48 protein-coding genes and 1 other RNA gene (2 of these 49 only partly in view) are annotated in these 57,671 nt (G+C 69.8%); 33 read left to right on the top strand and 16 right to left on the bottom strand.

Annotation, left to right across the window (positions count from 1 at the left end; all coding sequences use genetic code 11):
• From ftsE to ACFYRX_RS41455, 7 genes are all read left to right on the top strand, one after another.
• A protein-coding gene (gene ftsE, locus ACFYRX_RS41485) for a cell division ATP-binding protein FtsE (RefSeq protein ID WP_389111894.1) crosses the window boundary here: on the top strand, window positions 1–451 show its 3' portion. It extends 239 nt beyond the left edge of the window; only the last 451 of its 690 coding nucleotides appear in the window; its start codon lies beyond the left edge, outside the window; its stop codon occupies window positions 449–451.
• A gap of 42 nt (window positions 452–493) precedes the next feature.
• Window positions 494–1,411, top strand: coding sequence for a permease-like cell division protein FtsX (gene ftsX, locus ACFYRX_RS41480; RefSeq protein ID WP_389111893.1), 918 nt, complete (start codon window positions 494–496; stop codon window positions 1,409–1,411).
• Window positions 1,412–1,479: 68 nt separating this feature from the next.
• The gene (locus tag ACFYRX_RS41475) at window positions 1,480–2,661 is read left to right on the top strand and encodes a S41 family peptidase (RefSeq protein ID WP_389111891.1); all 1,182 of its coding nucleotides are present in this window, start codon (window positions 1,480–1,482) and stop codon (window positions 2,659–2,661) included.
• Between the two features lie 167 nt (window positions 2,662–2,828).
• Complete coding sequence (smpB, locus tag ACFYRX_RS41470) at window positions 2,829–3,371, top strand: SsrA-binding protein SmpB (protein WP_389111957.1); 543 nt, start codon at window positions 2,829–2,831, stop codon at window positions 3,369–3,371.
• A gap of 97 nt (window positions 3,372–3,468) precedes the next feature.
• Window positions 3,469–3,855, top strand: a transfer-messenger RNA (tmRNA) gene (gene ssrA / locus ACFYRX_RS41465).
• 291 nt (window positions 3,856–4,146) lie between these two features.
• On the top strand, window positions 4,147–9,027 hold the full coding sequence (locus tag ACFYRX_RS41460) for a ricin-type beta-trefoil lectin domain protein (protein ID WP_389111889.1): 4,881 nt from the start codon (window positions 4,147–4,149) through the stop codon (window positions 9,025–9,027).
• 25 nt (window positions 9,028–9,052) lie between these two features.
• Window positions 9,053–9,679: a hypothetical protein gene (locus ACFYRX_RS41455; protein ID WP_389111888.1), complete on the top strand. Its 627-nt coding sequence runs from the start codon at window positions 9,053–9,055 to the stop codon at window positions 9,677–9,679.
• A 48-nt stretch (window positions 9,680–9,727) separates the two neighbouring features.
• Here ACFYRX_RS41455 and ACFYRX_RS41450 read toward each other — a convergent pair whose 3' ends face one another.
• The 7 genes from ACFYRX_RS41450 to ACFYRX_RS41420 all read right to left on the bottom strand — a co-directional run bounded on the left by ACFYRX_RS41450 (window position 9,728) and on the right by ACFYRX_RS41420 (window position 18,118).
• Window positions 9,728–10,135: a nitroreductase family deazaflavin-dependent oxidoreductase gene (locus ACFYRX_RS41450; RefSeq protein ID WP_389111886.1), complete on the bottom strand. Its 408-nt coding sequence runs from the start codon at window positions 10,133–10,135 to the stop codon at window positions 9,728–9,730.
• Between the two features lie 205 nt (window positions 10,136–10,340).
• Window positions 10,341–11,345: a LacI family DNA-binding transcriptional regulator gene (locus ACFYRX_RS41445; RefSeq protein ID WP_389111884.1), complete on the bottom strand. Its 1,005-nt coding sequence runs from the start codon at window positions 11,343–11,345 to the stop codon at window positions 10,341–10,343.
• Entirely contained in the window at window positions 11,345–13,594 is a 2,250-nt protein-coding gene (gene yicI / locus ACFYRX_RS41440; RefSeq protein ID WP_389111882.1) for an alpha-xylosidase, read from the bottom strand. The genes ACFYRX_RS41445 and yicI overlap by 1 nt, the downstream gene beginning before the upstream one ends.
• A gap of 10 nt (window positions 13,595–13,604) precedes the next feature.
• Window positions 13,605–14,429, bottom strand: coding sequence for a carbohydrate ABC transporter permease (locus ACFYRX_RS41435; protein WP_389111881.1), 825 nt, complete (start codon window positions 14,427–14,429; stop codon window positions 13,605–13,607).
• A complete protein-coding gene (locus ACFYRX_RS41430; RefSeq protein ID WP_389111879.1) occupies window positions 14,426–15,370 on the bottom strand; it encodes a carbohydrate ABC transporter permease in 945 nt (314 codons plus the stop codon). The genes ACFYRX_RS41435 and ACFYRX_RS41430 overlap by 4 nt, the downstream gene beginning before the upstream one ends.
• Window positions 15,367–16,659 (bottom strand): ABC transporter substrate-binding protein, encoded by a 1,293-nt coding sequence (locus tag ACFYRX_RS41425; protein WP_389111877.1) that lies wholly within the window; start codon window positions 16,657–16,659, stop codon window positions 15,367–15,369. The genes ACFYRX_RS41430 and ACFYRX_RS41425 overlap by 4 nt, the downstream gene beginning before the upstream one ends.
• 148 nt (window positions 16,660–16,807) lie before the next feature.
• Window positions 16,808–18,118, bottom strand: a complete 1,311-nt coding sequence (locus ACFYRX_RS41420) for an MFS transporter (protein ID WP_389111876.1) — start codon at window positions 18,116–18,118, stop codon at window positions 16,808–16,810.
• 83 nt (window positions 18,119–18,201) lie between these two features.
• Here ACFYRX_RS41420 and ACFYRX_RS41415 point away from each other — a divergent pair, with 83 nt between their 5' ends.
• The 4 genes from ACFYRX_RS41415 to ACFYRX_RS41400 all read left to right on the top strand — a co-directional run bounded on the left by ACFYRX_RS41415 (window position 18,202) and on the right by ACFYRX_RS41400 (window position 23,896).
• Window positions 18,202–19,194, top strand: coding sequence for a LysR family transcriptional regulator (locus ACFYRX_RS41415; RefSeq protein WP_389111875.1), 993 nt, complete (start codon window positions 18,202–18,204; stop codon window positions 19,192–19,194).
• A gap of 162 nt (window positions 19,195–19,356) precedes the next feature.
• The gene (locus ACFYRX_RS41410; protein ID WP_389111873.1) at window positions 19,357–20,448 is read left to right on the top strand and encodes a hypothetical protein; all 1,092 of its coding nucleotides are present in this window, start codon (window positions 19,357–19,359) and stop codon (window positions 20,446–20,448) included.
• The gene (locus ACFYRX_RS41405; RefSeq protein WP_389111871.1) at window positions 20,448–22,649 is read left to right on the top strand and encodes a glycosyltransferase; all 2,202 of its coding nucleotides are present in this window, start codon (window positions 20,448–20,450) and stop codon (window positions 22,647–22,649) included. Before ACFYRX_RS41410 ends, ACFYRX_RS41405 begins: the two co-directional genes overlap by 1 nt.
• A complete protein-coding gene (locus ACFYRX_RS41400; RefSeq protein ID WP_389111870.1) occupies window positions 22,646–23,896 on the top strand; it encodes an acyltransferase in 1,251 nt (416 codons plus the stop codon). The genes ACFYRX_RS41405 and ACFYRX_RS41400 overlap by 4 nt, the downstream gene beginning before the upstream one ends.
• A gap of 131 nt (window positions 23,897–24,027) precedes the next feature.
• Here the strand turns inward: ACFYRX_RS41400 and ACFYRX_RS41395 are convergent, their stop codons facing one another.
• The gene (locus ACFYRX_RS41395; protein ID WP_389111868.1) at window positions 24,028–24,885 is read right to left on the bottom strand and encodes a helix-turn-helix transcriptional regulator; all 858 of its coding nucleotides are present in this window, start codon (window positions 24,883–24,885) and stop codon (window positions 24,028–24,030) included.
• 182 nt (window positions 24,886–25,067) lie between these two features.
• On the opposite strand from ACFYRX_RS41395, the gene ACFYRX_RS41390 reads away from it, so the two are divergent.
• A complete protein-coding gene (locus tag ACFYRX_RS41390) occupies window positions 25,068–25,925 on the top strand; it encodes an SDR family NAD(P)-dependent oxidoreductase (RefSeq protein WP_389111866.1) in 858 nt (285 codons plus the stop codon).
• A 157-nt stretch (window positions 25,926–26,082) separates the two neighbouring features.
• Here the strand turns inward: ACFYRX_RS41390 and ACFYRX_RS41385 are convergent, their stop codons facing one another.
• The 5 genes from ACFYRX_RS41385 to ACFYRX_RS41365 form a co-directional block, all read right to left on the bottom strand.
• Complete coding sequence (locus tag ACFYRX_RS41385; protein WP_389111864.1) at window positions 26,083–26,484, bottom strand: TIGR03618 family F420-dependent PPOX class oxidoreductase; 402 nt, start codon at window positions 26,482–26,484, stop codon at window positions 26,083–26,085.
• A 60-nt stretch (window positions 26,485–26,544) separates the two neighbouring features.
• Window positions 26,545–27,702 (bottom strand): epoxide hydrolase family protein, encoded by a 1,158-nt coding sequence (locus ACFYRX_RS41380; protein ID WP_389111862.1) that lies wholly within the window; start codon window positions 27,700–27,702, stop codon window positions 26,545–26,547.
• An 82-nt stretch (window positions 27,703–27,784) separates the two neighbouring features.
• Window positions 27,785–28,360 carry a PadR family transcriptional regulator gene (locus ACFYRX_RS41375; protein ID WP_389111861.1) on the bottom strand — a complete coding sequence of 192 codons (576 nt, stop codon included), beginning with the start codon at window positions 28,358–28,360 and terminating at the stop codon, window positions 27,785–27,787.
• A 63-nt stretch (window positions 28,361–28,423) separates the two neighbouring features.
• Window positions 28,424–28,618, bottom strand: a complete 195-nt coding sequence (locus tag ACFYRX_RS41370; protein WP_389111860.1) for a DUF397 domain-containing protein — start codon at window positions 28,616–28,618, stop codon at window positions 28,424–28,426.
• Between the two features lie 11 nt (window positions 28,619–28,629).
• Window positions 28,630–29,388 carry a DUF5753 domain-containing protein gene (locus tag ACFYRX_RS41365; protein WP_389111858.1) on the bottom strand — a complete coding sequence of 253 codons (759 nt, stop codon included), beginning with the start codon at window positions 29,386–29,388 and terminating at the stop codon, window positions 28,630–28,632.
• Between the two features lie 9 nt (window positions 29,389–29,397).
• Here ACFYRX_RS41365 and ACFYRX_RS41360 point away from each other — a divergent pair, with 9 nt between their 5' ends.
• The 9 genes from ACFYRX_RS41360 (at window position 29,398) to ACFYRX_RS41320 (ending at window position 39,630) form a co-directional block, all read left to right on the top strand.
• Complete coding sequence (locus ACFYRX_RS41360) at window positions 29,398–29,580, top strand: hypothetical protein (RefSeq protein ID WP_389111857.1); 183 nt, start codon at window positions 29,398–29,400, stop codon at window positions 29,578–29,580.
• 209 nt (window positions 29,581–29,789) lie between these two features.
• Window positions 29,790–31,172 carry a nitrate/nitrite transporter gene (locus ACFYRX_RS41355; protein WP_389111855.1) on the top strand — a complete coding sequence of 461 codons (1,383 nt, stop codon included), beginning with the start codon at window positions 29,790–29,792 and terminating at the stop codon, window positions 31,170–31,172.
• 98 nt (window positions 31,173–31,270) lie between these two features.
• Entirely contained in the window at window positions 31,271–32,425 is a 1,155-nt protein-coding gene (locus ACFYRX_RS41350) for a uroporphyrinogen-III synthase (RefSeq protein ID WP_389111854.1), read from the top strand.
• Window positions 32,426–32,632: 207 nt separating this feature from the next.
• Complete coding sequence (locus ACFYRX_RS41345; RefSeq protein WP_389111852.1) at window positions 32,633–33,217, top strand: CGNR zinc finger domain-containing protein; 585 nt, start codon at window positions 32,633–32,635, stop codon at window positions 33,215–33,217.
• A gap of 319 nt (window positions 33,218–33,536) precedes the next feature.
• The gene (locus tag ACFYRX_RS41340; RefSeq protein WP_010039908.1) at window positions 33,537–34,058 is read left to right on the top strand and encodes a sigma-70 family RNA polymerase sigma factor; all 522 of its coding nucleotides are present in this window, start codon (window positions 33,537–33,539) and stop codon (window positions 34,056–34,058) included.
• Window positions 34,059–34,105: 47 nt separating this feature from the next.
• Entirely contained in the window at window positions 34,106–34,885 is a 780-nt protein-coding gene (locus ACFYRX_RS41335) for an anti-sigma factor family protein (RefSeq protein ID WP_389111851.1), read from the top strand.
• Window positions 34,886–34,949: 64 nt separating this feature from the next.
• Window positions 34,950–37,352, top strand: coding sequence for a HelD family protein (locus ACFYRX_RS41330; RefSeq protein WP_389111849.1), 2,403 nt, complete (start codon window positions 34,950–34,952; stop codon window positions 37,350–37,352).
• 286 nt (window positions 37,353–37,638) lie between these two features.
• Window positions 37,639–39,054, top strand: a complete 1,416-nt coding sequence (locus ACFYRX_RS41325; RefSeq protein ID WP_389111847.1) for an NAD-dependent malic enzyme — start codon at window positions 37,639–37,641, stop codon at window positions 39,052–39,054.
• Window positions 39,055–39,348: 294 nt separating this feature from the next.
• Complete coding sequence (locus ACFYRX_RS41320; protein ID WP_007382399.1) at window positions 39,349–39,630, top strand: HU family DNA-binding protein; 282 nt, start codon at window positions 39,349–39,351, stop codon at window positions 39,628–39,630.
• Window positions 39,631–39,733: 103 nt separating this feature from the next.
• On the opposite strand, the gene murA is transcribed toward ACFYRX_RS41320, so the two are convergent.
• Entirely contained in the window at window positions 39,734–41,080 is a 1,347-nt protein-coding gene (murA, locus tag ACFYRX_RS41315; protein ID WP_389111846.1) for a UDP-N-acetylglucosamine 1-carboxyvinyltransferase, read from the bottom strand.
• Window positions 41,081–41,333: 253 nt separating this feature from the next.
• Between murA and ACFYRX_RS41310 the strand changes: the two genes are divergently transcribed.
• From ACFYRX_RS41310 to ACFYRX_RS41255, 12 genes are all read left to right on the top strand, one after another.
• Entirely contained in the window at window positions 41,334–41,906 is a 573-nt protein-coding gene (locus ACFYRX_RS41310) for a YqgE/AlgH family protein (protein ID WP_389111845.1), read from the top strand.
• Window positions 41,907–42,109: 203 nt separating this feature from the next.
• On the top strand, window positions 42,110–42,388 hold the full coding sequence (locus ACFYRX_RS41305) for a DUF3039 domain-containing protein (protein WP_387734744.1): 279 nt from the start codon (window positions 42,110–42,112) through the stop codon (window positions 42,386–42,388).
• A gap of 182 nt (window positions 42,389–42,570) precedes the next feature.
• Complete coding sequence (locus ACFYRX_RS41300) at window positions 42,571–43,866, top strand: extracellular solute-binding protein (protein ID WP_389111843.1); 1,296 nt, start codon at window positions 42,571–42,573, stop codon at window positions 43,864–43,866.
• Between the two features lie 5 nt (window positions 43,867–43,871).
• Window positions 43,872–44,762, top strand: coding sequence for a carbohydrate ABC transporter permease (locus ACFYRX_RS41295; RefSeq protein WP_389111841.1), 891 nt, complete (start codon window positions 43,872–43,874; stop codon window positions 44,760–44,762).
• Window positions 44,759–45,616 (top strand): carbohydrate ABC transporter permease, encoded by an 858-nt coding sequence (locus ACFYRX_RS41290; RefSeq protein ID WP_389111840.1) that lies wholly within the window; start codon window positions 44,759–44,761, stop codon window positions 45,614–45,616. Before ACFYRX_RS41295 ends, ACFYRX_RS41290 begins: the two co-directional genes overlap by 4 nt.
• 1 nt (window position 45,617) lies before the next feature.
• Entirely contained in the window at window positions 45,618–47,246 is a 1,629-nt protein-coding gene (locus ACFYRX_RS41285) for a beta-N-acetylhexosaminidase (protein WP_389111839.1), read from the top strand.
• A gap of 235 nt (window positions 47,247–47,481) precedes the next feature.
• The gene (locus ACFYRX_RS41280) at window positions 47,482–48,375 is read left to right on the top strand and encodes an FAD binding domain-containing protein (RefSeq protein WP_389111837.1); all 894 of its coding nucleotides are present in this window, start codon (window positions 47,482–47,484) and stop codon (window positions 48,373–48,375) included.
• Window positions 48,372–50,024: a 2Fe-2S iron-sulfur cluster-binding protein gene (locus ACFYRX_RS41275; protein ID WP_389111835.1), complete on the top strand. Its 1,653-nt coding sequence runs from the start codon at window positions 48,372–48,374 to the stop codon at window positions 50,022–50,024. Before ACFYRX_RS41280 ends, ACFYRX_RS41275 begins: the two co-directional genes overlap by 4 nt.
• Window positions 50,021–52,330: a xanthine dehydrogenase family protein molybdopterin-binding subunit gene (locus ACFYRX_RS41270; protein WP_389111834.1), complete on the top strand. Its 2,310-nt coding sequence runs from the start codon at window positions 50,021–50,023 to the stop codon at window positions 52,328–52,330. Before ACFYRX_RS41275 ends, ACFYRX_RS41270 begins: the two co-directional genes overlap by 4 nt.
• Before the next feature lie 58 nt (window positions 52,331–52,388).
• Entirely contained in the window at window positions 52,389–52,967 is a 579-nt protein-coding gene (locus ACFYRX_RS41265) for an AAA family ATPase (protein ID WP_389111832.1), read from the top strand.
• A gap of 156 nt (window positions 52,968–53,123) precedes the next feature.
• The gene (locus ACFYRX_RS41260) at window positions 53,124–54,281 is read left to right on the top strand and encodes an SUKH-4 family immunity protein (RefSeq protein WP_389111831.1); all 1,158 of its coding nucleotides are present in this window, start codon (window positions 53,124–53,126) and stop codon (window positions 54,279–54,281) included.
• Window positions 54,282–54,433: 152 nt separating this feature from the next.
• Entirely contained in the window at window positions 54,434–54,775 is a 342-nt protein-coding gene (locus ACFYRX_RS41255; protein WP_389111829.1) for a hypothetical protein, read from the top strand.
• Window positions 54,776–56,085: 1,310 nt separating this feature from the next.
• On the opposite strand, the gene ACFYRX_RS41250 is transcribed toward ACFYRX_RS41255, so the two are convergent.
• Both ACFYRX_RS41250 and ACFYRX_RS41245 read right to left on the bottom strand, forming a co-directional pair.
• Window positions 56,086–57,114: an NUDIX hydrolase gene (locus ACFYRX_RS41250; protein WP_389111827.1), complete on the bottom strand. Its 1,029-nt coding sequence runs from the start codon at window positions 57,112–57,114 to the stop codon at window positions 56,086–56,088.
• 16 nt (window positions 57,115–57,130) lie between these two features.
• Window positions 57,131–57,671, bottom strand: partial view of a hypothetical protein gene (locus ACFYRX_RS41245; RefSeq protein ID WP_389111825.1) — the 3' portion only. It continues 389 nt past the right edge of the window; only the last 541 of its 930 coding nucleotides appear in the window; its start codon lies off the right edge, out of view; it ends in the stop codon at window positions 57,131–57,133.

The raw sequence follows: 57,671 nt of genomic DNA, 5'->3' as shown, positions 1-57,671 counted from the left end.
CCAGCTGGGGACGGTCTTCCAGGACTTCCGGCTGCTGCCGAACAAGACCGTCGCCGAGAACGTCGCCTTCGCGCAGGAGGTCATCGGCAAGTCGCGCGGCGAGATCCGCAAGTCCGTGCCGCAGGTGCTCGACCTCGTCGGGCTGGGCGGCAAGGAGGAGCGGATGCCCGGCGAGCTGTCCGGCGGTGAGCAGCAGCGCGTGGCCATCGCGCGGGCCTTCGTGAACCGGCCCAAGCTGCTGATCGCCGACGAGCCCACCGGCAACCTCGACCCGCAGACCTCCGTCGGCATCATGAAGCTGCTCGACCGGATCAACCGGACGGGCACGACCGTGCTGATGGCGACGCACGACCAGAACATCGTGGACCAGATGCGCAAGCGCGTCATCGAGCTGGAGCAGGGCCGCCTCGTCCGTGACCAGGCACGCGGTGTCTACGGCTACCAGCACTGACCGCCGTTCGTCGAGTCCACGGAAAGGCCTGAAGAAGACGCCATGCGCGCCCAGTTCGTACTCTCCGAGATCGGTGTCGGTCTCCGTCGCAACCTGACGATGACGTTCGCCGTCATCGTCTCCGTCGCCCTGTCGCTCGCCCTGTTCGGCGGGTCGCTCCTGATGAGCGACCAGGTCGGCGCCATGAAGGGCTACTGGTACGACAAGGTCAACGTCTCGATCTTCCTCTGCAACAAGAGCGACGCCGAGTCGGACCCCAACTGCGCCAAGGGCGCGGTCACCGAGGACCAGGAGAAGGACATCCTCTCCGACCTCAAGAAGATGGCGGTCGTCGAGACGGTCGTCCACGAGTCCCAGGACGAGGCGTACAAGCACTACAAGGAGCAGTTCGGCGACTCCCCGCTGGCCGCCTCCCTCACGCCGGACCAGATGCAGGAGTCGTACCGGATCAAGCTGAAGGACCCGGAGAAGTACCAGGTCATCGCGACCGCCTTCAACGGACGTGACGGTGTGCAGTCCGTGCAGGACCAGAAGGGCATCCTGGACAACCTCTTCGAGCTGCTGAACCTGATGAACCGGGCGGCGCTCGGTGTCATGGCGCTCATGCTGATCGTCGCCCTGCTGCTGATCGTCAACACGGTGCGTGTCTCGGCGTTCAGCCGTCGGCGGGAGACCGGGATCATGCGGCTCGTCGGCGCGTCCGGGTTCTACATCCAGGCGCCGTTCATCATGGAGGCCGCCGTCGCCGGCGCGATCGGCGGTGGGCTCGCCTGTGTCTTCCTGGTCGTCGGCCGGTACTTCACCATCGACCACGGCATGGCCCTGTCCACCAAGCTCAACCTGATCAACTTCCTGGGCTGGGACTCCGTACTGACGAAGCTGCCGCTCATCCTGGCGGCGAGCGTGCTGATGCCCGCGTTGGCCGCGTTCTTCGCGCTGCGCAAGTACCTGAAGGTGTGACACATGCCAAGAGGGCCGTACGGTCAACCGGCCGTGCGGCCCTCTTGCGTTGTCCTAGACTCACCGGCATGTCAGGCCGAGACCTGTTCTGTCAGCCCCGCCGCATCCGCCGCGGGGCGGCCCTGACATTGGTGTTCGCGAGTGTCCTGGTCGCCGGCGCGGCGACCGGCTCCTTCCCCGAGGCCGACCGCGGCGACCGGAAATCCTCGTCGGACGCGTCGCGTGCGGCCGCCGCTCCTGCCGCGGACGATCGTCACGCGGACGTGGCCGAGGCGGCCCAGGAGGCCATGGCCGACGGCAAGTCCCCCATGGAGGCCGCCGAGCGTGCCGTCAGCCGCAGCGGGGACCGCTGGGGAGCCGTCTACTCCCGTGGCGAGTACGAGGAGTTCGAGGAGGCCCTCGACGGTGAGTACACCGGCGTCGGCCTGTGGGCGCGGCGTGAGCGGGACGGCCGTATCGAAGTGACCAAGGTGAGCTCGCGGTCGCCCGCGGCCGCCGCCGGGATCCGCAAGGGCGACCGGCTGCGCAGCGTCGACGGGGAGAAGGTCGACGGCCAGCCCGTCACCGACGTCGTCTCCTTATTGCGCGGCGACGCCACGGACGCGGCCGCCGGTACGGCGGTCCGGCTCGGCCTGCAACGCGGCACGCACGCGTGGACGCAGACCGTGCGGCGCGCTCGGCTGTCCACGGACTCGGTCACTGTCCGGGAGCTGGCCGGCGGGATCACCGTCATCAAGATCGGCTCGTTCACCAAGGGGGTCGGGGACCAGGTCCGCGACGCCGTGCGGGAGGCTCCGGCCGGTGGCGGGATCGTCCTCGACCTGCGCGGGAACTCCGGCGGTCTGGTCACCGAGGCCGTCACCACCGCGTCCGCCTTCCTCGACGGAGGGCTGGTCGCGACATACGACGTCGAAGGGGAGCAGCAGGCCCTGCACGCCGTGGCCGGCGGGGACACCGACAGGCCGTTGGTGGCGCTGGTGGACGGCGGGACGATGAGTGCGGCGGAGTTGTTGACCGGGGCGCTGCAGGATCGTGGGCGGGCCGTGGTCGTCGGGTCGCGGACCTTTGGCAAGGGGTCGGTGCAGATGCCCAGCCGGCTGCCGGACGGGGCGGTGGCCGAGCTGACCGTGGGGCACTACCGGACTCCGTCGGGGCGGGGGGTCGACGGGCGGGGCATCACCCCTGACCTCGAGGCCGATGAGGGAGCTCTTGGGCAGGCCGAGACGGTGCTCGGCGGACTGGGCGACTAGAGGTCGTGCCTCGGCTGCGGGCCGGTGGGGGCTGGTCGTGCCCCGCGGCGGAGCCGCTGATGTCAGAGCGCCGCGCCCCTGAAGGGGCGCTCCTCCATCGCCCGTCTATAAGTACTGGCCTCCACACCCCCTCCTGGTGCGAAAATGGTCGCACTATGAGCAAGGGAATGTACGTACCGAAGGAGTCCCAGCCGAAGCAGGGTGGCGGGGGCGGTAAGGCCCAGGACGGGGAGAAGGGCGGCAAGCGGAAGCTGGTCGCCCAGAACAAGAAGGCCCGGCACGACTACGCGATCGTCGACACCTACGAGGCCGGGCTCGTGCTCACCGGTACCGAGGTCAAGTCGCTGCGTGAGGGGCGGACCTCGCTGACCGACGGCTTCGTCCAGATCGACCGGGGCGAGGCGTGGCTGCACAACGCCCACATCCCGGAGTATCACCAGGGCAGTTGGACCAACCACTCCGCCCGTCGCAAGCGCAAGCTGCTGCTGCACCGGGAGGAGATCGACAAGCTGGAGTCGAAGATCCAGGAGACGGGCCACACGATCGTGCCGCTCGCCCTGTACTTCCTCAACGGCCGGGCCAAGGCCGAGATCGCCCTCGCGCGCGGCAAGAAGGAGTACGACAAGCGGCAGACGCTGAGGGAACAGCAGGACCGGCGGGAGTCGGACCGGGCGATCGCGGCGGCGAAGCGGAAGCAGCGCGGCCAGTAGGCGGGGCCGCCGGGAATACGGTGGCATCGGCGGGCGCTGGTCACGTACGATGGTGTCAACACCGGCCAGTGGTCGATGTTGCTTGATAAATCAACATGGGGATGATCGGTTTCGACAGCGGCTGTTGAAGCAGGTGAAGCGTGTCGAGGAAGCGGCAATGATCTCGTTAACCATATGTCGCAACCAATAATCGCCAATTCCAAGAGCGATTCCCGCGTCTTCGCCCTCGCTGCCTAACAAGCAGTGAGCGAAGGCCCTAACGGGTGTCAGCCCGGGAGTGTTCCCGACCCGGACCCTGGCATAATCTAGGGGACTAAACCATCGAGCCCGGTCACGGGGTTCGATGGGAAATCAAACAGTGACTGAGCCCGTCGGCGACTTGTTCGCGTGATCGCCGGGGCCGAGAAAATCACAGCGAACTGCACACGGAGAAGCCCTGATTCTGCACCGTTGGACGCGGGTTCGATTCCCGCCATCTCCACTCGCCTCTTCCGATCTTCCAGAGGCAACCCCATGTGGGCAAAGGCCCCGTCGCTTCGAGCGACGGGGCCTTCGTCATGTCCTGGCCGGGCTGCACCGGGACCGTCCGGGACGCTGTCCCGGGCACCGTCCCGGGCTTCACATGTTTCTCACATGTAACCCAGAAAACTCTTGTCCTGCACCCGACACGTATGTCTAAGGTGAGCGCCGCGCCCGACGGAGCCGACCACTCCGTCACAGAGCGCTTGCACCGGCGACCGGGGGAACACCGTCGCCACGGGGAGGACAGACCATCATGCCGAGATATCGGCTCTTCACGCATGCCCGGGCGCGCTCCGGGCTCCTGACGCCGCTGCTGACATCCGCGGTCGCCGTGGCCCTGATCGGCTCGGTTGCCGTACAGCCCGACCTGATCAGCCGTTACGCGGCCGACGACATGGCTTCCGTGGCCGACGCCGGCGACAGCTACGACGGCTTCGACGCCAAGGCCGCCGAACAGCTCCGGCAGGACCAGTGCCTGCTGGGCGAGACGCTGCGGATGGGCGGCGCCGCCATGTTCGGCGTCGCACAGGACGGGCTCAACCAGACGCCGGACAAGCTGCACACGGCGGCGAACCGGGAGTACTGGAACACCACTCCGCTGTCGACGGCGTTCCAGCAGGACAGGGACGCCGCAGACACGGAGGGCTCCGCGCTCTACGACCACATCCGGGACTTCCAGATCTCCGGACTGCCCCAGCCAGGCGGCTTCAAGTCGAAGGCCGACTTCGAGTGGCCGCCTGGGACAAGCGGTGACGACCGCCCGAACTTCTTCCAGCAGACCGGCATCGCCAAGTGGATCTGGGAGCAGTTCTGGAAGGACGAGGGCGACTTCTACCGAGACCTGACCCCGAAGGCCGACGAAACCACGGTCAAGGCGGTCAAGGACCTGGGTGACCCGCTGTACGGCGGCGACCCCGACCCGAACGCGCCCGACTGGAACCAGGAGTACGAGGAACACCAGGCGTACGACCACCTGGTGAACTGGTCCATGGAGCCGACGGCCGCGGACAACGCCCGGCTCTTCCTGTCGTACGGCGGCTTCCCGCGCACTGCGCCCGAGCCGGGCAGCGTCGAGTACCGCATCGCGGTCGAGGACCTGAAGACGCGGTTCGCCTCCTGCGCCTGGCGCACCCCGGTCGACCCGAACAAGGTGCTCGGCAAGGAGGTCGCCGCGGCCTCCGCCGAGTGGCAGCAGGAGATCGCCGCGCAGAGCGCCCCGCGCAACCAGATCCTGACCGCCAACAAGACCGCCACCAAGGCCCTCGCCGCCGGCTCCAAGGCGCTCGGTGAGCTGCTCGGCCTGTCCTGGCGCGCCGACCACCTGGTCCGCTGGCAGGACTACTGGTCGGCCGGCGGCCCCGGCTGGATCGGCACCAGCCCCTTCGTCGTGCACGCCCACGGGGCGACCGACAAGTGCCTGGACGTGGCGGGCGGCAAGAAGGACAACGGCACGCCCGTACAGATCTACACCTGCAACGGCAGTGTCGGGCAGAAGTGGCAGATCTCCGGCAGCACCCTGGTCAACCCCAACTCGGGCAAGTGCCTGACCGTCAAGGGCGGGGCGAGCGCCAACGGTACGGCCGTACAGATCTCCACCTGCGGCACCGGCGCCTCGCAGAAGTGGGAGTACGGCACGCACGGCACCTCGCGGCTGTACAACCCGGGCACCGGCAACTGCCTCGACCTCGCGGACTACACCAACAGCCGTGACGGCCGCATGTGGGACTGCACCGGCAAGGCCCCGCAGCAGTTCGACGTCGTCCCGTCCGGGCACCAGGGCGCCGACGACGACCTCGACTACCCGACGAAGGCGCAGTTCGACAAGGCGAAGAAGGGCGTCACGGACGCCCAGACCGAGGCGAAGAAGCAGCTCGACCTGCTCAAGGCCCAGGCCACGGCGGCGAAGACGGCAGGCACCACGTCGGACACCGCGCTGACCGCGGCGTACGGCATCGCCGACAAGGCGGGTGCCCCGCGGGGCCGGGGTCTGCTCGTCGGGCAGCAGAAGGCACAGGTCACCAAGGCCTCGGCCGCCGCGCTAGACGCCCTGGCCAAGGCCGGTGACACCGCCTACGCGGCCACCCGTGCCGCCGCCGGGGACAGCGCAACCGTCGCCGCGCGTGCCGTGACGCAGGCCGCGCAGTCGAAGGCAGCCTTCCGTACCGCGGCCGCGAGCGAGGCCCGGGCCCAGGCGAAGGCCGCCGCCGACGCGGCCGCCCTGCAGGCGCAGACCGCCAAGGCCGCCCGCGACCTCGCGAAGGCCAAGCTCGCCGAGACACAGAAGGCCGAGGCCGACGCGAAGGCCGCTGCCGCCGACGCGCACGCCAAGCGGCTCGCGGCGGAGGCCGAGGCGGCCACGGCGAAGGCGGAGAAGGAGACCGCCGCGGCCAAGCAGGCCGAGGCCGCCCAGCACAAGCAGAACGCGCAGGGTTACGCGCAGACCGCCCAGGAGGCCAAGGGCCGGGCGGAGAGCGCCGAGTCCACCGCCCGCGCCAAGCGGCAGGACGCCGAGGGCGCCCGGGACCGGGCCAAGGGCAAGCGGGACGACGCGTGGGACGCGGAGAGCAAGGCCAACGCGGCCCGAGCCAAGGCCGACGCCACGGACGCGTACGCCGAGGCCCACGATTCGGACGCCGACGCGAAGGACTCCCGGGCCGCCGCCGACCAGGCGGACAAGGCCGCTGGTGACGCGGAGTCGGCCGCGAGTTCGGCCCGTGCCGAGGCCGACGCGGCGACGCAGGCCGCCGCCGACGCGGACGCCGCCGCCACGCGCGCGGAGGCGGCTGCCACGCGGGCCCGCTCCGACGCGGACGCGGCCCAGGCCGCCAAGCTGAGGGCGGACGCCGCCGTCCGTACGGCGACCAGCGCAGCCGCCGACGCCATCAAGGCGTCCGAGGCGTCCGCCTCCGCCGCCCGTACGGCGGTCAAGCTGGCCGACGAGGCCGAGGCGCACGCCGCCGACGCCATGAAGCAGGCGGACGCGTCGAAGGCTGAGGCCGCCAAGGCGGTCGCGGGCGCGGCGGACGCGGCCGGGCACGCCTACACCACCGCCCAGGCGGCGGAGGACGCCGGCAACGCGGCCCAGCAGGTGGCGGCTCCGGCGAACGACGCGATCCAGCTGGGCGCGCCGTACGTCACCACCGACTCGGCGGCCGGTCTGGCCGTCCTGAGCGGCCAGTCGTCGAAGACGATCGCCGAGCAGCAGCAGGCGGTCGCCGAGGCGCACGCGGCCAACGCGCAGAAGAACGCGGCCCAGGCGGCGAGCCTCGCGGCGGCGGCGACGGGTGACGCCAAGGCGGCTTACACGCTGGCCGCGGAGGCCGCCGGGTTCGCGGCCGACGCCCGCAAGTCGGCCAAGGAAGCGCTCGGTTACGCCGCCGAGGCCGCCCAGTACGCGGCCGACGCGCAGGCCTCCCACGCCCGTGCCAAGGAGTACGACCGCCAGGCCACCGTGGACGCGGCCGCCGCCGACCAGGCAGCCGACAACGCCGAGACCTACGCGGCCGACGCCCGCTCCTCCGCCGACCAGGCGGCCCTGGACGCGGAGGCCGCCCGCACGGCCGCGGCCGCGGCCGAGCAGTCCGCCAAGGACGCCCGAGCGGCGGCCGACCGCGCCGACGCGGAGGCGACGGCGGCGGAACAGGCGGCCAAGGACGCGCAGAAGTACGCGGAATCCGCCCAGCAGGCCGCCGACCAGGCCGCGCGCAACGACGCCAACAGCCAGGTGCAGGCGGGCGCGGGGACCGGGATCGGCGGGGTGTTCTCCGTCATCGACGACATCAAGCAGCGCGGCGACCCGCAGCGCCTGCCGGACGACTGCTCGCGTCTGCCTTGCGACCTGGTGTACGAGGTGCACTTCGACGCGACCGTCAGCTACTACTTCTGCGACAACCCGAACGTCCCGGCCACCGAATCGGGTTGCCCGGCCGAGGACACGTTCTTCCTCACCACCAAACCGTTCAAGGACCTGAAGAAGAAAGTCACCATCTCCTCGTGGGAGGCGACCAAGGACCTCTGGAAGGGCCTCTTCGACTCGATCATCGGTGACTTCACCGGCTGCTACCACAAGGCGACCACCGCGGACGACGGAGGCAGCTACGGCGACTGCGCCTGGGCCGCCACCTGGCTGCCGCTCGGCGGGCCGATCGGGAAGGTCACCGAGGCGATCCGCGCGGTGGACGCCGCGATGCGCACCGGCGTCGGGGTCTCCGACGCCCTGAAGGCGCTGCGAGCCCTGGATGTGGACGCCCGCACGCTCAACGAGATCGAGCGCAGTGCCCGGGTGTACGAGGATCTGCGCACGGCCTGCCCGGTCAACAGCTTCCCCGGTGGGACCGAAGTGGTCCTCGCGGACGGCGGACGCAAGGCGATCCGTGACGTACGGGACGGCGACCTGCTCCTGGCCACCGACCCGGCCACCGGGCGCACCGCGGGAGAGCCCGTCACCCGCACGTTCTCGCACCCCACGCAGGACCTGCTGGACGTCACCCTGGTGGGCGGCGGGAGCCTGACCAGCACGCCCGGTCACCGCTTCCACGTCATTGACCGCGGCTGGACCCTCGCATCCGATCTGCGTGCCGGTGACCGTCTGCGCACCACCGACGGGACCCCGCGCACGGTGGCCCGAGTGACCGGCCGGGACGTGGCGGCACCCCGGACCGTGTACGACCTGACCGTGTCCGGCCTGCACACCTTCTACGCGGTGGCGGGCAGTACCCCGGTCCTCGTCCACAACTGCAACAACCTCGTGGCCGACGCGAACGAGTTCAGCGGGGTGGCGCACGTTCTCGACGAGCACACTGCGGGCGCCGGGACCGGGTTCGTCAACTCGACGGGCAGGGCGGCGGATCTGGCGGTCCAGAAGGGCGCGCCCAACGGAGTGTTCACGGACCTCGCAACGGCACAGGCGGTCATTGACGACGCGCTGAAGACCAAGGCGGGAGAGATCCAGAACTGGCTCCGGGGCAGTCAGCGGGAGAGGACGCTGACCGGTAAGTTCGGTGCGGGGTCGCTCGGTTACGTGGCCAAGACGGACCGCAGTGTCTCCGCTGCGGGGAATTCGTACAAGATCGTCCTCAAGAGGCTGAAGGGGCACAAGAACGGCTTCTATGTGCACACGGCATACCCGATCTAGCGTTCACCGAGGGAGGTGACGGACAGTGCGAAGCGTCGATGACTCCGACTTCGGCATGAGCTGGCTGATGAGTACGTTCCACGCGGACTGGACCCGGAACGGACCCACGGCCGCCGAGGCGGTCGAGTACCAGTTCTGGGACGAACTGGACCCGGAGAGCGTGTTCGCGGTGCGCCGGGACGCGGCCCTGCTGCTGTGCCTCCCCTCGGCGACGATCGAGGTGTTGTGGCTGGCCTGTACGGCGACCGGGCCGTCCTTCTTCAGCGAAGAACGGACCGGTGTCTCCTCGGGGACGGTGTGGATCGAGACGCTCGTCAACCTCTGCGACATCTGGCTGTCCGGTCACGCCGGGGCCGATGAGGTCGTTGCCGTCCCCGCCGAGTGGGACGGCGTGGAACTGACCGACACAGTTCTGGCCGAGATCGGAGCGGCGGACTTCCTGCCGGTCGAGGTCGTGTCGGCGCTGACCGAGTGCGTCCGCAGCTGCACACCGGACCTCGCGTTCCGCCTGCTGCTGCGGGCGGTGCAACAGATCGGCACCGAGTCCGGCGCGGCGCTCTCGCCGGAGCACTACGCGCGGCTGGCGGCTTTGGGTTCGGCTCTGCAGTACGGCGAGTTCGTGGTGTCGGAGGTGCAGCACCTGGTGGTGTGACGGACGGTGCCCCCTGGCGTCCCGCGTGGTGCCGGGGGCACTGTCTTCTCATGCGCGGATGCGGAACACCGGATGGTCCGCCGGATCCGGCAGGGCGTCCAGGACGCCCGTGACGGTCGGCATGGAGCCGTAGGCCTCGCGGTAGGCCGCGAGCAGCGGTGGGCGGTCCGCCTCCGGGACCTCCTGCACGGTGATCTTCTCGGTGCGGCCCCGGGTGGTCAGCCGGGCTTCGGGGGTCGCGCGCAGGTTGAGGGCCCAGTCGCTCAGGCCCCGGTAGGAGACGAGGTAGCGCACGCCCTCGTGCTCCAGGACGGCGACCGGGACCGTGCGTTCGCGGCCGGAGAGGCGGCCGCGCACCGAGAGGCGGGAGACCATGGAGCGGCCGAAGAGCGCGGCGAGGCGGTTGCCGACGTTGCGCTGCATCCATGGCGGCTTCAGATAGACGCGGGCGGTCACGTCGTCACCCCTCCGATGCGCCGCCGGACACTCTCGCGGTAGTGGCGCATGACGGATCCGAGTGCTTGCGCGTCGGCGGGTTCGGCGGTGGGTTCCGGTGGCATCGCGATCGACTCCCCACGGAGAGTGTGCCGTCAGACTCCCCACGATAGGCAGCGGACAGTTCGCTCGAAACCCCACCCGCCGGACATCCGCTGCTTCCGGTTCACGCCAGCGTCCGCGCCGCCGTGCTCGCCCGTTCCGTCATCCGCGGCGCCAGCAGGGTCGACTCCGGTACGGCCGTCCCGGCCAGCTTCTTCATGAGGAGCTCCACCGCCCGCGCGCCCACCTCCGCGGACGGCAGGGCGACCGAGGTGACCGGGACGCGGACCGAGGCGGCCAGTTCGTCGGGGCAGATCGCGGTGACGGACAGGTCGGCCGGGACGCGCAGGCCCAGTTGCCCGAAGGCGTCGACGAGCGGTTCCAGCAGGGCTTCGTTGTGGACGACCACACCCGTCAACGCCGGTTGCTCGCGCAGCAGTTGCTCGGCGAGTGCGCGGGCGCCGCCGGGCTCGCAGGGGTGGACGGCCGACGACATCCCGCTGCGGTCGGCGGCGGCCGTGAAGCCCTGGACCACGCGCTCGGCGAACGCGGTCCGGCGCACATACACCTCCGGCGGGGAGCCGATCAGGGCCACCGAGCGGTGGCCCAGGCGCGCCAGGTGCTCCACGCACGCCTCGCCCGCCGCCCTGAAGTCGAGGTCGACGCAGGTCAGGCCCTCCGGGGCGGCGGGGAAGCCGATCAGCACGGACGGCAGGTCCAGCGATCGCAGCAACGGCAGCCGGGGGTCGTCCAGTTGGACGTCCATCACGATCAGCGCGTCGACCAGTGCCGTGTCCGCGACCCGGCTCAGTCCGTCCTCGCCCTCCTCCTGGGTCAGCAGCAGCACGTCGTGGTCGTGGCGCCGGGCCGTCGTCACCACCGACACCGCGAACTGCATCACCGTCGGGACGTGGATCCCGGGCCGTAAGGGCACGACCAGCGCCAGGACGTTGGACCGTCGGCCGGCCAGGGCGCGGGCACCCGCGTGCGGGCGGTAGCCCAGCTCGCGGATGGCCGCCTCGACCCGCTGCCGGGTCTCCTCGGAGATCGGGCGCTTGCCGCTGAGGACGTAGGAGACGGTGCTGGGGGAGACCCCGGCCCGCCGCGCCACATCGGTGATCTTCGCCATCAGCCCAGCTCCAGGGAGAGGAACCCGGTCCCGGCCCGCGCCCGCGCCTCGCGCCCGCCCGCGGCGAGACCCCAGGGCGCCGACGGGTCGGTACAGGACGCCCGCAGGGTGTCCCCCTCGCGTACGACGGTGAAGGCGACCTCGCCGACCCGCACCGTGACCTGCTCGCCCCGCCCCAGGCCGTACGCCCGCAGGGTCACCCCGTCGGCGTGGTCGTAGTCGGGCCGGTCGTCCACCGCGCCGACCGGGACCACGGCACCCGGCCTGACCAGCAGCGGCACGCTGAGGAAGTCGTGCTTCTCGCGCACCCAGCGCGGCCCGGTCACCGTCTCGCCGGTCACGAAGTGGGTCCAGGTGCCCTCGGGGACGTAGTACGAGACCTCCCCGGAGTCGGTGAACACGGGCGCCACCAGGAGATCCGGTCCGAGCATGTACTGCCGCTCCAGGTGCGCGCACCCGGGGTCGTCCGGGAACTCCAGGACCATCGCGCGCATCACCGGCACGCCCTCGGTGTGGGCGGTGCGGGCGGCCTCGTAGAGGTAGGGCATGAGCTTCAGCTTGAGGTGGGTGAAGTGCCGCAGCACGTCGACGGATTCCTCGTCGAAGAGCCACGGCACCCGGTAGGAGGAGCTGCCGTGCAGGCGGCTGTGGGAGGACAGCATGCCGAAGGCCAGCCAGCGCTTGAACAGGGCGGGTGTCGGGGTGCCCTCGAAGCCGCCGATGTCGTGGCTCCAGAAGCCGAAGCCGGACAGGCCCAACGACAGTCCGCCGCGCAGGGACTCGGCCATCGACTCGTAGGTCGCCTCGCAGTCGCCGCCCCAGTGCACCGGGAACTTCTGGCTGCCCGCGGTCGCCGAGCGGGCGAACACCACCGCCTCCTCCTCGCCGCGGTGCTTGCGCAGCACGTCGAAGACGGTCTGGTTGTAGAGGTAGGTGTAGTAGTTGTGCATCCGCTCCGGGTCGGAGCCGTCGAACCACTCCACGTCCAGCGGCACCCGCTCGCCGAAGTCGGTCTTGAAGCAGTCGACGCCCTGCGCGAGGAGCGCCTCCAGCTTGGCCGCGTACCAGTCGCGCGCAGCCGGGCTGGTGAAGTCGACCAGTGCCATGCCCGGTTGCCACAGGTCCCACTGCCAGACGCTGCCGTCGGGGCGCTTGAGGAGGTGGCCGAGGGTCTTGCCCTCCGCGAACAGGGGCGATCTCTGGGCGATGTACGGGTTGATCCACGCGGAGACCCTGAGGCCCCGCGCGTGCAGCCGCGCGAGCATGCCCTCCGGGTCGGGGAAGACCCGCGGGTCCCACTGGAAGTCGCACCAGTTGAACTCGCGCATCCAGAAGCAGTCGAAGTGGAAGACGGAGAGCGGGAGTTCGCGCTCCCGCATGCCCTCGATGAAGGACGTCACCGTCTCCTCGTCGTACGACGTCGTGAAGGACGTCGACAGCCACAGCCCGAAGGACCAGGCGGGCGGGAGGGCCGGGCGGCCGGTGAGGGCCGTGTACTTGCGGATGATCTCCTTGGGGGAGGGGCCGTGGATGACGTAGTACGTCAACTCCTGGGTCTCCGCGCTGAACTGGACACGCGACACGGCCTCCGAGCCGACCTCGAAGGAGACCTTGCCCGGGTGGTCGACGAAGACGCCGTAGCCCGCGTCCGTCAGGTAGAACGGGACGTTCTTGTAGGCCTGTTCGGTGGCGGTGCCGCCGTCGGCGTTCCAGATGTCGACGACCTGGCCGTTCTTGACCAGCGGTCCGAAGCGTTCGCCCAGGCCGTACACGGAGGTGCCGACGGTGAGGCCGAGCTGCTCCCGCAGGTAGTGCGCCCCGGTCGCGTCCCGCATGATGCCCATGTTCTTGGTGCCGCTGCTGGTGAGGACCCGGCCGTCGGCGAGGAAGTCGACCTTCCAGGGGCCCGAGCGGGCGAACCGGACCGACAGGGAGCCGGACGTGAGCGTCGCGTACTCCTCGTCGGATCCGGCGTGGGGGGTGAACTCCTCTTTGGTGAGGTCGAATTCGGGGCTGTCCCGCTGATCGCCCTCGAAGTGGGTGAAGGTGATGCCGATGACGTCGGGCATCGGGGCGTGGGCGCTGATCGTCACGACCGGTCCCTTCAGCAGGTCGCCGCGGTGGCGGATGGGCTGGGACGGCGCGTGGATGTCGAGCCCGCCGTCCGACGCGACGACCTCGTGGACCACGGCCGGATGGTCCGCGGTGACGCCCTCCCGCAGCAGCCAGTAGCCGTCGGTGAATTTCATGTGGGGGTCCTTATTTGACGGCACCCACGGCGATGCCGCGGGTGAGGGTTCGCTGGAAGACGAGGAAGAACACGATCGCGGGGAGCACGCCGAGCAGGGCGGCGGCGTTGGTCATCGTGGCGTCCATCAGGCGCTGGCCCTGGAGGACGCCGAGGGCCACGGACACCGTCTGGTTGTCGTTGGAGATCAGCATGACCAGGGGGAGCAGGAACTCGTTCCAGGTCCAGATGAAGAAGAAGACCAGCAGTACGCCGAGAGTGGGGCGGCTGACCGGGACGACGATCCGCCACAGCACCTGCCACTTGTTCGCGCCGTCGATCCGGGCGGCCTCGAGGATCTCGCGGGGGAACTGGCCGAGCACCGCGGAGAGCAGATACGTGCCGAACGCCGCCTGGATCACCGTGAACACGATGATCACGCTCAGCCGGGTGTCGTACAGACCGACTTCCTTGCTCAGGTAGTAGACCGGGTAGACCAGCGCCTCCTGCGGCAGCATGTTCGCCAGGACGAAGAAGGCGAGCACCCAGGTGCGGCCCTTGATGCGGCCGATGCCGATCGCGTAGGCGTTGAGGACCGACAGGACGACGGCGAGTACCGCCACCGAACCGCTGATCAGCACCGAGTTGACGAGCTTCTGTCCGAAGTCGACGCGCTCCCAGAAGTCCTTGATGCCGTCCGTGTAGAGGCCGTCGGGGAGGCTGAGGGGGCCGTGCTGGGCGTACTCCGCGGGGGACTTGAAGGCGTTGACCGTGACGATCAGGAACGGCACGACCATGAACAGGGCCGCGAGGCACAGGGCGATCAGCACCGGGTAGCGGCGCAGGGCGGCGGTCATGACTCGGTCCTCTCCTGGAGCCGCAGACCGATCAGGGAGAGCGCGAGGATGATCACCGTCAGCACGGTGGAGATCGCGGCGCCGTAGCCGACCTGCGTCTTCTCGAAGAACGTGGCGAAGGAGAAGTAGGAGGGGACGTTCGTGGCGCCGCCAGGCCCGCCCTTGGTCAGGACGTACACCGCGCCGAACACCTTCAGTGCGGCGATCGAGCACCAGGTCAGGACGACGTAGATCTCCGGGCGGATCTGCGGCAGCGTGATGTGCCAGAAGCGGCGCCACCAGCCGGCGCCGTCCAGCTCGGCCGCCTCGGCCAGCTGGGGGTCGGCGCGTTGCAGGCCCGCCATGAAGACGACCAGCGGGAAGCCGAGTTGGACCCAGACCATGACGCCCATGACGCTGTACAGGGCGAGGTCGGGGTCGCCCAGCCAGTCCTGCTGCCAGGAGCCGAGGCCGATCGCTTTGAGCAGGGCGTTCAACGAGCCGTTGTCCGGGGCGAGTATCCAGCTCCAGACGATGCCGGCGACCGCGATCGGCAGGACCTGGGGGAGGTAGAAGCACGCGCGCAGGACGGCGGCGATCCGGGTGCCGAAGTGCTTGCCGACGAAGTCGAACAGGGCGGCGGCGAGGACGAGCCCGACGACGGTGGGGACCGCCGCCATCGCCACGACCATGAACAGGCTGTGCCGGAAGGACGCCCAGAACTCCGAATCGTCCATCAGCGCGCGGTAGTTGGCGAGCCCGGACCACGTCGGGGAGCCCACGCCCTGCCAGTCGGTGAAGCTCACGTACGTGTTCATCACGAACGGCAGGACGATGACCGCGAGGAAGGCGAGGGTGCCGGGGAGCAGGAAGAGGGCGTAGGAGTCACGGGGGCGGCGCGGGGGCCGGGCGGTGCCGCCCTTGCCGACCGCCCGCGCACCCCGTTCGACGGTCACCGTCATTGCTTCGGGGCGCCCTTGTCGTAGGCCTCCTGCAGATCGCTGAGGTATCCGTCCGGCTTGTCGCTGCCGGAGATCAGCTTCTGGGTTCCGGAGACGAGGACGTCGTAGAAGCCGGGGACCGGCCAGTCGGGGTAGAAGGCCAGACCGTCGTTCTTGGAGAGGGTGTTGAAGTCGTCGATCAGGGTCTTCGACCGGGGGTCGGTGATGGCGGCGGCGTCGGCCGCGACCGGCACACCGCCGGAGTTGCCCAACAGGTTCTGGATCTTCTCCGACATGGTGATGTCGATGAAGTCGTAGGCGAGTTCCTTGTTCTTCGAACTCTGCGGTACGACCCAGAGGTTGCCGCCCGAGCCGAGGGTCAGCTTCGAGCCGGGCCAGCGGAAGGTGCCCCAGTCGAACTTGTTGTCCGTCGTGAAGCGGCCGTACCACCAGCTGCCGGAGAACAGGATCGGTGTCTTGCCCGAGGTGAAGGAGACGCCGGCGGCCTCCTCGTTCTGGCCGCTGGAGGACTTGCTGAAGTAGCCCTTCTTCACCCAGTCGGCGAAGGTCTCGGCGCCGTAGGTCCAGGCCGCGTCATGGAAGTCCGTCTTGCCCTTGTACAGCTGGTAGGCGTTGACCCAGGAGCGGTCGGCCTTCGACAGCGCCAGCTGGTACAGGTACTGCTGGGCGGGGTAGGCGGCGCCGCCGTTGGCGAGCGGGGTGATGCCCTCGGAGACGAACTTGTCCATGGCGGCGGTGAGTTCGCCGAGCGTCTTCGGTTCGGCGATGCCGTACTTCTTGAAGAGGTCCTTGTTGTAGTAGACCATCGTGTACTCGGCGTAGTTGGGGACGCCGTACCACTTGCCGGAGCCCATCACGCCGTTGGTGTCGTACAGGCTGGTGGTGCGGACGCTCGGGCTGAGCTTCTTGTCCCAGCCGTGCTTGGCCGCCTCCGTCGTGAGGTCGGTGAGCAGGCCCTGCTTGGAGAGCAGGCCCGCGGTCGCGTTGCCCTTGTTGTACTCCATGATGTCGGGCGCGTCCGAGGAGTTGAGGACCATCGGGGCGGTCTTCTGCATCTGGTCGAAGCTCTTCTCCTCGACCTTCACCTTCACGCCCGGGTGCCGGGCCTCGAACTCCTTGATCGCCGCGTTCCAGGCGACTCCCATCGCGCTGGTCGGGCTCTCGTAGTGCCACAACCTGAGCGTCTTTGCGTCGGAGGACCCGCTGTCCGAGCCTCCGCAGGCGGTCATCAGCAACGATCCGGTCAGGATCACCGCCGTCGCCACCACACGCCGTCGTGCCGTCAACATCCCGTACCTCCGGGGAGTCGGATGGTGCTTCGGGCCGTACCGCCACGCAGGGGTCGTCGATTCGAATCGATTCGACGGCCCCTGTCGAAGCGCTTCGACACAGGAACGTATGTGGCGCCTTTGAAAGCCGTCAATGGGTTATGCAGGATCAGGCGAAGCGATTCGACGATCCGGCCGAAACGAGCGCGATCATCAGGGCCGCCGCGGCCGCCGTGACCGGAACGCCGTAGCCCGCCACCGCCGACACGTGCTCCACCGTCCAGCCGCCGGCCGCGCTCCCGCAGGCGATCCCGCCGAGCAGGCCGGTCACCGCGAGGGTCAGGCCCTCGTTCAGTCGGCCGGGCGGGGTGCGCCGCTGGACCAGGGTCATTCCGGTGACCATCGTCGGGGCGGTCGCCATCCCGGCGACCAGCAGCGCGGCCGCCAGGACGAGCAGGGAGCCGGTGAGGGCGGCGGCCAGCAGGGGCAGCGTCAGCAGGGCGGTCATGGCGGCGACGCACCACACGTACCGGTCCTCGGTGGAACCGGTCCGCCGTGTCGCCCCGTACACCAGCCCCGCCGCGCACGAACCGGCCGCCTGGAGCGCGAGCACCAGCCCGGCCGCCGAGCGATGTCCCTGGGCGTCGGCGAACGCGATCGTCACGACCTCCATGGAGCCGAAGACGGCACCCATGGCGAGGCAGACGGCGAAAAGGGGCGGGAAACCGGGGGCGCGGAAGGGGGCGGGTGAGGTGGCCCGCCCGCGCACCGGTGGCTCCGTCGAACGCTGCGCGGCGAACACCAGCACGCCCGTCACCAGCAGCACCACCCCGGCCAGCGTGCCCGCCTCCGGGAACAGCGCCCCGCACAACAGGGCCGCGAGCACCGGACCCGTCATGAAGCACGCCTCGTCCACGGCCTGCTCGAAGGAGTTCGCGACATGCAGCAACTGCTCGTCGCCGTCGAGGAGATGGGCCCAGCGTGCCCGGGACATACCGCCGAGGTTGGGGGTCGTGGCGGTGGCGGCGTACGACACGAAGAGCGTCCAGGCCGGTGCCCCGAAGCGCACGCACAGCAGCAGCGCGAGCGAGCCGAGTGCGGCGAACACCGTGGCCGGTACGGCGATCCTGGCCTGACCGTGCCGGTCGACGAGCCGCGCGGTCCACGGGGCGAGGACCGCGGTCGCCGCCAGACCGGTCGCGGTGACGGCGCCGGCGAGGGCGTACGACCCCCGCGCCCCGGCGATCATGAGGATCGCGCTGACGCTGAACATGCCCATGGGGAGGCGGGCCAGGAGGTTCCCGACGGTGAAGGCGCGGGCGCCGGGGGTGGTCAGGAGGCGGCGGTAGGGGCCGGGGGTGCGTGCGTTTTTCCGGCCCCGCGGGTTCGTGCGGCCTCGTGGGCTGAAGTCGACGATGACGAGGGCGTCGGCGGTCGTCGTGAACATCGGTCGGGGCGGTTGACGGGGCGGTTGCGGCATGGATCCACCGTCGCGTGGAGCCGATCAAGGGGTCCAACACCTTCTCCGCACCGATTCACGCACCTGTGTTGTAAGTTCGCCCGATGTCCGCGCCCCCTCCGGTCTCCGGCCCCGCTCCCCACCACGTCGACCCCCGCCTCCTGCGCGCCTTCCTCACCGTCGCCGAAGAGCTCCACTTCACGCGCGCCGCGGCCCGTCTCTACGTCGCCCAGCAGGCGCTCAGCCGGGATGTGCGGCGGCTGGAGCGGGAGTTGGGCGCCGAACTGTTCGTGCGCACGACCCGGCAGGTCACGCTGACCGCCGACGGCGAGCGGCTGGTGCCGTACGCCCGACGGGCCCTGGACGCCCAGGACGAGCTGCTCGCAGCCTTCGGCCAGGCCCGGCCGCTGCTGGTGGACCTGAACTCCCCGGGCCTGGTCACCGGCCGCAGTGTGCTGTACCGGGCCCGCGAACTCGCCCCCGACCAGGAGCTGATGGCCCGCTACGAGAGCGGCCTGACCGGTGCGGCGGGGGAGTTGCTGGCCGGCCGCCTCGACGCGTCCTTCGGCCGGTTCGCCGGTCTGGACCCGGCGCTGCGGGCGGGCCTCGACCACCAGCCCGTGCGCTACGAGCCCATGGCGATCCTCCTCCCCGAGGGACACCGGCTGGCGTCCCTCGAGCGGGTGCCCCTCGCTGCCCTGGCGGGCGAGACCGTGTACGCGGGGGCCGGAAATCCGCGGACTCCGGAATGGACCGATCTCGCTCGTCGGCTGTTCGAAGGCCGGGGCATCGAGATCGCCCCGCCGATGCCGCTCGCGGTCGGCGACGAGGAGTTCCGGCGGATCATGGCCAAGACCCGGAATCCGATTCTCGCTGTGGTGGATTTTCCGGCCATGCCTGACGGCGTGCTGCGTCCGCTGGCCGACCCGGTACCCCTGTCGCCCGTGTCGCTGGTGTGGCGCAGGGGTCTGACGCATCCCGCTCTCGACGCCCTGCGGCGGGCCGCAATCGAACTCGGCGTCGAACATGACTGGCTCCGCCGGCCCGTTGATGGATGGATTCCGGCCATCGATGAGCACCTCATGAGCGCCACATGACCGTCCTCCATTGACAAGCGGCAAACACACAACCTTCGCGTGCGATACATTCGTGACTTGAGCAAGATGTGATAAAAGGGGCGCTTCGACTGGGCGGGGGCCCGGTTCGACCGTTGTACTGAGGGTCGTACGCGCACCCGGAACGGTCCTGTGGGGGGATGTATGCGCGTGAAGAAGTGGCGGGAAGACGCCCAACCGGAATGGCCCGAGGCCGCATCAGGCACCCAGGCCGTATCGGCGATCGGGGCCGGCACCCAGACGTTCCCGGAAACCGGAGTGACTCGGGTCCCGGAGACTCGCGCTCCGAGCGAGGGGCTTTTGGACGCGGGCGGCGCGGACGGCGCACCGGACTTCCCCGGGGCCCCGAGAGCGGACCGCGCGAGCGGCTTCCCGGAGCCGCCCGGCCGTAGGTCCGTCGTGCGCGACCCGTGGGACGAGTCCGACAGCGCCGGGGAGTCCGGCAGCACCGGGGAATCCGGCGGCGCCGCCGGGCAGACCCACGACCCGGACGAGGTGACCGTCCAGCTCGACGGGGGAAGCGCCGACAACCGGAGCGAGGGCAAGCCGGCCGGCGACAGCGGGTCCGAGGGCTCCGACGGCCCGGTCTTCGTCGACGAGTCGGGGCGCCGCAGCCGCCGGTTCCGCCGTATCGGCTTCGCCGTGGGCATCGCCTGCGCGGTCTACGCCCTCGTCATCGTCGTCACCCTGCTGTCCGGCAACTCCAACGCGCCCTGGGTACCGATGACCGGCCCGAAGGACGACGCCCCGGCCGGCAAGGTCGACACCAGTCCGGCGCCCGCGGAGTCGGCGAAGCCCTCCGTCCCCGTTGGTGTGCTGCTGCCGGGAGTCACCCCGAGCGTGGGCGCCGGAGTGACTCCGGCGCCCGGGGTGAGCGGGACCGCACCCGGGGCCACCGTCAGCCCGGGCAGGCCGGGGGCGTCCACCGCCCCGTCGGCGACCGCGACCCAGCCGGGCGGCAACCCGTCGGCGAGCACGCTCCCGTCGGCGACACCGACGCAGTCGGTCAACCCGCCGGCCGGCAGCCCCTCCCCGACGCCGCCCGTCACCACCAGTCCCGAGCCGTCGGTCGCCCCGAGCGAGAGCGCGGGCGGCGGCAGCACCGGGCCCGGGACGGTCGCCGACGGCCCGGCCGAACCCTCACCGCTCGCGTCGGAGACCTCGGGCACCGGCACCACGGCTCCCGCCGCGCCGCCCGACGCCCCGCTCGCCCCGTCCTCGGAGCACATCGTCTGATGGCATCACGCACCCGCCGTCCGGAGGCCGCGGCCAAAGCCCCCGACGGCTCCAGGCGCCGCCGCCTGCCCATGCGCCTCCTGCTGCCGCTGCTCGTCCTCGTCGCCCTGATGGCGATGCTGATGCTGCGCGGCTACGTCCACAGCGAGATCCTCGCCGACCACCGCATCCAGGCCGAGGCCGCCACCGACAAGGTGCCCGAGAAGATCCTCGACGGCGGCCCGGTGATCGACACCCGCAGCGGCCGCGCCACCAGCCTGAGGATGCCCGACCGCCGTATCGTCCTCACCTTCGACGACGGTCCCGACCCGACCTGGACCCCCAAGGTCCTGGACGTCCTGAAGAAGCATCACGCGCACGCCGTCTTCTTCGTCACCGGCACCATGACCTCCCGCTACCCGGACCTGGTCCAGCGCATGGTCGACGAGGGCCACGAGGTCGGGCTGCACACCTTCAACCACCCCGACCTGTCCTTCCAGTCGAAGAAGCGCATCGACTGGGAGCTCTCCCAGAACCAGCTCGCGCTCGCCGGCGCGGCAGGCATCCGCACCTCGCTGTTCCGCCCGCCGTACTCCTCCTTCGCCGACGCCATGGACGACAGGTCCTGGCCGGTCACCGAGTACATCGGCTCCCGCGGCTACGTCACCGTCGTCAACAACACCGACAGCGAGGACTGGCAGAAGCCAGGCGTCCGGCAGATCCTGCGCAACGCCACCCCGAAGAGCGGCAAGGGCGCGATCGTGCTGATGCACGACTCCGGCGGTGACCGCCACCAGACAGTCCAGGCGCTCGACCGCTTCCTGCCCGACATGCAGCACAAGGGCTACGAGTTCGACAACCTCACCGAGGCCCTCGACGCGCCCAGCGCGCTCACCCCGGTCGCCGGACCCGAGCTGTGGAAGGGCAGGGCGTGGGTCTTCCTCGTCCAGGCCTCCGAGCACATCACCGACGTCCTCGTCGCCGGTCTCGCCGTCATCGGCTCCCTGGTCATCGGCCGTTTCCTGCTGATGCTGCTGCTGTCGGGCGTTCACGCCCGCCGGGTGCGCCGCAAGGACTTCCGCTGGGGGGAGCCGGTCACCGAGCCGGTGTCGGTGCTGGTCCCGGCGTACAACGAGGCCAAGTGCATCGAGAACACCGTGCGTTCACTGATGGCGAGCGAGCAGCCGATCGAGATCATCGTCATCGACGACGGTTCCAGCGACGGCACCGCCCGGCTCGTCGAGGCCATGGGCCTGCCGAACGTCCGGGTCGTCCGCCAGCTCAACGCGGGCAAGCCCGCCGCCCTCAACCGCGGTCTGGCGAACGCCCGTCACGACATCATCGTGATGATGGACGGCGACACGGTCTTCGAACCGTCCACGGTCCGTGAGCTGGTGCAGCCCTTCGGCGACCCGCGCGTCGGCGCCGTTGCGGGCAACGCGAAGGTCGGCAACCGGGACTCGCTGATCGGCGCCTGGCAGCACATCGAGTACGTGATGGGCTTCAACCTCGACCGCCGGATGTACGACATCATGCGCTGCATGCCGACGATTCCCGGCGCGGTGGGGGCGTTCCGGCGCTCGGCCCTGGAACGCGTCGGCGGCATGAGCGACGACACGCTCGCCGAGGACACCGACATCACCATGGCCATGCACCGCGACGGCTGGCGCGTGGTCTACGCCGAGAAGGCGCGCGCCTGGACCGAAGCCCCGGAATCCGTCCAGCAGTTGTGGTCCCAGCGCTACCGCTGGTCCTACGGCACCATGCAGGCGATCTGGAAGCACCGGCGCGCGCTGGTGGAACGCGGACCGTCGGGCCGCTTCGGCCGCGTGGGCCTGCCGCTGGTCTCGCTGTTCATGGTCGTGGCACCCCTGCTGGCCCCCCTGATCGACGTGTTCCTCCTCTACGGCGTCGTGTTCGGCCCGACCGAGAAGACGATCGTGGCCTGGCTGGGCGTCCTCGCGATCCAAGTGGTCTGCGCCGCCTACGCGTTCCGGCTGGACCGCGAACGCATGACCCACCTGATCTCGCTGCCGTTGCAGCAGATCCTCTACCGCCAGCTCATGTACGTCGTGCTGCTCCAGTCCTGGATCACCGCCCTTACCGGAGGCCGTCTGCGCTGGCAGAAGCTGCGCCGCACGGGAGTCGTCGAGGCGCCGGGCGGACCGGTGCCGCGGCCGCGGGCGGGCAGTGAGAGCGACGAACGGAGGCCGGTCGGATGACCCAGGACTACGCGGCGGGACGGCAGAACGCCTCGGTGCCGGAACAGCGTGCGGCTGAGCCAGTTGTGCCCGCTGGGCCCAAGGCGCCCGGCCGGGACCGCTACCTGGACCTTCTCCGCTCCCTCGCCCTGGTCCGGGTGGTCCTCTACCACCTGTTCGGCTGGGCGTGGCTGACCGTGCTGTTCCCGTCGATGGGCGTGATGTTCGCGCTGGCGGGCTCGCTGATGGCCCGCTCACTAAACAGGCCCACGCTGAGCGTGATCAGGGGCCGGATCCGCCGACTCCTGCCGCCGCTATGGGCGTTCAGCGCGGTGGTGCTGCCACTGATGTTCCTGGGCGGCTGGAATCTCTCCAAGGACCCCGACCACAGCGGGACTTGGGGCCTGCTGGAGATGGTGAACTACGTCATCCCGATCGGCGCGCCGCCGTACCCCTGGGAGGTCGGCTTCCCGTCGAACCTGCTGGAGAGCACATGGGCCGACCAGGCGGTGGGCCCGCTGTGGTACCTCCGCGCGTACCTCTGGTTCGTGCTGGCGTCCCCGCTGCTGCTGTGGGCGTTCCGCAAGGTCCCGTGGGCGACCCTGCTCGCCCCGCTGGCCCTGACGGCCGTGGTGGGCACGGGACTTGTGACCATCCCCGGCGAACTGGGCAACGCGGTCACCGACTTCGCGGTCTACGGCAGCTGCTGGGTCCTCGGCATCGCACACCACGAGGGTGTCCTGGCGAAGGTCCCGCGCTACCTCGCCGTCTCCGGCTCGGTCATGGTGATGGCCTTCGCCCTGTGGTGGGCCTCCGGCCATCTCGGCCCCGAGGGCTGGGACCTGAACGACATCCCGCTGGCCCAGGCGGCCTGGTCGTTCGGTTTCGTGGTCATCCTGCTCCAGTACTCCCCGTCATGGCAGGAACTCCCGGGCCGCCTCGCGCGCTGGGACAAGCTGGTGACCCTCTCCAACAACAGGGCCGTCACCATCTACCTCTGGCACAACATGCTCATCATGGCCACGGTCCCGATCATCGACCTCGCCTACCGCCTCCCCTTCATGCAGAGCGACCGCGCGGTCGCCGCGCTGGACGCGACCGACACGCTGTGGATGTTCGTCCTGGTCTGGCCCCTGATCGGCCTCGCGATCCTGACGTTCGGCTGGATCGAGGACCTGGCGGCGAAGAGGCGGCCGCGGCTGTGGCCGAACGGTTCACGGAGGGTTCGCGTCGGCCCCGCGGCGCCGACCACGCAACGCCGGCCCTGACACACGGCTCCGGGCTCCGCCCCCGCGTGAGCCTTTTCCAACCTCACGCTGATGCGTGGTGAAGGACGAGAACGGCCTTCACGCGACGGCCGCGTCGAAAGGCGCTCGGCTCCGCAAAGACCTCGTGTGCGTCAGGAACCTGTGAACGTCTCGGCGCCGAGCACGGTCAGCAGGGCGAGTCTGTCGTGGCTCTCGGTGCCGGGCGTGGCGGTGAAGATGAGCAGGGACTGCCCCTGGTCGGGGTCGAGCAGTGTCTGGCAGTACAGGTCGATGCGTCCGACCTCGGGGTGGACGAAGCGTTTGGCGTTGCTCCACCGCAGTCCCACTTCCTGGCGGTTCCACAGCTCGGCGAATTCCTTGTTGTGCTGCAGATCGGCCACCAGCGAGGCGGCCGGCGACCCCGGCCCCTGCGCGGTGGCACTGGCGCGCAGGACGGCGACGTAGACGCGACTGTGCAGGTCGTGGTCGTCCGGCAGGTACCGACGGCGGGCGGCGGCGGGGTCGGTGAACCACCGGTAGAGGGCGCTGCGCGCCGGGCCGGTGTGACGCGTCTCGTCGCCGAGCAGCGCCACGGCCGGCGGCGTCTGCTGCAGTGTCTCGCCGACCGGGCCCACGATCTGCGCCGGGGTGTCCTGCAGCCGGTCCATGACGCGCAGCAGCCCGGGACTGATGTGTGCTTCGCGCAGTTGCCGTGTCTGAAGGCGGTGCCCGCACAGCAGGAACAAGTGGTCGCGCTCGTCCGGGGTCAGGCGCAGGCCCCGGGCGATGGCTGCCGCCATTTGCTGCGACGGCCGGGAACCACCACCGCGTTCGAGCCGGGCCAGGTAGTCGGCCGACATGTCGCACAGCTCGGCGACCTCCTCGCGGCGCAGCCCTGCCGTGCGCCGTCGTGCGCCGCGGCGCAACCCGACGTCCTCGGGTTGCAGGGACTCCCGGCGTCCGCGCAGGAAGCCGGCCAGGCCGTCGCGATCCAGTGTCGTGTCCACCATCGGCTTCCCACCTCGAATGCCTCGTGCCGTATGCCGTATGCCGCCACCTCATGGTCCGGCACGTGCGCACGGTTAGCCACGCCCTGCCGTTCAGTGGTTGGGCATGTCCTTCATCCGTCGGCACGGTCCCTTTCTACTGGGCGATGTCAGGAATCGGGCAAGTGCCTCTGGAGGAGTTTCGTATGGCCAGATGGACCGCGGACCAGCTGCCGAACATGGCCGGCGCGACGGTGGTGATCACCGGTGGGGGTGGGGGGATCGGGCTGGTGACCGCCCGTGAACTCGCCCGGGCCGGCGCCCATGTGGTGCTGGCCGTGCGCGACGTCGACAAGACGCGCCGGGCAGTGGACGGGATGCGTGGAGAGTTCGATGTCCGGCGACTGGATGTCGCCGACCTGGACTCGGTGCACGCGTTCGCAGGGTCGTACACCGGGGACATCGATGTGCTGATCAACAATGCCGGGGTGATGGACATCCCGGCGGCACAGACCGCGCAGGGTCTCGACGTGCAGACCGCGACGAACTACTTCGGGCCGTTCGTGCTCACCAACCTGCTGCTGCCGCGGCTGACCGACCGCGTGGTGACGGTCTCCAGTCAGCTGCACCGCTTCGCCAAGCTGGATCTCGACGACCTCGATTGGCGCTCCCGCAAGTACAACGGGCTGGCCGTGTACGAGTCGTCCAAGCTCGCCGTCGTGCTGTTCTCGCTGGAACTGCAGCGCCGCCTGACCGACTCGGGCAGCCATGTCCGCTCGGTCGTCGCTCACCCCGGCATCGCGCGCACCGGACTGGTCACGCACTCGCCGCTGGGATTCGTCAACCGGCTCCCGTTCCTGGTGCAGGACGCCGAGCGCGGAGCGCTGCCGCTCATGTACGCGGCCACGCAGGACGTCCCCGGCAACGCCTACGTCGGACCGGACGGGCTGTTCAGCTTCACGGGCCACCCGCTGATCCGCAAGCCCGGCCGGGCGGGCCTGGACCTGGCGGTCGCCGGGAAACTCTGGCAGGCGACCGCCGCTCTCACCGGAACCGACGTCTGAGCGATCCGCGCGGGCAAAGGGCGCGAACAGCGCACCGTCCCGCTCGATCGACCCATCCAGAAACTGCTGGGTGCTTGGCTGAATGAGCGCGCCGGACGCAGCGGTGAACCCCTGTTCTGCATCCGCACCGGACGGCGCCTCAGCCGCGACGCGGCCTTTAGTGCGCGGGGGCGTGAATGATGGTGTCGACGACGATGGTCAGCAGGATCCGAGTCTGTCCCGGGCCGCCGTAGGAGGTGTAGGGCCGACCGGTGTACTTCTGGGAGAGGCGTTCGACGTTCTCGGCGGCACCGTTGGTGGTGACGGCGGTCACGTGCCCCTTTACCCCGAAGTAGCGGGTGGTGTCGTCGGGGTCGGCGATGGTCAGAGCGACGCGCGGGTCACGTTGTACGTTCTTCGCCTTGCGGTAGCCCTCGACGGTGTTGATGAGGATGTGTTCGCTGTCGGTGTCCACCCAGGTCTGCGTGAGCTGGGGCGAGCCGTCGGGCATCGTCGTGGCGATGAAGCAGGGACTCGGCCGCCGCAGCAGTTCGAGGAGTTCGGTCGGCAGAGCCGCCATGAGATCGTGCCCTTCTGCAAGGAGGTCGGTCGAGGGAGGTCGCGGCGCGGGCATCCGCGCTCAGCGCACGGAGCGGAAAGTGGCCCGGACGTCCTCGGTGAAGCGTTTCGGCTGCTCCAGGGCCGCGAAGTGGCCTCCTGCGGCGGGCTCGCTGAAGTGGATCACGTTGCTGTAGCGGCGTTCGATCCAGCGCCTGGACTTTCGCACGTGTTCCTCGGGGAACATGCTGAATCCGGTGGGCACGGTGATGGGTCCGGCGGGGGTCGGCGCGGAGGGGCGGGGTGCCCGGGCCATTTCCCAGTACGTTCGGGCGGAGGATGCTCCGGTGTTGGGAAGCCAGTACAGCATGATGGTGTCGAGTAGTTCGTCCAGGGTGAATGACGCTTCCGCGTCTCCTGGTGTGCCGCAGGTGTCCTGGTACATGGCGTAGATCCAGGCGGCCAGGCCGATGGGGGACTCCGCGAGGGAGTAGCCGAGGGTCTGCGGACGGGTTGCCTGTTGTTTGGCGTAGCCCGAAAGGTTTTCCCAGAACCAGCCGGCGCTGTCGAGCATGGCCTGTTCCTGCGCGGTGGCGTCCTTGATCTCCTCGGGTGTGGGCGGGAACATCGCGAAGTTGAGGTGCAGTCCGATGCAGCCGTCCGGGGCCGCGCGACCGATCTCGTCGGTGACCGCGCAGCCGAGATCGCCGCCCTGTGCACCCCACCGCTGGTACCCGAGTCGGTCCATCAGGGTGATCCAGGCGTCGGCGATCCGGGGAAATCCCCAGCCGGGTGCGGTCGGCCGGTCGGAGAAGCCGAATCCCGGCAGCGATGGCACCACGAGGTGGAAAGCGTCGCGCGGATCGCCGCCGTGGGCCGCGGGGTCGGTCAGCGGGCCGATGACCTTGTGGAAGTCGAGGACCGAGCTGGGCCATCCGTGGGTCATGATCAAGGGGAGGGCGTCCGGTTCCGGCGAGCGCACGTGGAGGAAGTGGATTCCCAGGCCGTCGATGGTGGTGCGGGACTGGCCGAAGCCGTTGAGGGTTTTCTCGCAACGCCGCCAGTCGTAGGTGTGGAGCCAGTAGTCGTGCAGGGCGCGAATCTTGGCCAGTTGGGGGCCCTGGCTCGTGTCGGGCACGGTTTCGGCGTCGGGCCACCGTGTGCGGGAGAGGCGTTCGCCCAGGTCGGTCAGCTGTTCGTCGGGTATGGACAGCGTTAAGGGTTCGATCAGTAACGACATGGTGCATGCTCCATTTGGTCCGCACATCGGTCGTGCAGGTTGCAGGTCGCAGGCTGGTACGTGCTGGCGTGGTGCCCGGCGATCAGGGGGTGCCGGGCCGGCGGGTCCGCTCGTCGGCGACGATCTCGGGCACCGCGTTCAGGACTTCTTGGAGCCAGGCGACTTCGGCGCGCAGCCGGTGCGCGCCGTGGCTGACCGCGAGGGCCTCGCTCACCGTCAGGTAGCCGCCGTCGATGGCCTGCGCGTTCAGCGCCTCGGTGGTGGACAGCATGGAGGAGAGCTCGTCCAGCCGGGAGGTGATGACGGCGTGGAGATCATCCAGTTTCTCGGGGTCCAGACGGGTCAGGGCCAGGTCGAAGGGGTCCGGCTTCATCCAGATGTGGGTCAGCGCCTGCGACTGCAGTTCCCGGAGCCGCCGCCGCCCTTCGTCGGTGATGCCGTAGACCTGACGCTCGGGCAGATTGCCTTCTCGCTCGACCCGTACCTCGGCGAGCAGCCCTTCGGACAGCAGCCGCTTGATCGCCTGGTACAGGCTGCCCACCGACACGTCCGTCCACAGGTGCAGATGTTCCTGCTCTGCCTGGAGACGGACCTTGTGCCCGTGCATCTCGCCGTTCCTCGCGAACGTGTCGAGGATGAACAACCTGATGGATGACATACGAGTACTCTTGCATGAGTACTCGCTCGTGGCAAACGTGGACAGAGACGTAAGACGCTTCGGTCAATCCCGCGTCGGTGACGTGGGGGAGGCGGTGTGGGAAATGAACTGAGTCCAAGCGGCGGTCGGGAAGGCAAGGTGGGGGCCTTCCGCGTTCTTCGAGTCGCGGACGTGGATGGCGGCGGGGGCCGCGGCTATCTCGACGCAGTTCGAGCCGTCGCCGCTGTAGGTGGACTTCTGCCAGTGGATGGGCTGCATGGTTCGGTTCCTCACAGGTCCTGGGTGAGACGGTGGATGAAGTCGCGTGATTCGGCGGGCGCGAGTGCACAGGATTCTGTGCTGTTCAGTACGGCCCGGTACTTGCTCAACTGCGCTTCCGCGTCGAGGAACTCGCATGCTCCGTGGTGCGAGTCCAGCTGGACGGTGTCGAGTTGGGGGACGGGGCCCTCGACATAGTCGAAGGACTGGCCGGTGGTGGGGAAGTGGTCCGCTCCGAACGGGATCACGCGAAGGGTGACGTGCGGCAGTTCGCTCATGTCGGTCAGGTGCTTGAGCTGGCCCCGGGCGACGACTGGGCCGCCGAAGCCCATACGGAGTGCCGCCTCGTGAATGATCGCCGTGTACGGCGGCGGGTCCGGCCTGTGCAGTAGGCCTTGCCGCTTGAGGCGATGGGTGAGGCGGTGCTCGATCTCGTACTGCCGCATGGGCGGGACCACTGCCTGGAAGAGGGCCCGGGCATGGTCCGTCGTCTGGAGCAGCGCCGGGATGTGGAGCATGAGGGCCACGCGCAACGCGGCGGCGTGGTGCTCCAGTTCGGCCAGGTCGACAAGGGCCACCGGGACGTGATCGCGGTACTCCTCCCACCAGCCACGTGTGCGGCGGCCCGTCATCGCCGCGAGAGCCTCGATGAGACGTTCGTCGAAACAGTCGTAGGTGTGGGCCACGGAGCGCACTCGCTCGGCGCTGAGCTCCGTGATCGAGCCGGAGCAGCCGCGGCAGCTGGGCGCGCGGAACGAGGGGAATCCCACCTCGTCGAGTTGAGTGACCGGCCGGAGGGCGTCGTATGGGGGAGTGACAAGGAGTTCGCGGCCCACGGAATCGGCCCCGAAGAGACCGCTGAGCTGCGGCGACGGGCGTTGGACCGGGGGTCCGGCCTCGGGCTCCGGCCGGCAGAGGAGTACGACGACCCCGATGACCACCAGGAAGACGCCTACGGCTGAAGCGGCCGGCCGGCCCTCACACCACGGCCCCGCGGGGTGGAGCTGTTGGAAACACAAAGCCCCCACGACCTCTCATCCCCTCCTGCGCCGGGGTGAGAGCAAAGTTCCCTTCCGGTCACCCGGTGCCACAGGCAGGAAACGCGTCCTCCCTACCTTCGGAATCAGCCACTCGAAGCAGGACCTGAGCCCCGTCGCACCGTGGAGGCGTCATGACAGCCCCTAGTACAGCCCCCGCACCCCCGAGCAGGGGCGGCCGCTGGATCCAGCAGTGGGATCCCGAGGACGAGACCTTCTGGAAGGAAACCGGCGAGAAGGTCGCCAAGCGGAACCTGCTCTTCTCCGTTCTCTCCGAGCACATCGGGTTCTCGGTCTGGACCATGTGGTCCGTGCTGGTGCTCTTCATGGGCCCGGAGTACGGGCTCACGCCGGCCGACAAGTTCCTGCTCACGTCGATGGTCACGCTCGTCGGTGCCGTCGTCCGCGTCCCCTACACCTTCGCCGTCGCGATCTTCGGCGGACGGAACTGGACGATCATCTCGGCCAGCCTGCTCCTCATCCCCACCATCGCCGCGTTCACCGTGATGAAGCCGGGGACCTCGTTCAACACCTTCCTGCTGGTCGGCCTGCTGGCCGGTATCGGCGGCGGCAACTTCGCGTCGTCCATGACGAACATCAACGCGTTCTTCCCCCTCCGTAAGAAGGGGTGGGCCCTCGGGCTCAACGCCGGCGGCGGCAACATCGGCGTCCCGGTCATCCAGCTGATCGCCCTCGCGATCATCGGCGCCAGCGGCGGACCCCGGGTGCTGCTCGGGATCTACATCCCGCTGATCCTCATCGCCGCCGTCCTCTCCGCGCTCTTCATGGACAACATCGAGAACGTGAAGAACGACACCGGCGCCGCCAAGGACGCCGCGAAGGACGGCCACACCTGGATCATGTCCTTCCTCTACATCGGCACGTTCGGCTCCTTCATCGGCTACAGCTTCGCCTTCGGCCAGGTGCTGACCAACCAGTTCGGCCGGACCCCGCTGGAGGCCGCGTACGTCACCTTCATCGGCCCGCTGCTCGGCTCGCTGATCCGTCCCGTGGGCGGCGCGCTGGCCGACAAGTACGGCGGCGCGAAGATCACGCTGTGGAACTACGTCGGGATGGCCGCCGCGACCGCCGTCCTCATCGCGGCCAGCATGGAGAAGTCGCTCGGACTGTTCACCGTCGCGTTCGTGGTCCTGTTCGTCCTCAGCGGCCTCGGCAACGGCTCGACCTTCAAGATGATCCCCGGCATCTTCCACACGAAGGCCCTGGGCAAGGGGCTCGAAGGCGAAGCGGCCGCCGCCTACGGACGCCGTCTCTCCGGTGCCTCCATGGGCCTGATCGGCGCGGTCGGCGCACTCGGCGGCGTCGGCATCAACCTCGCCTTCCGCCAGTCCTTCCTCTCCTACGGCTCCGGAACCGGCGCGTTCGTCGCCTTCCTCGCCTTCTACGCGGCCTGCTTCCTGGTCACCTGGGCCGTATACCTTCGCCGCACGGCCTCTCAGGGCCAGGCCACGACCGCCTCCGAGGCGAAGCCGCAGCTCAGCTACGCCGAGGTGTGACGTAACACTGACGATATAAAGCGGAACCGAGCCTGTCACGAGCCGTTGACAGGCTCGGTCGGCATGTAGGTCAGACGACAGACTGCGGGACGACAGCCATGTACGACGAACAGCAGCCAGCAGAGCAACACGGGCCCCTGGCGGGGTTCACCGTGGGAGTCACAGCCGCGCGCCGGGCCGACGAGCTCGGTGCGCTGCTCCAGCGCCGCGGGGCCGCCGTACTGCACGCTCCCGCCCTTCGGATCGTGCCCCTCTCCGACGACAGCGAACTGCTGGCGGCGACGAAGGACCTCATCGACCAGGCGCCGGACGTGGTGATCGCCACCACGGCGATCGGGTTCCGGGGCTGGGTCGAGGCCGCCGAAGGGTGGGGGCTCGGTGAGCCGCTCCTCGACCGGTTGGGCGAGGTGGAACTGCTCGCGCGCGGACCCAAGGTCAAGGGGGCGGTGCGGGCCGCCGGGCTGACGGAGGACTGGTCGCCGTCGTCCGAGTCCATGGCCGAGGTGCTCGACCGGCTCCTCGAGGAGGGCGTCGAGGGGCGCCGGGTCGCCATCCAGCTGCACGGCGAGCCGCTGCCGGGGTTCGTGGAGGCGCTCAGGGCCGCGGGCGCGGAGGTCGTGGGGGTGCCGGTGTACCGGTGGATGCCGCCGGAGGACCTCGCGCCGCTGGACCGGTTGCTGGACGCGGCCGTCTCGCGCGGCCTCGACGCGCTGACCTTCACGAGCGCGCCCGCCGCTGCCTCCCTGTTGTCCCGGGCCGAGGACCGCAGTCTGCTGCCGGAGCTGCTCGCGGCCCTCAACCACGATGTGCTGCCGGCGTGTGTCGGACCGGTGACCGCCTTGCCGCTGCAGGCGCAGGGAGTGGATACGGTCCAGCCCGAGCGCTTCCGGCTCGGGCCGCTCGTACAACTGCTGTGCCAGGAGCTTCCCGGCCGGGCCCGCTCGCTGCCCATCGCCGGCCACCGGGTGGAGATCCGGGGGCACGCGGTGCTGGTCGACGGGGCGTTGCGGCCGGTGCCGCCCGCGGGGATGTCGTTGCTGCGGGCGCTGTCGCGACGGCCCGGCTGGGTGGTGTCCCGGGCGGAGCTGCTGCGGGCGCTGCCGGGTGCCGGGCGTGACGAGCACGCGGTGGAGACGGCCATGGCCCGCCTGCGTACGGCCCTGGGGGCGCCGAAGCTGATCCAGACGGTGGTGAAGCGGGGGTATCGGCTCGCGCTGGACCCGGCGGCGGACGCGAAGTACTCCGACGTGTGAGGGTTTCGCCCCCGCCGCCCCTACCCGTCCCGTCCTTCGGGGGCTCCGCCCCCGGACCCCCGCTCCTCAAACGCCGGAGGGGCTGGATCGTGGGCCGGCGGTGACACAGCCAGGTACCGCTCCCGGTCCGGGGGGTTCCGGCGGTGGGAGCGGGGAGGCACTGTTAGAGGGAGCCCCGAAGCGGCACCCCTAGGCGGTGACAGGCACATGGCACTGGGTACGGCCACGGTCGCGTACGAACTGCGCTTCGACGCCGGACGGATCTGTCTCGACCTCCTCGCGACCACCCACCCCGAGGAACGCCTCGACTCGACGGAGGTGCTGTGCGCCTGGATCGTCGGTTCGGGTCTGGTGCCGGACGGCACCGGTCTGACGCACGCGGACCCCTCCTGGCTCGTCGGCTTCCGCGAACTGCGCGGCCGGATCGGGCAGTTGGTGCGAGAGGCACCCGGGCACGGGTACGACCTCGCGCTCGCCCACGTCAATGACGCCGCCCGCGCCGCGCCCCCGGCCCCGCGGGCGGTGTCCGGCGAGGGCGGCACTCTGGTGCGGGAGTTGGAGGGTCCGCCCGGCTGTGCGGCGCTGCTCGGGGCCGTCGCCAGGGACGCCGTGGAACTGCTCACCGACCCGGTCGCGCGGGCGGGGATCAGAGAGTGCGAAGGGGACAACTGCCCCATCGTGTACCTGGACACATCACGGGGACGCAGGAGGCGCTGGTGCTCCAGTGAGGTCTGCGGAAACCGCGAAAGGGTGGCCCGGCATCGGAGGCGCGCGGCTCTCTCGCGCGCCTGACTGGTCGTTATGTCCCTTCTGTGGAGGCGCAGTCGACGTGATTTCGATTACATGTCGTTTACTCGCTCAACCTTACGGGCCGTAGTCTTGATCTTGCCGGTGTGGCGGAAATGTAAAGATCGCGCGGCGGGAATGTGCGCGCATGTCCTGTCTCGTCACGTCACTCAGAAGAAAACTGTCGTCGCACTTTGAACACCCGGCACCCCCCTTCCGTACCTGTTGTCGAGCGACCGACTGGGGGAACCCCCGGACATCGGAGGTGGGCGTGCGCAAGGATTCCGTCGTGGCCAATGAACGTGGATCGAGGGCCCGACATCGCATGTCCCAGCCCTCGGAACCAGATGAGGAGCTGATGCGTGCCCTTTACAGGGAGCACGCCGGGCCTCTCCTTGCGTATGTCCTCCGGTTGGTTGCGGGAGACCGCCAGAGAGCCGAGGACGTGGTGCAGGAGACGCTCATCCGTGCCTGGAAGAACGCCGGACAGCTCAATCGAGCAACCGGATCGGTACGCCCCTGGCTGGTGACGGTCGCCCGGCGCATCGTCATCGACGGACACCGCAGCCGGCAGGCCCGGCCGCAGGAGGTCGACCCGTCACCGCTGGAGGTCATCCCCGCGGAGGACGAGATCGACAAGGCGCTGTGGTTGATGACGCTGTCGGACGCGCTCGACGACCTGACCCCGGCCCACCGGGAGGTGCTCGTCGAGACGTACTTCAAGGGGCGTACCGTCAACGAGGCGGCCGAGACACTGGGCATACCCAGCGGAACCGTCCGCTCGCGGGTGTTCTACGCCCTGCGGTCGATGAAGCTCGCACTGGAGGAGCGGGGGGTGACGGCGTGATGAGTGTGTACGGGGGTAACCAGGGATTCGGTACAGGTGGTTCGGGTATGTCAGGTTCCATGATGGGATCTCCGGTGCCGAACGAGCACGAGACCGTCGGCGCCTACGCCCTCGGAATCCTCGACGACGCCGAGGCGACCGCCTTCGAGGCGCACCTCGCGACCTGCGAATGGTGCGCCCAGCAGCTCGACGAGCTCGCCGGCATGGAGCCGATGCTCGCCGCCCTCGCGGACCTGCCGGGCTCCGGCACACCCGCGATCGGGGAGTCGCTCTCCGCCAAGCCCAGCCCGCGGATCGTGAACAAGCTCGTGGACGAGGTCGCGGAGCGCCGTGCGCACAAGCGGCGCCGCAGCTTCTACATGGTCGCGGCCGCGGCCGCCCTGATCATCGGCGGTCCGTTCGTCGCGATGGCCGCGAGCGGCGGTGACTCGGGCACCCAGCCCAAGCAGGGCCAGGTCCTCGCGAGTACCGCCAAGGAACTCTTCGAGTCCATGAGCGACAAGGTCTCCGGCACCGACCCCTCGACCGGGGTCAGCGCGACGGTCGCCATGCAGACGAAGGACTGGGGCACCTCGCTCGGTCTGGAGCTCAAGGGCGTCAAGGGACCGCTGAAGTGCTCCCTCATCGCCGTCGCAGACAACGGCGAACGCTGGACGGCTTCCACCTGGTCCGTCGGCAAGTGGGGCTACGGCATTCCGGACGGCAAGACCCCGGAGTCCAAGAAGCCGCTCTACATCGGCGGCGCCGTCGCTCCCGCCCAGAGCGACATCGACCACTTCGAAGTCGTCGACTCCAACGGCAAGAAGCTGGTCGAGGTCGACGCGTAACTTCCCGCCCGGGGTCCCCTTCGCGTACGGTTGACGGCTGCCCAGCACGTCAGAAGGGGGCCCGGTGGCCGCTCAGGCTCAACCGACCGCGGTCGACACGGTTTCCGACTCAGTTCGGGACCGTGAGATCAGCGTGGAACAGGAACATCTGGACCGGGTGTACCGGCGCCTCGAGGAGAAGATCCACGAGGCGGAGTTCCTGATGAACGACGCGGCCAAGCGCGGCCAGGTGGGCACACCCGGCGCGCTCGCGGAGCGGGACGCCCAGGTCTTCCGGGCCGGCGTCCACCTCAACCGCCTCAACAACGAGTTCGAGGACTTCCTCTTCGGCCGGATCGACCTGCTCCTGGGCAGGGACGGCAAGAAGGGCCCGGACGGCGCCTACACCGCCGTGGAGCCCGCCGACGGCGCGGTCCGCGAGGACAACACCGCCGACATCGCCGAGACCCTGCACATCGGCCGGATCGGAGTCCTGGACTCCGACTACGCCCCGCTGGTCATCGACTGGCGGGCCCCGGCCGCAGCGCCCTTCTACAGGTCCACTCCGGTGGATCCCGGGCGTGTCGTACGGCGCCGCGTCATCCGCTCCAAGGGCCGCAAGGTGCTCGGTGTCGAGGACGACCTCATGCGCCCCGAACTCAAGGCCCTCCTCGACGGCCAGGAGCTGCCCGTCATCGGCGACGGCGCCCTGATGGCCGCGCTCGGACAGGCCCGCAGCCACACCATGCGGGACATCGTCGCCTCCATCCAGGCCGAGCAGGACATGGTCATCCGGGCACCCGCGGCCTCGGTGACGTACGTCGAGGGCGGCCCCGGCACGGGCAAGACCGCCGTGGCCCTGCACCGGGCCGCGTATCTGCTCTACCAGGACCGCCGCCGGTACTCGGGCGGCATCCTCATCGTCTCGCCCACGCCCCTGCTCGTCGCCTACACCGAGGGCGTCCTGCCGTCGCTCGGCGAGGAGGGCCAGGTCGCCATCCGGGCGATCGGCTCCCTGGTCGACGGCGTCGAGGCCACCCTGTACGACTCCCCGGCCGTGGCCCGCGCCAAGGGGTCGTACCGGATGCTGAAGGTCCTGCGGAAGGCGGCGCGGGGGGCACTGGAGTCGGGCACCCACGGCAGGGGGAGCGGTCCGGGGCAGCGGGCCCTCGGCGAGCCCGGCCAGCTCGCCTTCGGCGAGGAGGACACGCCCGAGGACGCACCCGAGCCCGCCCCCGCGGGAACTCCCTCCCGCCTCCGTGTCGTCGCCTTCGGGCGCCGGCTCGAACTGGAGGCGGCCGAGCTGGAACGTATCCGCCAGAACGCCCTCAGCGGCACCGCACCCGTCAACCTGCTGCGGCCCCGGGCCCGCAAACTGCTCCTGGACGCCCTGTGGGCGCGGTCCGGGTCGGGAAGCCGGCACACCGATCCGGAGCTGGCCGCCGAACTGCGGTCGTCGTTCGACGAGGACATCACCTCGGAGGACAGCTTCATCGCGTTCCTCGACGCCTGGTGGCCTGAGCTCACCCCCAAGGGCGTTCTCGCCGCCATGGCCGACGAGCGGCGCCTGGGCCGCTGGGCCCGCCGGATCCTCAATCCCGGCGAGGTCCGCAGGGTCGCCCGCTCGCTCCGGCGGGACGGCCTCTCCGTGCACGACATCGCCATGCTCGACGAGCTCCAGGCGGTCCTCGGCGCCCCGGCCCGCCCGCGCAGGCGGCGGGAGCTGGACCCGCTCGACCACCTCACGGGCCTGGAGGAGCTCATGCCGGTCCGCGAGGAGACGCAGCGCGAGCGGGCCGAGCGGCTCGCCCAGGAACGGGTCGAGTACGCCCACGTCATCGTCGACGAGGCCCAGGACCTCACGCCGATGCAGTGGCGCATGGTCGGCCGCCGCGGCCGGCACGCCACCTGGACGGTCGTGGGGGACCCGGCCCAGTCCTCCTGGTCCGACCCCGAAGAGGCCGCCGAGGCCCGCGACGAGGCCCTCGGCACCCGTCCCCGCCGCCGTTTCCAGCTCACCGTCAACTACCGCAACCCCTCCGAGATCGCCAACCTCGCGGCCAAGGTCCTCGCGCTGGCCATGCCCGGCGCGACCTCCCCCGCGGCGGTACGGTCCACCGGCGTCCAGCCGCGCTTCACGGTCGTACGCAAGACGCTGGGCGAGACCGTCCGGGAGGAGGCCGCCCGGCTCCTCGACCTCGTCGACGGCACCGTCGGCGTCGTCGTCGCCATGAACCGGCGCGAGGAGGCGGCCCGCTGGCTCACCGGACTCGGCGACCGCGTGGTGGCGCTCGGCAGTCTGGAGGCCAAGGGCCTGGAGTACGACGCGTCGATCGTCGTCTCCCCGGCCGAGATCGCCGACGAGTCACCGGCCGGACTGCGCGTGCTGTACGTCGCGCTCACCCGGGCGACCCAGCAGCTGACGGTCGTCTCGGCGGACCGGGACCAGCCGGACGCGGACGGGGTGCCGGATCTGCTGAGAGATTGAACTCTCGGGACGGGAATGGTCTTTCGGGATCCGTTTGTTAGCCTGAGTGTGACACCGGCCCGATCCAAGCCCCCGGGCCCAACCTTCGTCGCCACGAGCGACCACTTGCCGCGAGGCGAGCATGGCGGGTCGGTGTCACTGACTTGACGAGAGGCCCACGTCCAGAGGACGTGGGCCTCTTCTCGTGAACAAAACGTTCGCAATCCGGGGTGGCTAACGCCTACCCATCAGTAGGTGCGACGATCGGACGGCATCAGCACCACAGGTAAAGCGGAGGAAGTCGGCCATGGCAACGGCGCCCAGCGTCTCCTACTCGATGACGGTCCGGCTGGAGGTGCCCGCGAGCGGAACCGCCGTATCGCAGCTCACCACCGCCGTGGAGTCCTCCGGCGGCTCGGTGACCGGCCTCGACGTCACCGCCTCCGGTCACGAAAAGCTCCGGATCGACGTCACCATCGCGGCCAGCTCCACCAAGCACGCCGACGAGATCGTCGAGGAACTGCGCGCCATCGAGGGCGTCACGCTCGGCAAGGTGTCCGACCGTACGTTCCTGATGCACCTCGGCGGCAAGATCGAGATGGCGTCGAAGCACCCCATCCGCAACCGTGACGACCTCTCGATGATCTACACCCCGGGTGTCGCCCGGGTGTGCATGGCCATCGCCGAGAACCCCGAGGACGCGCGCCGCCTCACCATCAAGCGCAACTCCGTTGCGGTCGTGACGGACGGCTCGGCCGTGCTGGGCCTGGGCAACATCGGTCCGATGGCCGCCCTCCCGGTCATGGAGGGCAAGGCGGCCCTCTTCAAGCGGTTCGCCGGCATCGACGCCTGGCCGATCTGCCTGGACACCCAGGACACCGACGCGATCGTCGAGATCGTCAAGGCGATCGCCCCCGGGTTCGCCGGCATCAACCTCGAGGACATCTCCGCGCCGCGCTGCTTCGAGATCGAGGCCCGGCTGCGCGAGGCCCTCGACATCCCCGTCTTCCACGACGACCAGCACGGCACCGCGATCGTCTGCCTCGCCGCCCTGACGAACGCACTGCGCGTCACCGGCAAGGCGATCGAGAACATCCGGGTCGTCATGTCCGGCGCCGGCGCGGCCGGTACGGCCATCCTCAAGCTGCTCATCGCCGCGGGCGTCAAGAACGCCGTCGTCGCCGACATCCACGGCGTCGTGCACTCCGGCCGCGAGGACCTGGTGGGCGCCGCCGCCGACTCGCCGCTGCGCTGGATCGCGGACAACACCAACCCCGAGAGCCTGACGGGCACGCTGAAGGAGGCCGTGCGGGGCGCCGACGTCTTCATCGGCGTCTCGGCCCCCAACGTCCTCGACGGCGCCGACGTGGCCGCCATGGCCGACGACGCGATTGTGTTCGCGCTCGCGAATCCCGACCCCGAGGTCGACCCGGCGATCGCCCGTGAGACGGCGGCCGTCGTGGCCACCGGCCGCTCCGACTTCCCCAACCAGATCAACAACGTGCTGGTCTTCCCGGGTGTCTTCCGCGGTCTGCTGGACGCCCAGTCCCGCACGGTCAACACGGAGATGATGCTCGCGGCCGCGAAGGCGCTCGCGGACGTCGTGACCGAGGACGAGCTGAACCCGAACTACATCATCCCGAGCGTGTTCAACGACAAGGTCGCGGGCGCGGTCGCGGGTGCGGTGCGGGACGCGGCCAAGGCCGCGGGGGCGACGGCGTAGGGCCGCGTCTACAGTGGGCGTCGGCTGTGAGGATCGCCACGGTGGCCCTCCGGCCCGGCGCGTCGCGAAACCGGGCGCTTCACGCCACCCTCTATGGTGGCGCCACGCCCAGGCCCCAGTTCGTGTGACCCCCTAGGGTGTTCTCACGAGTCCTGCGGGTGCCGGATTGGCTTTCCCGCAGCAGGTAGGGGCAGGATGCGTCACTGGGCGCGAGCGCATCGGCTTCGCTGTGCCACGTGTGCGGCTCCGCCGCGAGGCACACCCCAACGGCAAGAAGAACACGGGAGTAACAACATGAACCGCAGTGAGCTGGTGGCCGCGCTGGCCGACCGCGCCGAGGTGACCCGCAAGGACGCCGACGCCGTTCTGGCCGCGTTCGCCGAGACCGTCGGCGAGATCGTCGCCAAGGGTGACGAGAAGGTCACCATCCCCGGCTTCCTGACCTTCGAGCGCACCCACCGTGCCGCTCGCACCGCGCGCAACCCGCAGACCGGCGACCCGATCCAGATCCCGGCCGGCTACAGCGTCAAGGTTTCGGCGGGCTCCAAGCTCAAGGAAGCCGCCAAGGGCAAGTAAGCCTGACGGTACGTCTCGGGACGACGTACTTCGGGACGACGTAACGCCAATGGGGCGGCCCCCTTCACAGGGGGCCGCCCCATCGTCGTAGGGCCGGTTACGGCTACCCGAGTGCCTTGCCTGGGAGTTCCACCTTCGCGCCGAGCTCCACGAGCTTCTCCATGAAGTTCTCGTAGCCGCGGTTGATGAGGTCGATGCCGTGGACGCGGGAGGTGCCCTGGGCGGCCAGTGCCGCGATGAGGTACGAGAAGCCGCCGCGCAGGTCGGGGATGACCAGGTCGGCGCCCTGGAGGCGGGTCGGGCCCGAGACGACCGCCGAATGGAGGAAGTTGCGCTGCCCGAAGCGGCAGTCCGAGCCGCCCAGGCACTCGCGGTACAGCTGGATGTGAGCACCCATCTGGTTCAGCGCGGAGGTGAATCCGAGGCGGGACTCGTACACCGTCTCGTGGACGATCGACAGGCCCGTGGCCTGCGTCAGGGCGACCACCAGCGGCTGCTGCCAGTCCGTCTGGAAGCCCGGGTGCACGTCGGTTTCGAGCGCGATGGACTTCAACTGGCTGCCGGGGTGCCAGAAGCGGATGCCCTGGTCGTCGATCTCGAAGGCGCCACCCACCTTCCGGTAGGTGTTCAGGAACGTCATCATCGAGCGCTGCTGGGCGCCGCGGACGTAGATGTTCCCCTCGGTCGCCAGCGCCGCGGACGCCCAGGAGGCCGCCTCCAGGCGGTCCGGCAGGGCGGCGTGGTTGTAGCCGCCGAGCTGGTCCACACCGGTGACGCGGATGGTCCGGTCGGTGTCCATCGCGATGATGGCGCCCATTTTCTGCAGGACGCAGATCAGGTCCTCGATCTCCGGCTCCACGGCCGCGTTCGAGAGCTCGGTGACTCCCTCGGCGAGGACGGCGGTGAGCAGCACCTGCTCGGTCGCGCCCACCGACGGGTACGGCAGCCGGATCTTCGTGCCGCGCAGCCGACGGGGCGCCTCCAGGAACTGCCCGTCCGCGCGCTTCTCGATCGTCGCGCCGAACTGCCGCAGCACCTCGAAGTGGAAGTCGATGGGCCGGCCGCCGATGTCGCAGCCGCCGAGGCCCGGGATGAACGCGTGCCCGAGGCGGTGCAGCAGCGGCCCGCACAGAAGGATCGGGATGCGGCTCGACCCGGCGTGGGCATCGATGTCGGCGACGTTGGCGCTCTCGACATGGGTCGGGTCCATCACCAGCTCGCCCGGTTCCTCACCCGGACGGACCGTCACCCCGTGCAGTTGCAGCAGCCCGCGTACGACCCGCACGTCACGGATGTCCGGAACGTTGCGCAGTCGACTCGGCCCGCTGCCCAGCAGGGCGGCGACCATGGCCTTCGGTACGAGGTTCTTCGCACCGCGGACACGGATCTCGCCCTCCAGCGGGGTTCCGCCGTGGACAAGCAGTACGTCGTCAGAGCCGTTGACGGTCATGTATCTCGCGTTCCGATGAGTCGGGCAGGGACCAGAAGGGAAAGGGTAATCGCCGCCCACCCCCCTTCTGTAAGCCCAAGTGCCACCAAGGCACGTCATAGCTCTGTCACAACACGGGCCGTTCCCTGTCGGGCACATGGGGTCACGGGCGCGTGTCGCGCGCCTGGGGCGCACGGTTGCGCTCTGAGCTGCGACCCCTGCGGTAAAGGCATTGCCTCCACACTTGGAGGGAAGATGCGGGATCATGTCTGGCATGACCGAGGTGTCCTCGCTCACAGGGCGGTTGCTCGTGGCAACGCCCGCCCTGGCGGACCCGAACTTCGACCGCGCGGTGGTGCTCCTTCTCGACCACGACGAGGAGGGCTCGCTCGGCGTGGTCCTCAACCGCCCCACCCCGGTGGACGTCGGCGACATCCTGGAGGGCTGGGCCGACCTCGCGGGTGAACCCGGCGTCGTCTTCCAGGGCGGCCCGGTCTCCCTGGACTCGGCCCTGGGGGTCGCCGTCATCCCCGGCGGCGGAGCACTCGACGGGACCCCGCTGGGCTGGCGCAGAGTGCACGGCGCGATCGGACTGGTCGACCTGGAGGCCCCGCCCGAGCTGCTCGCCTCGGCCGTCGGCAGCCTGCGCATCTTCGCCGGTTACTCCGGCTGGGGCCCAGGCCAGCTGGAGAACGAGCTGGTGGAGGGCGCCTGGTACGTCGTCGAGTCGGAACCCGGCGATGTCTCCTCGCCGTCCCCGGAGAGACTCTGGCGCGAGGTGCTGCGCCGCCAGCGCAACGAACTCGCGATGGTGGCCACCTACCCGGACGACGCCTCGCTCAACTGAGGCGAGGCGGTTCTCCCGCTCCACCCCGCAAGATCCGTGCTCGCGCGGGGCAGTTGTGGCGGCGCGGGGCCCCGTCGCCGGCCCCGGCCTCCGCTCGGGGAGGACTCGGACGGGGCTGACCGCGAGCGTCGCGTCACCGCCGGTGACACCCGTTGTGGAAGCGGGGGATCCATAGTTCCCGGTGGTTGATTACCCTTGGCTTCATGAGCACTCTCGAGCCCGAGCGCGGGACTGGTACGGGGACCCTCGTAGAGCCGACGCCGCAGGTGTCCCACGGTGACGGCGACCACGAGCGCTTCGCCCATTACGTCCAGAAGGACAAGATCATGGCGAGCGCCCTCGACGGGACCCCCGTCGTGGCGCTGTGCGGCAAGGTGTGGGTGCCCGGCCGCGATCCCAAGAAGTACCCCGTGTGCCCCATGTGCAAGGAGATCTACGAGTCCATGGGCTCCGGGGACGACGACAAGGACGGCGACAAGTAGACAGGCCGTCCGACTGAGCTTCACAGGGCCCCCTGGGTGCGTACCACGCGCCCCGGGGGCCTTTTGTGTATCACGGATTGGTTGAGACCTCTTGTGGGCGTGTTCATGCAACCCATAACCTCCGTTGCGTTGAGCGAAACCGTCATTGCATATGTTGCAACGCACGTCCGGAGGATCACTCCATGAAGCTCTCCCCCCGACTTCCCGCCCTGTTGCTGGCCGCCCTGGTCGTCACCGCCTGCGCGCCCCAGACCGCCTCCGACTCCTCCTCCGACAAGGACGAGAAGACCGGCACCCTGCGTGTCTGGCTCTTCCAGGAAGTCGGCAACAAGCCCAAGGAGCAGGTCGTCGACTCCGTCGTCGACGCCTTCGAGAAGGCTCACGACGGCACCAAGGTCGACGTCGAGTACATCCCGGTCGAGACCCGCGCCCAGCGCGTCAAGGCCGCCTTCAACGACCCGTCCTCCGCACCCGACGTGATGGAGTACGGCAACACCGACACCGCCGGCTACGTGAAGGACGGCGGACTCCTCGACGTCACCAAGGAGTTCGGCGACTGGAGCGAGGCCAAGGACACCGACCCCACCGCCAGACAGTCGGTCACCGTCGACGACAGGATCTACGGCTCGCCCTTCTACGTCGGCGTCCGCGCCCTGTACTACCGCACCGACGTCTTCAAGGAGCTCGGCCTCGAAGTGCCGAAGACGATGGCCGAGTTGGCCGCCACGGCCCGCAAGATCCGCGCCGCGAAGCCCGAGTTGTACGGCCTCGTCGTCGGCGGCGCCTACACGTACGGCGCGATGCCCTTCATCTGGGCCAACGGCGGCGAACTCGCCGACGGCAAGGGCGGGTCGTACGCGTCCGCGATCTCCGGTGCCGCGGCCCAGAAGGGCATCAAGGAGTACACCTCGCTCTTCACCGACGACAACTGTCCCGCCGCGAAGTGCGCCGGCATGGGCGGCAACGACACGATCACCGCGTTCGCCGCGGGCAAGGCGGGCATGGCGATCGGGGGCGACTTCAGCCATACGGCGGTGGAGGCCGGGAAGGTCAAGGGCGAGTACGCGGTGGTGCCGCTGCCCGGGATCACCGCCGGGTCGATCGCTCCCGCTTTCGCGGGCGGCAACAACATCGGCGTACTGAAGAGCACGGCCCACCGGACGCTCGCCGTCGACCTGATGGAACAGCTCACCTCGAAGAAGACGCAGGCGTCGATGTTCGACGCGATGGGGTTCCTGCCGACGTTCGCGGACGTCAGGCAGCAGGCCGCCTCCGAGCAGCCGTACGTGAAGCCCTTCGCGCAGACCCTCGCCGCCGGGACGAAGTTCGTGCCCGCCTCGCCCGCCTGGTCGCAGATCGACTCCTCGCTGGTGCTGCCGACGATGTTCCAGGAGGTCATCAGCGGCAAGAAGAACGTGGCGGCGGCCTCCGGGGAAGCGGCGAAGAAGATGAACGCCGCGTTCGGCTCCGTCGGGTGACCTCGGTGACGTCAGTGATCAACCGCACCACCCGGGCACCCTGGCTCTATCTCGCCCCGGCCCTCGTCGTCCTGGGCGGACTGCTCGTCTACCCCGTCTACCAACTCGGTCTGATCTCCTTCTTCCGGTACACCCAGGCCCAGGTCAGCGGCGGCGAACCGACCGCCTTCGAGGGGTTCGGGAACTACTCCGCGCTGTTCTCCGATCCGCAGTTCTGGCAGGTGCTGCTGGCCACCGTGCTGTTCGCGGCGGCCTGTGTCGCGTCGACGCTCGCCGTCGGGTGCGCGCTGGCCGTGCTCCTCACCCGGGTACGGGCCGTGCCGCGACTGGCGTTGATGCTCGCCGCGCTCGGGGCCTGGGCGACACCGGCGGTGACGGGGTCGACGGTCTGGCTGCTCCTCTTCGACCCCGACTTCGGACCGGTCAACCGCGTCCTGGGGCTCGGCGACCACTCGTGGACGTACGGGCGGGTGAGCGCCTTCGCCCTCGTGCTCCTCGAAGTCGTCTGGTGCTCCTTCCCGTTCGTGATGGTCACGGTGTACGCCGGGATCCGTGCCGTGCCGGCCGAGGTGCTGGAGGCCGCCGCGCTGGACGGGGCCTCGCAGTGGCGGATCTGGCGGTCGGTGCTCACGCCGATGCTGCGGCCGATCCTGGCCGTCGTCACCATCCAGTCGGTCATCTGGGACTTCAAGGTGTTCACCCAGATCTACGTCATGACGAACGGGGGAGGCATCGCCGGACAGAACCTCGTCCTGAACGTCTACGCCTACCAACAGGCCTTCGCCTCCTCGCAGTACGGCCTCGGCGCGGCGATCGGCGTCGTGATGCTGCTGATCCTGCTCGCCGTGACGCTGGTGTACCTGAGGCTGCTGACCCGCCAGGGGGAGGAACTGTGAGCCTTCCACGCGCGCGGGCGCGGCTGTCCCTACGGCGTCCATGGCGGCTGGCCGCCGAGGGGTCGGCGTTGCTCATCGCGGTCGTCGTCGCCTTCCCTCTCTACTGGATGGTGCTCAGCGCCTTCAAACCGGCCGGCGAGATCGAGTCCACCGAGCCCCGGCCCTGGACGCTCGCGCCCTCGCTCGATTCCTTCCGGCGGGTGTTCGGGCAGCAGGATTTCGGTCGGTATTTCGTCAACAGCCTTGTCGTGGCGGGCAGTGTCGTGATCGTCTCGGCGCTGATCGCGTTTCTCGCGGCGACCGCCGTGACCCGATTCCGCTTCCGCTTCCGGACCACCCTGCTCATCATGTTCCTGGTCGCCCAGATGGTGCCGGTGGAGGCCCTCACCATCCCCTTGTTCTTCCAGATGCGGGACTTCGGTCTGCTGAACACGCTGGGCTCGCTGATCCTGCCCCACATCGCGTTCTCGCTGCCCTTCGCGATCTGGATGCTGAGAGGGTTCGTGAAGGCCGTACCGGAGGCTTTGGAAGAGGCCGCCTACATCGACGGGGCGAGCCGCGCGCGATTCCTGTGGCAGATTCTGTTCCCCCTCGTCCTGCCGGGCCTGGTCGCCACGAGCGTGTTCTCCTTCATCTCGGCCTGGAACGATTTCCTCTTCGCCAAGTCGTTCATCATCAGCGACACCTCGCAGTCCACGCTGCCGATGGCCCTGCTGGTCTTCTTCAAGCCGGACGAGCCGGACTGGGGCGGCGTCATGGCCGCCTCGACGGTGATGACGATTCCGGTGCTGGTGTTCTTCGTACTCGTACAGCGACGTCTGGTCTCGGGACTGGGCGGAGCGGTTAAGGACTGACGTGACTTCACTGATTCCGGCGCCATCGAGCGTCGACAGCCCCGGTGGCCGGGTGTTCGTCCTCGACGAGGAGACCGAGATCGAGGCCGGCCCCGGCGCCGGCGAAGTGGCCCGCTGGCTGCGCACGACGGTCGGCGCGGCGACGGGCCTGCCGCTGGAGCCGTACGCCTCCGGCGGGAGCCGCATCCGGCTGCAGATCGCGCCGCCCCACGCCGACGAACTCGGCCCCGAGGCGTACCGCCTCACCGTGGACGAGCACGGGGTGGTCATCGACGGGGCAAGCCGGGAGGGCCTGTTCCACGGCGCCCAGACCTTCCGTCAGCTGCTCGGCCCCGCCGCCTTCCGTCGCGCACCCATCACCTCCGGGCGCGTCTGGGAAGTACCCCCGGTCACCATCCACGACGCCCCCCGATTCCGCTGGCGCGGCCTCATGCTCGACGTCTCCCGGCACTTCATGCCCAAGGACGGAGTCCTGCGCTACCTCGATCTGATGGCCGCACACAAACTCAACGTCCTCCACTTCCACCTGACGGACGACCAGGGCTGGCGGATCGAGATCAAGAGGTACCCCCGGCTCACCGAGGTGGGCTCATGGCGGGCGCGCACCAAATTCGGCCACGGGGCCTCGCCGCTGTGGGAGGAGAAGCCGCACGGTGGCTTCTACACCCAGGACGACATCCGGGAGATCGTCGCCTACGCCGCCGAGCGGCATATCACCGTGGTCCCCGAAATCGACGTACCAGGACACTCGCAGGCGGCCATCGCCGCGTACCCGGAACTCGGCAACACCGACGTCATCGACACGACCTCCCTCTCGGTCTGGGACAGCTGGGGCATCTCTCTGAACGTACTCGCCCCCACTGACAACACCCTTCGGTTCTACGAGGGCGTGTTCGAGGAACTGCTGGAGCTGTTCCCCTCCGAGTTCATTCACATCGGTGGCGACGAATGCGCCAAGGAGCAATGGCGGGAGTCGCCTTCGGTCCAGGCCCGGATCCGGGAACTCGGCCTCGCGGACGAGGACGAGTTGCAGTCCTGGTTCATCCGTCACTTCGACACATGGCTCACCGCGCGCGGGCGCAGGCTCATCGGCTGGGACGAGATCCTGGAGGGCGGGCTCGCCGAGGGGGCGGCCGTCTCCTCGTGGCGCGGTTACGAGGGCGGGATCGCCGCCGCACGCTCCGGCCACGACGTCGTGATGTGCCCGGAACAGTATGTGTACCTGGACCACCGCCAGGACGCCGGCGAGGACGAGCCGGTGCCGATCGGCTATGTCCGCACCCTGGAGGACGTGTATCGCTTCGAGCCCGTTCCACCGCAGTTGACGCCGGCCGAAGCGGCGCATGTCCTCGGTACGCAGGCCAACGTGTGGACCGAGGTGATGGAGGATCACGCACGCGTGGACTACCAGACGTTCCCGCGGCTCGCGGCGTTCGCCGAGGTGGCCTGGAGCGCACTGCCCGCCCCGGCGGAACGGGACCTCGCGGACTTCGAGCGGCGAATGGCCGCCCACTATCCGCGACTTGACGCCCTGGGCGTCGGCTACCGGCCGCCCACAGGGCCGTTGCCATGGCAGAAACGGCCCGGTGTGCTCGGGCGGCCCATCGACGGAACGCCCCCGAACAGGTAAGGGAAAAAGGCCCCAGAAGTCACTTAAGAGTGGCAATCGGTAGGTGTCGGTGATGCCGTACGAAAACGGACCATCTCCCGGACGGGGCGGGCGAATGCCACCGAACGCCTCCTAGCGGACCCCTGTCCTCGGCTGTTGCGAAGATGTGCCAGAGTTGCCACGTCCGCCCTGTCAGCACGTACCGTACGGCAGCAACAGGCAGGGCCAGGTGGGGCAGCGGGAAGGGGCAGCCGGTTTGACCACGCAAGCACCGCAGGCGAAGCAGGCCGTCACGCTGCCCACAACACTGGACGAGGCGGTGGCGGCCCTCACGGCCATGCCCGCCGCCGTGCCCGTCGCGGGCGGCACCGACCTGATGGCCGCCGTCAACTCCGGGCAGCTCAGGCCCGCCGCGCTGGTCGGACTCGGCAAGATCAGCGAGATCCGCGGCTGGCAGTACCAGGACGGACACGCCCTGCTCGGCGCGGGCCTCACCCACGCGCGCATGGGCCGCCCCGACTTCGCCGCCCTCATCCCGGCGCTCGCGGCCGCCGCCCGCGCCGCTGGCCCGCCGCAGATCCGCAACGCGGGCACCCTGGGCGGCAACATCGCCTCCGCGGCCCCCACGGGCGACGCGCTGCCCGTACTGGCCGCCCTGGAGGCGACACTGATCATCGCGGGCCCGGACGGGGCCCGCCGCGAGATGCCCGTCTCGCACCTGCTGGCCGGCATGGAGATGCTGCGCGCCGGAGAGCTCATCGGCTTCGTCCGCGTGCCGCTGCTGCACGCACCGCAGGTCTTCCTCAAGGTGACGGGGCGTACCGGACCCGGCCGCGCCATGGCCTCCGTCGCCCTGGTCCTCGACCCGGCCCGGCGGGGGGTCAGGTGCGCCGTCGGTGCCATAGCGCCCATGCCGCTGCGGCCCCTGGACGCCGAGCAGTGGGTCGCCCGCCTGATCGACTGGGACAACGGCCGCGCGATCGTCCCGGAGGCCCTGGAGGCCTTCGGCGAGTACGTCGCCGCGGCCTGCATCCCCGACCCCGCGCCGGCCCCGGACGGCTCCGTACCGCAGCATCCACCGGCCGTACTGCACCTGCGGCGCACCGTCGCCGCGCTGGCCCGGCGAGCACTGGGGAGGGCACTGTCGTGACCGACGACCAGCACGGAGAGGGCACCCCCAGGGCCGCGAGCCGCTGGGACCCGCTGCCCCAGGGCGACTACGACGACGGCGCGACCGCCTTCGTGAAGCTCCCCGAAGGAGGCATCGACGCCCTCCTGGCCTCCGCCGACAGCCCGCTCGCCGCGCGCGGTCAGGGCTATGTGCCGCCGCAGATAACGGCCACGCCGGGCGACGGCACCGGAACCGACCCGGCGGGCACGGGCGCGTGGGGCGTGCCCGCCGAGGGTTCCGGCTGGCCCGACCCGAACGCGGTGCCGCAGGGGCAGACCGGACAGTTCACGTACAACCCCGCCTCCACCCAGCAGTGGAACGCCGAGGACACCGCCGCCGCGCCCGCACCCGGCCACGACGTCACCGGCCAGTGGTCCATTCCTGTCGTCGGCGGCGATATCCCGGACGAATCGGGCGAGTTCACCACCTCGTCCCTGGTCGAGCAGTGGGGCGGCACCCCTCCCGCGACCCTGCCGGGCGGGGCGTCCGCACCCTGGGCGACACAACCGGCGCAGCCGTGGGACGACCGGAGCCAGGGCGACGGTCACGGTGGTGCCTTCGGCGAGGGGCACTCCGGTTCCGCCGGTGACGCCTACGCCGTAGCGGCCGCCGACGCGCAGACCGACACGCACGCCGACGTGCAGGCGCCGCCCGCCCCGCACGCCGAGGACCACGCGCCCTCCGACCTGTCGGAGCAGCCCGCGCCGACCGCGCACACGCGCGCCGAGCCCTATGCGGACAACCCCTCCACAGCCGCCTCACGGCCCACTCCCGGCGCCGGTGAGGCCCCGGCGGCTCCCGAGGTCTCCGACGACGCCCAAGGGGCCGTGGAAGCCGCTGACGGCCCTGTCGAGTCCGGTGTGGAGCACGCCCCGTCCGTCGGCGACGACGAACCCGGGCCGGAGACCGCCGAAGTGAACGCGGCCGACTCCAGCGAGAACGCGGACGCGGACGCCCAGGCTCCCGCGCCGTCCGGCGAGGAACACCCCCTCGCCTCCCTCGTCCTGCGGGTCAACGGCGTCGACCGCCCGGTCACCGACGCCTGGATCGGCGAGTCGCTGCTCTACGTGCTGCGCGAGCGGCTCGGGCTCGCCGGCGCCAAGGACGGCTGCTCACAGGGCGAGTGCGGGGCGTGCAACGTCCAGGTCGACGGACGGCTCGTCGCCTCCTGCCTGGTGCCCGCCGTGACCGCCGCAGGCAGCGAGGTCCGTACCGTCGAGGGCCTCGCCGCGGACGGCCGGCCCTCGGACGTGCAGCGCGCGCTCGCCCGCTGCGGAGCCGTGCAGTGCGGCTTCTGCGTGCCGGGCATGGCGATGACCGTGCACGACCTGCTGGAGGGCAACCCGGCGCCCACCGAACTGGAGACCCGCACAGCACTGTGCGGCAACCTCTGCCGCTGCTCCGGCTACCGGGGCGTCGTCGACGCCGTCAAGGAGGTCGTCGCCGAGCGCGAGGCCCACGCGACGGGCGACGCTGAGACGGATGGCGACGAGGCACGTATCCCGCATCAGGCGGGCCCCGGGGCCGGAAGCGTCAACCCGTCGGCGTTCGACTCCCCGGGGTTCCCGGGCACTTCCGGACCGCATGAGCAGGCGTACGGACAGGGACAGGACGGAGGCCAGGCGTGAGCAACGAAGCCGCCACCGCGACCACCGCCGCGGAGGCAGCACCCGCCCCCGAGCCGATTCCGCACGGCCTCGGCGTCTCCCTGCCGGCCGCCGACGCGCGCGCGAAGACCGAGGGCACCTTCCCCTACGCGGCCGACCTGTGGGCCGAGGGCCTGCTGTGGGCCGCCGTGCTGCGCTCCCCGCACGCGCACGCGCGCATCGTGTCCATCGACACGTCCCACGCGCGTGAGATGCCCGGCGTCCGCGCGGTCATCACCCACGAGGACGTCCCCGGCAGCCCGGTGCACGGCCGCGGCAAGGCCGACCGCCCGGTCTTCGCCTCCGAGGTCGTACGCCATCACGGCGAGCCCATCGCGGCCGTCGCCGCCGACCACCCCGACACCGCGCGCATGGCAGCGGCCGCCGTCATCGTCGAGTACGAGGTGCTGGAGCCGGTCACCGACCCGGAACAGGCCTTCGAGGCCGAGCCCCTGCACCCCGACGGCAACCTGGTCCGCCACATCCCGCTGCACCACGGCGACCCGGACGTCGTCGGCGAGGTCATCGTCGAGGGCCAGTACCGCATCGGCCGCCAGGACCCGGCCCCCATCGGCGCCGAGGCCGGCCTCGCCGTGCCCCGCCCCGACGGCGGCGTCGAGCTCTACCTCGCCTCCACCGACCCGCACGCCGACCGAGACACCGCCGCCGCCTGCTACGGCCTGGAGCCCGAGCGCGTCAAGGTCGTCGTCACCGGCGTCCCCGGCGCCACCGCCGACCGCGAGGACCAGGGCTTCCAGCTCCCGCTCGGCCTGCTCGCGCTGAAGACCGGCTGCCCGGTGAAGCTCACGGCCACGCGCGAGGAGTCCTTCCTCGGCCATGTGCACCGCCATCCCACACTGCTGAGATACCGCCACCACGCCGACACGGACGGCAAGCTGGTGAAGGTCGAGGCGCAGATCCTGCTCGACGGGGGCGCCTACGCGGACACCTCCTCGGAGGCCCTGGCCGCCGCCGTGGGCTTCGCCTGCGGGCCGTACGTCGTCCCGAACGCCTTCATCGAGGGCTGGGCCGTCCGCACCAACAACCCGCCCTCCGGCCATGTCCGCGGCGAGGGCGCGATGCAGGTGTGCGCCGCCTACGAGGCGCAGATGGACAAGCTGGCCAAGAAGCTGGGCGTCGACCCGGCGGAACTGCGCCTGCGCAACGTCCTCGCCACCGGCGACGTCCTCCCGACCGGCCAGACGGTGACGTGCCCGGCCCCGGTCGCCGAACTGCTCCAGGCGGTACGGGACTTCCCGCTCCCCGCGCTCCCCAAGGACACCCCCGAGGACGAGTGGCTGCTGCCCGGCGGCCCCGAGGGCGCGGGCGAACCGGGCGCGATCCGCCGGGGCGTCGGCTACGGCCTCGGCATGGTGCACATGCTCGGCACGGAAGGCGCGGACGAGGTCTCCACGGCGACCGTACGTGTCCAGGACGGCGTCGCGACGGTGCTGTGCGCGGCCGTCGAGACCGGCCAGGGCTTCACCACGCTGGCCCGCCAGATCGTCCAGGAGACCCTCGGTATCGACGAGGTGCACGTCGCGCCCGTCGACACCGACCAGCCCCCGGCCGGCCCGGGCGCGCGAGGCCGTCACACCTGGGTCTCGGGCGGCGCGGTGGAACGCGCGGCCAAGATGGTCCGCACCCAGCTCCTGCAGCCCCTGGCGCACAAGTTCGGCATGTCCACCGAGCTGCTCCAGATCACCGACGGCAAGATCACCTCGTACGACGGGGTCCTGTCGACGACCGTCACCGAGGCCATGGACGGCAAGGAACTGTGGGCCACCGCCCAGTGCCGCCCGCACCCGACCGAGCCCCTGAACGAGGCCGGGCAGGGCGACGCCTTCGTGGGGATGGCGTTCTGCGCGATCCGCGCGGTGGTCGACGTCGACGTGGAACTGGGCTCGGTCCGGGTGGTCGAGCTGGCGCTCGCCCAGGACGTCGGCCGGATCCTCAACCCCGCCCAGCTGGAGGCCCGTATCGAAGCGGGCGTCACCCAGGGCGTCGGGATAGCGCTGACGGAGAACCTGCGCACCGCGCGCGGGCTGATCCGCCACCCGGACCTCACGGGGTACGCGCTGCCCACGGCCCTGGACGCGCCGGACATCCGGATCGTCAAGCTCGTCGAGGAGCGGGACGTGATCGCCCCGTTCGGCGCGAAGGCGGCAAGCGCGGTGCCGGTGGTCACGTCACCGGCGGCCGTCGCCTCCGCCGTACGGGCCGCGACGGGCCGTCCCGTGAACCGGCTGCCGATCCGTCCGCAGGCCGCGGTGGTGACGGACCGGTGAGGTCTTCTTGTCAGGAGCCCCGCGTGATCGTGGTTCCGGTGGGCGGCGTCTACTCCGCGTGAACGGGGTGGTCCTGGTCACCGGCGTGATGGCGGCCGGGAAGTCGACGGTCGCGCAGGCGCTGGCGGAGCGGTTGCCGCGGGCGGCGCATGTGCGCGAGGACATGTTCCGGCGAATGATCGTGTCGGGGCGCGAGGAGTACGTACCCGGCGCTGCTGGTGAGACCGAGGCTGGTGAGGCCGAGGCTGGTGAGGCCGAGGCTGGTGAGGCCGAGGCCCAACTGCGCCTGCGGTACCGGCTGTCGGCCGCGACAGCGGACGCGTACGCGGAGGCCGGTTTCACGGCGATCGTCCAGGACGTCGTCCTGGGCGAGTACCTGACGGCGTATGTGGCGCTGGTCCGGACGCGCCCCCTGTACGTCGTGGTCCTGGCCCCGGACGCCGGGACGGTGGCCGCCCGGGAGGCGGGCCGGGCGAAGACGGGCTACGACGACGCGGTCTGGACGGTTCCGGCGCTGGACGAGGCGCTGCGGACGTCGACGCCACCGATCGGTCTGTGGCTGGACACCTCCGGACTGACCCCCACGCAGACGGTGGAGGCGATTCTCGCGGGACGGGAACGCGCGAGGGTGCTCTGACGTCTCCCTGGTACGAGGGCGTTGTCAGTGGCGGCGCGTAGTGTTTCGAGCAGTGGGGGACAAGCGCCGACCGAACTGGTTCGCCGTGCCGTGCCCTGCCAGGGGACCGTGAGAGACGTGCCCAGGGGACTGCGCAAGGAAACACACGGGGGAGCCATGAGCACGACCGATACCGCCGTAGAGGCGATCAGACTGACCGAGGACGAACTGCGTCCGTACATCACCCACGTGTCCACCCGCCGCTGGCTCAGCGGCCCCGGACTGCCCGGCGACAGCGACCTGTTCACCTTCGAGGAGCTGCGCAGGGAGGGACTGCGCACGGTGGCCGACACCACGCCCGACCCGGCCGGACGGCTCGGCGAGGGGCTGCGCGACCAGTTGGTGATAGGCGGACTGACGGACCTGCGCGGCATGGAGACGGAGTCGGTCCTGCTCGACGGAGTCACGGGCGAGGTCTCGACGACGGCCTTCTTCCACGCCCGCCTCGACCTGATGGACCGCACACCGCTGGCCCCGTCGCTCCCCACCCTGGTCCGCTTCGCGACGGCGACCGACGAACTGACGGAGGTGCGCGGCCAGTTCGCAGCGTACGCCGGCCGCTTCGGTCCTACGGCGGTGGAGGAGGCGACCCGTCAGCTGCTGACGGTGTTCGAGGAGGGCACGGGCGGTGCGGTGCCGACGTTCTGGAAGATTGCGGCCCTGATCCGCCCCCTGGCCCTGGTCGCGGGCCCGGGCACGGGGTCCGGCCTTGCCCTGGACCTCCCGCCCAGGCTTCTGGACCAGGAGTTCGGCCGAAGCAGTGTCGTCCGCTTCGAGGACATCGACTTCCCGTCGACGCTCACCCACGCCCCGACGCGCCGCTTCCTGAGCGAGACGGGCCTGCCCGAGGACGGCGTCCTCTTCCACACCGACCCGGACGCCCCGCTGCCCACCCTCGCCGAGAACCAGGCCGACCAGCTGGTCGCCCTCCCGCCCCGGGCCGACCACCTGATCGTCCTCGGCCATCTGATCGAGGACAACATCCTGGTGGTCGACGGCGAGACGGGCGCGGTCCTGAACTGGAGCGAGCGCGAAGCGACCCTCCACCCCCTCAACACCGACATCTCCACCCTCGCCTTCACCCTCTGGCTCCTGCACCGGGAGCGCCAGATAGACGAGTCGCTCGCCCACGAGCTGACGAACACCCTGTACGTCCAGGTCGCCAAGACGATGATCCGAGCCCTCTCCACCATCGACCCCACGGGCACGACGACGGACGCCGACTGGCACTACTGGACGGAGCTGTTCCAGGACGAGGCGGGTGGGGTGCTGTGACCAGGATGCGCGGGGCGGCAGTGATCGCCCTGGCAGTGAGTGTTCCGCTCATGGCGGGCTGCGCGGGGCATACCGGCAAAGACGCCTCGGCCAGAACTCCCCACGCCTCCGCGCCCTGGTCTCCCTCGTCCCCTCCGCCTTCGGCCATAGCCGTGACGAGAACCCCACCGGACATCTCCGGCTCGGCCAAAGTCTTCGTTCGCCTGGCCGACAGAACAGGCTCGGAAGAGATACCAGGGATCCGAAGCGTCAAGCCCGGCACGATCGCTGTGGCAACCGAATGCGTAGGCAAGGGCAAGACGGTCATCACCATCGGGAAACTGGCCACCTACACAGTCCCGTGCACCACCACACCCGCAACGACCTACAACGAGATCGGGCTGAGCAGCAGCAAACAAAACATCGACATCACGGTGACGGCCGGCTCCGGAGTCCACTGGGGCCTGTCGGTCGGATGGCGCCCGGGGATGGACTCACAGGAAGCCGGAACCTGAAACGGCCGCCGAAAGGACGGCAACCCTGGAGGGGTGCCGCCCTTTCACCTTGCCTGGTCAAACACTTGAGGCCGTGGCGGGAATCGAACCCGCGTAACTCGCTTTGCAGGTTTGTCCGGGCTGGTCAGGGCTTGATCCGGGCGCGTTCGCGGGCGTTCGATCCCGTACGGATGCAGTGCCCGGTGGGGCGGTGTGAACGATTCTGGACGGCCGCGTACGGAGGCGAACGAGACGGAAACTGAGACGACCGCCATTGCCCTTCGGTTGGGTGCCAGGTGCCACGCCCTTGATCCCTCAGCACCCCCAACACGCTTTCCAACTGTGGGGGTGGGGCGGAGGGCGTCGTTCGGGGGCGTTCACCTGCGTTCGTGGACGGCTGGTCGAGGTGCCGGAGTGGGGCTGTGGTCTCGCATGAACGTCCGCGAACGGTGGTGAATGAGACGGAAACTGAGACGGCGGAGTCGCCCTGGATCGACTGGCGGGGAGCGAGGCCAAGTGCTGGGGCAGGAGATGAACGAGTGATCGTCCCGTGGCTTCTGGCGAGAGGGCTCACCGCGCTCGGCGTGGTTCCACGTGATGACATCTTTCCCGCCGGGTGTAGCTCCCGGGAACATCCGCGCTGACGGAATCCCAGAAGGGCACGGCGTCTCGGAAGTGGCCGCCTGCTGTGTGCCACCGGAGTCCGGGATAGGCTCGGCGCAGAGACCGGAGAGCGGCCGAGGCCAGGCCGCAGCGCTTGTAGCCGTCGTAGGTGTAGGGCGATTCGACCCAGCCGATCTTGCAGTGATCGCACACCACATACTCGACTTCGAAAGCCAGGTCGGATCTGTAGTAGGCCGCTCGGATGCGCCAGCCTGTCCGCTCATAGTGCCCGGCGGGCCGGTCGACCCAGGGTTTCGGTGGTGTGGCGGACCCGTCGAAGCGGTACGACTCGGGGAATGCCCATCGACGGAGTCGGTCACGCCAGGTCGGCTTGTCCGGCCACTCCTGTACCCACTGGACATGGTCAGCGAACTGTGTCACGACGCGGGCTACCGCGTCCTTGTCCGCCACCAACTCCCCTTCCGTCTCATCAGGTGTCCGCGTCGTCCCAAGCTGTCCATGCGTCTGACGGTGGGCGAACGCGTACGCCATGTCGGCTGTACGGGTCGTCAGACGCCTTGAGTTTCCGCACCGAGAGCTCTGTCAACCTCACCGCACGTGTGAGGGGATTGCCAGGGCCACTCCCGGATAGCTGACGGGCAGTAGTGGTGGCTGTCGCCGGGTCCGTGGGGCGTTCCCGTTGGTCCGGCGCCGTCTTCGGGTCGGGGTCAGATCTCCAGGCCGAACTCGCGCCGCCGGTCCGAGATGGTGGTGAGGAAGCTCTTTGTCGCGGCCAGGGAGTCCACTCGAAGGGCCTCCTCCAGTGTCGTCCACCTGACCTCGTGGATTTCCTCCTCCTGTACGTCGGGACGCGCGGGAAAGTCTCCAACGCAGACCCATGTGTGGATCTTTCCGGGCCCTTCGTCCCTGGGGAGGCATCCGAGCGGGATCATTTTCCTCGCGTCCAGGTCGATGCCCAGCTCTTCCCGCACCTCGCGGCGGGCGGTGTCCAAGGGAGTGTCGTCCCAGGACTCCATCTGGCCTCCGACGGGATGCCAGTACCCGGGATAGCGGCGAGTCCGCGCGAGCAGGATCCTTCCCGAGTCGATCAGGAAGACGAAGGACGTCCACCGGTTGGATCCATTGGCCCGTTGCTCGTAGGCCTGGTCGATGGCGGAGAGCGGAACACCGGGATCCGTGATCACGGCCCGTTCGTTGACCACGTCACTGCCTTTGGAGGGGCCGAGCACCCTTGAGTCGTTGCTGGCCGCGTGCTCGGTGGCGACCAGGGTCACGGACCAGGAATCCCATACGGCTTCAAGCGGGCTTGTCGTGGTGTGGAACCTGCCGGCAGGAATATGGAGCGGGCTCTCCTGCGGTGTGGCGTCCCATTCCGAGACCATGCGGACACTCGTGGACCTTCCTTCCGGCGAGAGAACGCTGGCTCCGGCGCCGGGCGAGCTCTCGACGGTGAACGAGTCGTACCACACAGCCGTCGCACCGTCATCCACGTCGTACATCGCGTGCCGGACACAGCCCACAACGGAACGCGTCAGCAGGTCCCAGCCGTGGCTGTGCACGAGGAAGGGGTCGGAGTCCGTTCTGCGTTCCTCGGCGGGCGGCCACAGATGCACGCGGATGCCCCACTCCGGGAACGTGTCCAAGGGCAGGCGGAACACGAGGAATCCGTAGGGGTGCAGGTAAGAAGCCGAGTCGTCCAGGAACGTCCGTAGGTCCGGCCACCCTTGACGGGTCATCCACGAGCCGATCGCCTCACGCGTTGGCATAGGGGTTCACCGGCCTTCGGTACGCGTCCAGCGTCATGTTCAGGAGTTCGTCGTCCGCCCCTGGGAGTATGCCCAGTAGGGAGAGGACTTCTCTGACATCCGCGACGGAACCAGGATCCAGCTCGGTGGCGGACCGGGGGAGAGGCAGCTCCGTGCTCTGGCGGTTGCTCAGCCGCATGTCCTCTTTGGTCGAATCGTAGAAGGACGAGCCGACCGGGTATTTCAACGCGGCCGTGCCAGCCTTCTCGCGGGTCACGATCACGCAGGTGTCGGACAGGTCGATCGTGAACGGTGAAACGGTGGACGACAGGTACACCCGGCAGTTGAGCCGGGAGAACTGGTAGCTCAGGAGCTGGAGCCTGATGATGGTTGCGGCGATCTCCGCCTGTGCACGCCGCCGGGTCCAGTAGTCCCGCCGGTGGGGGTTCGCGTTCCTCCGGTACTCGGCGAAGAAGTCCATGAGTTCGACGTTGTCCGGATCGAGCACCTGCACGTTCATCGATAGATAGTGTCCCTGCCTCTCGGCG

It is taken from the genome of Streptomyces sp. NPDC005374, from assembly GCF_042872225.1.
GTDB lineage: Bacteria > Actinomycetota > Actinomycetes > Streptomycetales > Streptomycetaceae > Streptomyces.
This window is presented reverse-complemented; position numbering and strand designations above follow the sequence as displayed.

Coding starts and splice junctions, on each gene's coding strand:
- ftsX (WP_389111893.1), top strand. CDS start 494: ATGCGCGCCCAGTTCGTACTCTCCGAGATCGGTGTCGGTCTCCGTCGC.
- ACFYRX_RS41475 (WP_389111891.1), top strand. CDS start 1,480: ATGTCAGGCCGAGACCTGTTCTGTCAGCCCCGCCGCATCCGCCGCGGG.
- smpB (WP_389111957.1), top strand. CDS start 2,829: ATGTACGTACCGAAGGAGTCCCAGCCGAAGCAGGGTGGCGGGGGCGGT.
- ACFYRX_RS41460 (WP_389111889.1), top strand. CDS start 4,147: ATGCCGAGATATCGGCTCTTCACGCATGCCCGGGCGCGCTCCGGGCTC.
- ACFYRX_RS41445 (WP_389111884.1), bottom strand. CDS start 11,345: ATGGCGAAGATCACCGATGTGGCGCGGCGGGCCGGGGTCTCCCCCAGC.
- yicI (WP_389111882.1), bottom strand. CDS start 13,594: ATGAAATTCACCGACGGCTACTGGCTGCTGCGGGAGGGCGTCACCGCG.
- ACFYRX_RS41435 (WP_389111881.1), bottom strand. CDS start 14,429: ATGACCGCCGCCCTGCGCCGCTACCCGGTGCTGATCGCCCTGTGCCTC.
- ACFYRX_RS41430 (WP_389111879.1), bottom strand. CDS start 15,370: ATGACGGTGACCGTCGAACGGGGTGCGCGGGCGGTCGGCAAGGGCGGC.
- ACFYRX_RS41425 (WP_389111877.1), bottom strand. CDS start 16,659: ATGTTGACGGCACGACGGCGTGTGGTGGCGACGGCGGTGATCCTGACC.
- ACFYRX_RS41420 (WP_389111876.1), bottom strand. CDS start 18,118: ATGCCGCAACCGCCCCGTCAACCGCCCCGACCGATGTTCACGACGACC.
- ACFYRX_RS41415 (WP_389111875.1), top strand. CDS start 18,202: ATGTCCGCGCCCCCTCCGGTCTCCGGCCCCGCTCCCCACCACGTCGAC.
- ACFYRX_RS41410 (WP_389111873.1), top strand. CDS start 19,357: ATGCGCGTGAAGAAGTGGCGGGAAGACGCCCAACCGGAATGGCCCGAG.
- ACFYRX_RS41405 (WP_389111871.1), top strand. CDS start 20,448: ATGGCATCACGCACCCGCCGTCCGGAGGCCGCGGCCAAAGCCCCCGAC.
- ACFYRX_RS41400 (WP_389111870.1), top strand. CDS start 22,646: ATGACCCAGGACTACGCGGCGGGACGGCAGAACGCCTCGGTGCCGGAA.
- ACFYRX_RS41395 (WP_389111868.1), bottom strand. CDS start 24,885: ATGGTGGACACGACACTGGATCGCGACGGCCTGGCCGGCTTCCTGCGC.
- ACFYRX_RS41390 (WP_389111866.1), top strand. CDS start 25,068: ATGGCCAGATGGACCGCGGACCAGCTGCCGAACATGGCCGGCGCGACG.
- ACFYRX_RS41385 (WP_389111864.1), bottom strand. CDS start 26,484: ATGGCGGCTCTGCCGACCGAACTCCTCGAACTGCTGCGGCGGCCGAGT.
- ACFYRX_RS41380 (WP_389111862.1), bottom strand. CDS start 27,702: ATGTCGTTACTGATCGAACCCTTAACGCTGTCCATACCCGACGAACAG.
- ACFYRX_RS41375 (WP_389111861.1), bottom strand. CDS start 28,360: ATGTCATCCATCAGGTTGTTCATCCTCGACACGTTCGCGAGGAACGGC.
- ACFYRX_RS41370 (WP_389111860.1), bottom strand. CDS start 28,618: ATGCAGCCCATCCACTGGCAGAAGTCCACCTACAGCGGCGACGGCTCG.
- ACFYRX_RS41355 (WP_389111855.1), top strand. CDS start 29,790: ATGACAGCCCCTAGTACAGCCCCCGCACCCCCGAGCAGGGGCGGCCGC.
- ACFYRX_RS41350 (WP_389111854.1), top strand. CDS start 31,271: ATGTACGACGAACAGCAGCCAGCAGAGCAACACGGGCCCCTGGCGGGG.
- ACFYRX_RS41345 (WP_389111852.1), top strand. CDS start 32,633: ATGGCACTGGGTACGGCCACGGTCGCGTACGAACTGCGCTTCGACGCC.
- ACFYRX_RS41340 (WP_010039908.1), top strand. CDS start 33,537: ATGTCCCAGCCCTCGGAACCAGATGAGGAGCTGATGCGTGCCCTTTAC.
- ACFYRX_RS41335 (WP_389111851.1), top strand. CDS start 34,106: ATGTCAGGTTCCATGATGGGATCTCCGGTGCCGAACGAGCACGAGACC.
- ACFYRX_RS41325 (WP_389111847.1), top strand. CDS start 37,639: ATGGCAACGGCGCCCAGCGTCTCCTACTCGATGACGGTCCGGCTGGAG.
- ACFYRX_RS41320 (WP_007382399.1), top strand. CDS start 39,349: ATGAACCGCAGTGAGCTGGTGGCCGCGCTGGCCGACCGCGCCGAGGTG.
- murA (WP_389111846.1), bottom strand. CDS start 41,080: ATGACCGTCAACGGCTCTGACGACGTACTGCTTGTCCACGGCGGAACC.
- ACFYRX_RS41310 (WP_389111845.1), top strand. CDS start 41,334: ATGACCGAGGTGTCCTCGCTCACAGGGCGGTTGCTCGTGGCAACGCCC.
- ACFYRX_RS41305 (WP_387734744.1), top strand. CDS start 42,110: ATGAGCACTCTCGAGCCCGAGCGCGGGACTGGTACGGGGACCCTCGTA.
- ACFYRX_RS41300 (WP_389111843.1), top strand. CDS start 42,571: ATGAAGCTCTCCCCCCGACTTCCCGCCCTGTTGCTGGCCGCCCTGGTC.
- ACFYRX_RS41260 (WP_389111831.1), top strand. CDS start 53,124: ATGAGCACGACCGATACCGCCGTAGAGGCGATCAGACTGACCGAGGAC.
- ACFYRX_RS41250 (WP_389111827.1), bottom strand. CDS start 57,114: ATGACCCGTCAAGGGTGGCCGGACCTACGGACGTTCCTGGACGACTCG.